This is a genomic window from Pseudomonas weihenstephanensis (assembly GCF_001043055.1).
In the GTDB taxonomy this organism is placed as follows: domain Bacteria; phylum Pseudomonadota; class Gammaproteobacteria; order Pseudomonadales; family Pseudomonadaceae; genus Aquipseudomonas; species Aquipseudomonas weihenstephanensis.
Genome location: NZ_JYLF01000003.1, coordinates 403216 through 459907, shown reverse-complemented (window position 1 = coordinate 459907; position 56692 = coordinate 403216). Strand labels below are relative to the sequence as shown.

The following is a 56692-nucleotide window of genomic DNA, read 5'->3' as shown; positions in this document are numbered from 1 at the left end:
CTAAATTCGCCGCCGCCGTGGCGTCAACATCCGGCTCTGCAATGATATTGAACAGGGCATATTTAGAGTGTGGGCGGATAGCACCGTTAAAAAAACGCGCCACTTCTTTCAACAAGTCAGGTGCTGAAAGTGCGACATCCTGCGTATCCGCCACGGCGTCCAGAAAGTTGAAGTGGCGTTGCGCAAAACGAGGGGGCGGCGTTATCGAGGGGGCTGATCGTTTATCCACCCACGCGCCGGACGACGTTAAACCCTGCACATACTCATCAAATTCCAGCAGGCGTTTAGTCATCGCCAGCGCGCTGCTCGACGGTCGGTTTTTTACGCCAACAGACGGGTTATCACGTTTCAAAACAACCGACATAAAAAGACCTTTTAGTTCAGCCAAAGCGATTAAAACGGCTGGCGTTTTCGAGGCGAAATCTGTCGGTCATACGGGTTCATATCAAGCGCTAGTGTGTAACTGGCTTTTGGACATAAAAGGATACGCCCAACCCAAACCCATGCCTGCGGGAGTGCACGGGCAAGGTGTCACGTACAAGCCACATCATTGCTGATTGTTTATCGCGAGCTGACGCACAGGGGGCCTGACTGCATTGCTCTGACACCTCCCGAATGGGCAGCTCCACCTCGGTTACCTCCGGTTTAATATTCCCTTAACCTCTTTGGGTAAGGTTACAGATCGTATTTATCGATACCTTACAGCGAAAAAATGCGCTTTCATTCGATAGGTAAACCATTAGTCTTAGGCCCAAGTTCCTACAGGATGTCGGCAATGCAGCTACGTAATTCTTCTTCTCGCTATGGCGCTGTCAGCGTTTTCTTGCATTGGTCTGTTGCGTTGGCGGTATTTGGATTATTCGCGCTGGGCTTGTGGATGGTCGGTCTCGACTACTACAGTCCTTGGCGTAAGGAAGCACCTGACCTGCATAAAAGCATTGGTCTCACGCTACTGGCGGTGATGGTCATACGTGTGGTGTGGCGCTGGTTCAGCCCGGCACCGCCCGCTTTGGCCAGTTACAGCCGTGCTACCCGCATCGGTGCCACGCTCGGCCACGGTTTTTTGTATCTAAGTTTGTTCGCGGTAATGATTGCCGGCTACCTTATTTCCACCGCTGAAGGCGTGGGTATCCCGGTTTTCGGGCTGTTTGAAGTGCCTGCACTGGTTTCCAGTCTGCCCGACCAGGCGGATGTGGCAGGTGTCGTGCACTTGTACCTGGCCTGGACCGTGGTGGTTTTCGCCGGTTTGCATGGTCTAGTCGCACTCAAGCACCACTTTATTGATCGTGATGCGACCCTGACTCGTATGCTGGGGCGTAAAGCCTGATGTTCAACCTCAACTCAAAAGGAATAGAACGCATGTTGAAAAAAACACTCGCCGCTTTGGCACTGGGTACTGCACTGCTGTCGGCCGGCCAGGTCATGGCTGCTGACTACACCATCGACAAAGAAGGCCAACACGCCTTTATCGACTGGAAAGTCAGCCACCTGGGCTTCAGCTTCATTCACGGTACGTTCAAGGACTGGAGCGGCACATTCTCGTGGGACGCTGCCAAACCTGCTGACAGCAAAATCGACGTCACCCTGAAAACTGCCAGCCTGTTCTCGAACCACGCTGAACGTGACAAGCACATCGCCAGCAAAGATTTCCTGGATGTGAGCAAGTACCCGCAAGCCACCTTCAAGTCGACCAAAGTGGTGCCGACTGGCGAGAAAACAGCTGACGTGACAGGCGACCTGACCTTGCACGGCGTGACTAAGCCAGTCACGTTCAAAGCGACGTTCAACGGCGAAGGCAAAGATCCATGGGGTGGCGAACGCGCAGGCTTCAACGCGACCACGTCTGTCAACCTGAACGACTTCGGCATCAAGTCCCCAGGTACCGACCAGACGCTGACCCTGGATATTTCGCTGGAAGGTGTGAAAGACAAGTAATAGCGCTTTCGTACAGATGAAAAACGCCCTGACTCGTGAGAGTCGGGGCTTTTTTATGCCCAAACAAAAACGCCCCCGATCGTGCGATCGAGGGCGTTTTTTATAAGCCGTTCACTCAGCGGTTGCGGGTCAGCAACGCTGGTTTTTCACCGCGAGGGCGGTTAGGCAGTTGATCAAGCTGCTCAGGCGTCGGGAAGCGGTCGCTTTTCGACTCTTTGTGCATGATCTTTGGCTGGCTCTCACGAGGACCTTTAACGGCGGGTTCTTGACGGGCATCGTCACGGACCGGGCGATTCTCGCGGCGGGCCTGACCATCTCGCGGTGCGCCGCTGCGTGGGCCATTGCGCTTGGCTGGCGGTGTGCCAGTGGTTGCGCCACTGCCTGTGCGCGGGCCACTTGGACGAGCGCCGTTACGCGCAGCGGGAGCAGCCCCTGTACCCTGCGCCGGAGCGCCTGGGCGGCGACCACGGCTCTGGTTGTTTTTGTTCTGGTAGGGGCTGACGTAATCAGCGCGGTTACCAAAGTTATCCACATCGTCATCACGGAACTCGTCCGGGGCACGGTTAGCGTCCTGACGCGGTGCCGATGGTGCTGACTGCTGACGTGGCTCACGGGCGGACGTGCCTTCACGTGGCTTTTGCTCACGGGCCGGACGCTCACCGCGTGCGGCGGCAGGCTTTTCTTTACCCTTGTCCTTACCTTTGTCCTTACGACCACCGCCGCCGCCATTAGGACCGTCACCGCGTGGGCCGCGTGGTGGGTTGCGCGGGTTACGCACATCCGGACGCTCACGCACTTCAGGCTTTTCAGCTTCGATGGTGCTGGAGTCAAAACCCATCAGGTCGCCATCGGCGATTTTCTGCTTGGTCATGCGCTCGATGCTTTTCAGCAGCTTTTCTTCATCCGGGGCAACCAGCGAGATTGCTTCGCCCGAACGACCGGCACGGCCTGTACGGCCAATACGGTGAACGTAATCTTCATCGACGTTAGGCAACTCGAAGTTGACGACGTGCGGCAGTTGGTCGATGTCCAGACCACGCGCGGCGATGTCGGTCGCTACCAGAATGCGCACACTGCCGGCTTTGAAATCAGCCAGCGCTTTGGTGCGCGCGTTTTGGCTCTTGTTACCGTGGATGGCCACAGCGCTGAGGCCGTGCTTGTCCAGGTATTCGGCCAAACGGTTGGCGCCGTGCTTGGTACGGGTAAATACCAGTACCTGCTCCCATGCACCGGCCGTGATCAAATGCGCCAGCAAGGCACGCTTATGACTGGCAGGCAGGCGGAATACGCGTTGCTCAATACGCTCGACCGTGGTGTTGGGCGGCGTGACTTCGATGCGCTCAGGGTTGCGCAACAACTTGCCGGCCAGGTCGGTGATGTCCTTGGAGAACGTCGCCGAAAACAGCAGGTTTTGACGCTTGGACGGCAGACGGGCGAGGACTTTTTTCACGTCATGGACAAAGCCCATGTCGAGCATCCGGTCTGCTTCGTCGAGCACCAGGATTTCAACGTGGGACAGGTCAACGCTGCCTTGGCCGGCCAGGTCGAGCAAACGACCCGGGCATGCCACCAGCACGTCAACACCACGGGCCAGCGCCTGAACCTGAGGGTTGGTACCGACACCCCCAAACACGCAAGCACTGACGAACTTCAAGTCGCGGGCATAGAGCTTGAAGCTCTCGTGCACCTGGGCGGCGAGTTCGCGAGTCGGGGTCAGGACCAGTACGCGCGGTTGACGCGGGCCGTGACGCTGGGATTTGTCTGGGTGACCGTTGGGGAACAACTTTTCCAGGATCGGAAGAGCGAAACCGCCGGTTTTACCAGTACCTGTCTGAGCCGCAACCATCAAATCGCGACCTTGCAACACGGCGGGAATGGCCCGCTGTTGCACCGGAGTAGGCTCGGTATAGCCCGCTGCTTCAATGGCGCGGACTAAAGCCTCGGAGAGACCGAGGGAAGCAAAGGACATGAGTAATCCTGTTCTAGTTAGGGCTTGGCCCAAAGGGATAGTCTTGCCTGGCGTGAATGGCGTTTATAGGAGACGCAATCCCGTCCGGTCCTGCTTCGGTCCTGAAGGTCCATTCGCACCGCTCGCGCTGGCAAGTGCTGCGCAGTAGCGGGGTTGAATGCCTTGTACAAGGACGAGCGGCCGGGCGTAAGCCTGGCGGAAAGCCCGCAGTATAACAGAGCATTCACGGCGCGCCGATTTCATGCTGCTCAACGGCTTGTTGCGCAAAATAACCCCGGAGCGCTGCCTGCGATAAGGCTCGAAGGGTCCTCAGACAAACGGGTTGTTTCACAACCCTTCGCAACCTTCGACAGCGACTACAGGGTACGGATTAGCGCGAAAGCTTCAGGTTGTTCCAGATCGCCAGGCTCGGCTCGGACTGGTTCAAGGTGTAGAAGTGCAGCCCCGGTGCGCCACCGTCGAGCAGGCGTGCGCACATGTCACTGATGACCTCTTCGCCAAACGCCTGAATGCTCTGCACGTCATCGCCATAGGCTTCGAGCTGCTTGCGAATCCAGCGTGGGATTTCAGCGCCACAGGCGTCAGAGAAACGCGCAAGTTTGCTGTAGTTGGTGATCGGCATGATGCCCGGCACGATCGGAATCGTGACGCCCGCCTCTTGAACGCGCTCAACAAAACGGAAATAGCTGTCAGCGTTGAAGAAGTATTGGGTGATCGCGCTGTCAGCACCGGCATGGGCCTTACGCACGAAGTTGGTGATATCGTCTTCGAAATTACGCGCTTGGGGGTGCATTTCCGGGTACGCGGCGACTTCAATGTGGAAGTGGCTGCCGCTCTCTTCACGAATGAAGCTCACCAGGTCGTTGGCATAACGTAGCTCACCGCTGGCCATGCCCATACCCGAAGGCAGGTCGCCACGCAGCGCAACAATACGCTTGATGCCTGCGGCCTTGTACTGTGCCAACAGGCTGCGCAAATCGTCCTTGCTGTCGCCAACGCAGGACAAATGCGGGGCCGCAGGTACGTTTACTTCGCTCTCCAGTTGCAGCACGGTGTTGATCGTGCGGTCACGGGTAGAGCCACCGGCACCGTAGGTGCAGGAGAAAAAATCCGGGTTGTAGGTCGCCAGTTGGCGAGCCGTGTTCATCAGTTTTTCATGTCCAGCATCGGTCTTGGTCGGGAAGAACTCGAAGCTGAAACGACGGTCTTGAGACATGGGAATACCCTTGCATACGCGCAGGCGGTTGATGACAACCCCTGACGCTGAACTCACACATAAAAAAAAGGCGGTCAGTACAAGCCTGACCGCCTTTTTCTAATCAGTAACGGTAAGCGTCTGGCTTGAACGGGCCTTCGACGGTAACGCCGATGTAGTCAGCCTGTTGTTTAGTCAGTTGCGTCACCACGCCACCAAAACCACGCACCATTTCCAGTGCGACTTCTTCGTCGAGCTTCTTGGGCAGCACTTCGACGGTCAGACGCTCGGCTTGCAGCTCGGCCGGCAGGTCAGCGTACTTCTGTGCGAACAGGAAGATCTGCGCCAGTACCTGGTTGGCGAACGAGCCGTCCATGATGCGGCTTGGGTGACCTGTGGCGTTGCCCAGGTTAACCAGACGGCCTTCGGCCAGCAGGATCAGGTAGTCATCGTTCTGCGGATCGAAATCGTTAGGGCCGGTACGGTGAACTTTGTGCACCTGTGGCTTAACTTCTTCCCATGCCCAATTTTTGCGCATGAAAGCGGTGTCGATTTCATTGTCGAAGTGACCGATGTTGCACACCACAGCGCGTTTTTTCAGCGCAGCCAGCATGTTTTTGTCACACACGTTGACGTTACCGGTGGTGGTCACGATCAGGTCGATCTTGCCCAGCAGTGCAGCGTCGATGCTGGCGGCAGTGCCGTCGTTCTGGCCGTTGATGAACGGCGAAACCACTTCGTAGCCGTCCATGCACGCTTGCATGGCGCAGATCGGGTCAACTTCGGACACTTTAACGATCATGCCTTCCTGACGCAGGGACTGAGCCGAGCCCTTGCCCACGTCACCGTAGCCGATGACCAGCGCTTGCTTGCCGGACAGCAGGTGGTCGGTGCCACGCTTGATTGCATCGTTCAGGCTGTGACGGCAGCCGTACTTGTTGTCGTTTTTGCTTTTGGTCACCGAGTCGTTCACGTTGATCGCCGGGATCATCAGCTCGCCTTTGGCCAGCATGTCCAGCAGACGGTGTACGCCAGTGGTGGTTTCTTCTGTCACGCCGTGGATCTTTTTCAGCATGTCCGGGTATTTTTTGTGCAGCAGCTCAGTCAGGTCGCCGCCGTCGTCCAGGATCATGTTGGCATCCCAAGGCTGGCCATCTTTGAGGATGGTTTGCTCAAGGCACCACTCGTACTCTTGCTCGGTCTCACCTTTCCAGGCGAACACCGGGATGCCGGCAGCAGCGATAGCGGCAGCGGCCTGATCCTGAGTCGAGAAGATGTTGCACGACGACCAACGCACTTCGGCGCCCAATGCAACCAGGGTTTCGATCAGTACGGCAGTCTGGATAGTCATGTGGATGCAACCCAGAATCTTCGCGCCCTTGAGCGGTTGTTCTGCTGCATAGCGGCGGCGCAGGCCCATCAGAGCCGGCATTTCGGATTCGGCGATAAAGGTTTCACGACGGCCCCACTGGGCGAGGGACATGTCAGCGACTTTGTAGTCGGTAAAACCAGCAGGCGTGTTTACAGCGCTCATTTAGAGCCTCCATTCGTTTGATCGCGAATGGGCGCCGTTGTGCGTTTAGTGCCTGCCCAGGGAACCCTGAACAAACAACGCCCCATCCGAGCCTGACAGGTTTTACCTGCTGCAGCGCCCCTCGGACAGGTGGCGGGAACGGTACTGGATGAAAATGACCGTTTTGAAGCGGAGGTGATTATAGCCATCAAGGCAGATGTTCCCAAGGCTTTATCCACGCCTTTTTCCATTTGCTTAATCGAGACCATAGTCGAAGCTTAATAGAGCGCAGCGCCAGGGTCTGACATGATGGCCCGCATCTAACGGCAGACGGTCAGGAGCGAACATGAACTTTCACACCCGCAAATGGGTAAAACCCGAAGACCTCAACCCCAATGGCACGCTGTTCGGTGGCAGCTTGCTGCGCTGGATCGACGAAGAAGCCGCCATCTACGCCATTGTTCAGTTGGGCAACCAGCGCGTGGTGACCAAATACATCTCGGAAATCAACTTTGTCAGCGCCTCACGTCAGGGCGACATCATCGAGTTGGGCATCACCGCCACCGAATTCGGCCGTACCTCGATCACCCTCACCTGTGAAGTGCGCAACAAGATCACCCGCAAGAGCATCCTCACCGTCGACAAAATGGTGTTTGTTAACTTGGGTGAGGACGGCCTGCCTGCTCCGCACGGACGCACAGAAATCAAATACGTCAAAGACCAGTTTCAGGACGATGCAAACGGCGAAACATAAACCGTCGGCATAGGCCCGTTCAACGCAAGTGGCGGGATTCTTTTTCACTGGAGCCTAGAGGCTTGTAGGAAATTGACAGAGAGGTGAGTACACCGTCTTTCTAGCGCCATCGTGAGCCTTTCTGAGGCTCACTGAGCGGGCACCCTTTTAGTGTGGCCTTATCGTTCAGCGCACAGACAAACTACCCGGTTTTTTCTACCTTGCTCTTTCGCCAATAAAGCGCTTAACAGTGAGAGAGCCCGAGCAGTATGAAAAAAACCATCTCGCCCCTTCTATATCCCCCGACATCACAAATCACAGGCCATGCGCCAAGCGTACGAAGCGATGCGCAGGCTGCTCAAACGCTATTAACCGAGAATGCAGGCAAACGCAGAATCACCCTTCAACTCAACAGTAATGGCAGCGTTGATGTGATGCTGTCGCCCCCGCCGGTGACCCAACTCATCCTCAGCGGCGGCGGCGCCAAAGGCATCGCCTTTCCTGGCGTCATACAGGCGCTTGAGGACAAAAATCTGCTCAAAGATGTTGTAACCATTTGCGGCTCATCAGCGGGCGGGATTTCAGCCGCACTGCTGGCCAGCGGGGTGGGCGCCAAAGCGTTCAACACACTGTCCAATACCATCAACTTCCCGCAGCTGTTAAACAGCACGAGCAGCACCTTGGCAAGCCTGCAAAATGCCAGCACCGCGCTGGGAGAAAGGGTCAGCCATCTACCGGGGAAAACGGGCACCTTTGCGCAAATGTTGCTGACCGTGCTGCCGCGCCTCCAATCCAAAGCCGAACCCCTTGAAGAACTGATACGCACTGAGTCGCGCAAAGTCATTCTTGCCCATATTGCAAACATGACACGTGAGACACGCACCGCGCCCATCATGGCCATTGCTGACAAATTGCACGCCGGAGGGCCTACCACCTTCGCCGACCTTGACGTGCTGAGCCGGCACATTCCTGAGATCAAACAACTCAATATCACGGGTGTGGGCATTTTCGGGGGGCGTCAGCAATTAGTCCTGTTCAATGCCAGCTTGACTCCGGACATGGACATTGCCCGCGCAGCGCACATTTCCGGAGCGCTGCCGATTCTGTTCAAGCAGCCTTCAGAACAACACCTGGCGTTTCAACAAGACGGACAAAAAACCGCGTTTCAGGACGGCGGCTTGCTACTCAATACACCTGACATTGATGTCTACGACCCTCCCTCCCACAGTAGTCCGCTCAGCGCGGCTGAAAAACTGATCGTACGCTTTGAGCCTGGAGCGTCGAAAGCCGAAAACCCCAAGGGGAGTTTTATCAGCCATGCCATCAACCAACTCACAGGACTGCCCCCTAACGGTGCAAAAAACTTTGCGAAAAACCGAAGCGAGTCGTTTTCCGAACAGCGTGTCACGCTGCCTTTAAACACCGCCCTGGGCGATTTTCGCGGCAAGTTCAACGGAACCGTCAACTTCACCATGAACCTGGGCGTTAAACATCACCTGCAAGCGCTCTCCCGCCAAGCCGTCATTGATCATTTGGACAAGCGCGCAGCCGTGCGCGAGCAGCATCACTTTGCTTCGATGCCGGATGCCGTTTTGGCGATGGACGATGAGATGCTCAGCTGCGTTGCGCCCGCCCTGAAGAAGCTGGGCGGATACGCTGATATTTTGCAATTTCGTCAGCAGGCACCTAGCGCACTAGCATCGCTTGACGCTGCGATCAACGAAGCAAACACGGCACCCACGCTGAAGTTAACGCAAAAACTGGGTGCGGCATTACGCAACCTCGACGCGCTGGCCCGTCGCCCGGAACAAGTCGAATGGCTAGGCAAACAGCTCAATGTGGCCGAAAAATGCAACTTCCAGCAATTACTGCAAAGCGACTTGAGCAAACCCGCCAACCTGTCGAAAGTCCTGACCAGCGCCTACGCCGAAGCCAAGAAACGTGATGTGGCGGTGATCGCCGAGAACTTCACGCGAGAAGTGATCTACCCGGCATTGTTTCTGCCTGGCCAGCCTGAGGCCAACCTGAACCTGTTGCGGCGGGTCGAGCAAACCCTCAAACAAGCAACCACCTCCACTGAGGTTAACCAGGCGCTGGACGACATCGTTAATAAGTATGTTGCACGTAACAAGCCCTGGAAGCATCCGCAGGGGGCCACCACCGTTGGTCTGGCCAAGGCCTGGCGCATGCAGACCTGACCCACCGGCCATTGAACACCCCTGAGCCCTGTGTGTCGTACCTACACAGCCCACCTCGGATCCAGGTACCCATCATGGCCACTCAACACGGCGGTAAAACTCCCAACCTGTCGGCTGAAGAAAAGCACGACGCCACCAAAAACCAGCCACCACGCGCTGCCGTGCTGCACGAGATTATTCGTTTACAGGGCGATCAGGAGCTGGAACGCAGCGTCGCTGCACTGTTCTGGTCGGCACTGGCCGCCGGGCTGACGATGGGCCTTTCGCTGATGGCGATGGGCTTGCTCAATTCGCGTCTGCCCAGCGGCGAAGCGTTTAAAGTGATTGCCAGCTTTGGCTACTGTGCAGGCTTTTTAGCGGTGATTCTGGCGCGTCAGCAGTTGTTCACCGAAAACACCCTGACGGCCGTGTTGCCCATCATGAGCAAACCGACGTTGAGCAATTTCGGGCGTTTATTCAGGTTATGGGGCGTGGTACTGGTCGGTAATCTGCTCGGTACGCTACTGGTGGCCTACGTCATGTTGCACTTGCCGATTTTTGACACCCAGACCGACAAGGCGTTTCTTGAAATCGGCCGCAAAGTCATGGAAAACGACACGTCGCAAATGTTTGCCAAAGGCATTATTTCGGGCTGGATGATCGCGACGATGGTGTGGATGATCCCTTCAATGGAGAGCGCCAAGATGTGGATCATCATCCTCATCACCTACCTGATGGCGCTGGGCGACTTCACGCACATTGTGGTCGGCACCGCAGAGGTCTCGTATTTGGTGTTTGCGGGAGAGTTGCCATGGAAAGACTTCTGGCTGGTGTTTGCCGGCCCGACCCTGGCGGGCAACATCATTGGCGGCAGTTTTATCTTCGCCCTGATCAGCCACGCGCAAATCCGCAGCGACAACAAAAAACCGCAAAAGACTTAAGCGCCCCTTAATACGCGCTGACGAGAACCGGGGCGCGACCCCGCCGTCACCCTGATGGCGGGGTCGCTGACACACAGGCGCTTTAAATCACGTAATGCGCGATGGCCACAAAGTGCAACAGGCTGCCCGCAATCACAAACAAATGCCAAATACCGTGGGCATGGCGCAGGCGGTGATCGAGGGCAAAAAAGATAATGCCCACGGTGTACATCACGCCGCCCGTGGCCAGCCAAATGAAGCCTGCCGTGCCCAGCGCCGCCAGTAAGGGCTTGACTGCCACCAGCACAATCCAGCCCATCACCGCGTAAATCACAATGGACAAGATACGCGCCTCAGAGCGCGGCTTGATCTCTTGCAACATGCCAATCACGGCCATGCCCCACACAATCCCGAACAGCGACCAGCCCCACGGCCCATGCAAGGTCACGAGGCAAAAAGGCGTGTAGCTGCCTGCAATCAACAGGTAAATCGACAAGTGATCGAACTTCTGCATGATCACCTTGGGCCGCCCGCGCACGCTGTGGTACACGGTCGACACGCTGTACAACAACACCAGCGTGACGCCGTAAATCGCGGCGCTGACTATTTTTTGCGGGCTGCCATCAAGGCACGCCATGACCAACAACCATACACTGCCCACTGCGGCGGCCACCGCCCCCAACAGGTGAGTCCAGGCGTTGAGCTTTTCTCCGTGATACATCTGCAACATCCTCAAGAGCCGATAGTGCGACTGCCTCACTTTGATACGAGATAAGGGTCAAGGTTGCGAACTTAAAGGGCAATGCGGCGTTCGTCGAGGGGTCCTGGGGGCAACCCCGACACCAACCGCTCCAAGCCCCACAAATCAGGGATTTTCGCCACATGCTCGCCGACTTGCACAGCGGCACGTTCCAGTGGGCAAAGGGGCACGTCGACAAAGCTCAGTTGGCTGTCGAGTTTGTAGGAGCGTGGAATGCCTTGAACCACCATCGCGATGTATTTCAACGCTGGATTGGCGCTCAAGGTGTTGAGGATGACGATGCGCGCCCGTTCGCCAATCAGCAGCGGGCTGCCGCATGCCGCTTCAAAGCTGATGAGTGGCAACGGGTGGTCGCGCCAGGTGATCTGGCGCAGGTGCCACGGCGGGGAGTCGCTGCTGGGTTCGCCGCGCTGGTAGTCGATCAACTCGGCAATCGCGACGTTGGGCAACAGCAAGTAGCGGTCAGCCAGCGGCAAGAGCAGGCAGGTGAGGCTGCCAACACGGTGGTCAAGCATGGAAGCGGCTCCAGTAGGCGATGCGCTCCAGCAACACAGACTCTTGATACGGTTTGCCCAAGTAGTCGTTGACGCCAATGGCCATGGCGCGGTTCTGGTGCTTTTGCCCGGTACGCGAGGTGATCATGATGATGGGCATGTCTTTTAGACGCGGGTCGTTGCGCACATGGGTGGCAACTTCAAAGCCGTCCATTCGCGGCATTTCAATATCCAGCAGCATCAAGTCCGGGGTGTGTTCTTCGAGCATGCTCATGGCGTCAACCCCGTCTTTGGCGGTGATGACGTTCATGCCGTTACGTTCCAGCAAGCGGCTGGTGACTTTGCGCACGGTGACGGAGTCGTCCACCACCAACACCAACGGCGGACGCACCGCCGGGATGAATTCAAGGCTGCCGCTGACTTCATGGTGGGCGCGCTGCAAGGGTTGACGCACTTGATGGGCACGAATGTAGGCGAGCAAATCAAGGATCAACACCACACGCCCATCGCCCAAAATCGTGGCCCCCGACAACCCTTGCACAGCGGCAAATTGCGGACCCAGGCTCTTGACCACGATTTCGCGCGAGCCGGCCAGCGCATCCACTTGCAGCGCCACGCGCATGTCTTGGCAATGCACCAGCAACACCGGCAATGAATGTTGCTCACCGGCCAGTTTAGGCTTGACCACGGTTTGCAATAACTCGCCCAAATAGCGCAATTCGTAGGTTTGGCCGCCGTAGTGATACAGCGGCGGGTTGAGCTGGTAATAGCCTTCCAGCTCGTTGGGCATGACGCGCACGATGCCTTCGACGGTATTGATCGCAATGGCGTATTGCTCATCCGCGCACTGCACCATCAGTGCGCGGTTGAGCGACACGCTAAACGGCAACCGGATCTGAAAATGCACACCCTGCCCTGCCACCGAATCGAGCGTCATGCTGCCGCCCAACTGCCGCACTTCTTCATGGACCACGTCCATGCCCACGCCACGCCCGGAAATCTGGGTAATTTTTTCAGCGGTAGAAAACCCCGGCTGCAAGATGAATTGCAACACGTCGCGGTCGCTGACGCTGTTGTGCGGGTCCAGCAAACCGCGATGAATCGCCTTGCGCCGCACCGCTTCAAGCGGAACACCCGCGCCGTCATCGCGGATATCAAACACCACGTCGCCGCCTTCGTTGGACAACTCCAGCGTGATCAGCCCTTGCTCGGGCTTGCCGCTGGCATGGCGCACATCGCTCGGTTCCAGGCCATGATCGACTGCGTTACGCAGCATGTGCTCCAACGGGGCAACCATGCGCTCCAGGACGTTACGGTCGATTTCAGCTTCAGCATTGATCACGCTGAACTCCACCTGCTTGCCCAACTCGCTGGCCACTTGGCGCACCACGCGTTTGAGGCGCGGCAACACCCGTTCAAACGGCACCATCCGCGTGCCCATCAAGCCCTCTTGCAGTTGCGTGTTGATCCGCGCCTGCTTTTGCAGCAAGTTGTGAGCGTCTTGATTACGGGCGGCCAGCGTGGCTTTGAGGTCGAGCAAGTCGGACGCAGATTCAAATAACGCCCGAGACAACTGTTGCAGCTGGGAGTGACGGTCCATTTCCAGCGGGTCAAATTCGTCGTACGCCAGACCATCGCTTTCAGTGTGCCCACGACTGTGGCGCTGGCCCTGGGTTTCAGTGTCCAGACGCCGCAATTGGTCGCGCATGCGCTCAAGGGTGGTCTGCATTTCGTTGAGCGCAACCTGGCCATCATTGATTTGCTGCTCAAGGCGACCCCGGATAATCGAGGTTTCACCTGACAGGTTAACCATGTCTTCCAGCAACTCGGCAGGCACCTTGACCATGTCCAGGCCCGTGCGCTCCCCTTCGGTCATGGCGGCGCCCTGGGGTTCAACCTTCGTCGAGGCGGGCGCTTGAACCGCGTGCCGGGCATTGCGCTCGGTGTCACGAATGCGTTCGATCAAATCCTGGGGCGACTGCACAGGCTGACCGCTGCGCAGCGCATCCAGCATTTGTGCAGCCCGGTCATGACAGTTCTGCAACAAGGCGAACAAATCGGCACCGGGAGGCAGCACGCCTGCTGACACATCTTCGAGCAGGGTTTCCAGCTCGTGGGCAAAATCACCAATGGCGGCGATTTCAACCATCCGCGCCCCGCCCTTGAGGGTGTGCAGGTCTCGCAGCAGGTTTTCGACCTCCACCGTACCTTGAGGCTCAGCTTGCCAGCGCGTCAGGGCAGCGCCGGAGCTTTCGAGAATGTCGAAGGCTTCTTCGAGAAAGATGTCCCGCAGTTCAGTGTCGCCGCCTGAGGCCCCATCAGGCGGTGCGACGTGCAGTTTGGCAGCCGGGTGGGGGTGATGCCGAAACCCGCGAATGGCGTCGATCAATTGGTCGGGGTCGCGCAACGGTTGCTGTTGTTGCAAGTGTTCGAGCATCAGCGCCAACTGCGCATGGCTACGTTGCAGCAAGTCGGCCAGCGCCGGGCTTTCGCTGGCGCGCCGATCCAGCAGACCTTCGTACAAATGCTCCAGCTCTTGGGCCAGGTCGCCCACCGGACCAATGCCCGCCATGCGCGCCCCGCCTTTGAGGGTGTGCAAGTCACGCTGCAACGAAGACAGCGGTGCCAGACTCTCCGGCTCACTCAGCCAGCGCTGCAAGGCCTGGCCCGCGCTGTCAAGGATGTCGACCGCCTCTTCCAGAAAGATGGCGACGATTTCGTCATCCATCGACTCGCCTTCGCCCGCCAATGTGCCTGCCTGCAAATGAGCCGTGGCAGCCCCCAACTCGGTGATGTCGAGGGTTTGGCTGCCCTCACGTCGAATCAGGCCCGTGGCGTCGGGCGCCAACCCTTCGTGCAGCAACCGGTGCAGCGCGTCAATGCGGGTCGGTTGCGGGGTAATGTCCTGGCCCGCGGCCAGTTGGTCGAGCATGTTGATCAACGCTTCGTGCGCCTGTTCGGCTTCGTCAAAAAAACGCGCACTAACGGCCAGGCTGCTTTCTTCCACTGCGCCGTACAGGTCAAGCAAGGCTTCGCACAGGGCATCGACGGGCTGTAAATCCAGCAAGTGCGCTGACTCACCCAGCGCGGTCAATTGGTCCAGCAACGTGTCGAGACCTGCGCGCTCGTGCGGCTGTTGCCGCCAATGGCGCAGCACGTCTTCGGCCTCAAACAGGGTGTCCATGCCCTGCTCCAGAAATGCGCCGATGCGCTGCGGGTCACGGGTGAGCTTCACCGCATTGCCGGGCGTATTGAGCAGCACGTCCAGGCGGTCGGCAATCAGGTGCTCAGTGCGCTCAATCAGCGAGCGGGCACCGTGAATCTCGGCCAGCGGATCACTGTCCAACTGTTTCAGGCCGCGGTGCAACAGGCTGTCGGCCTCAAGCAGCAGCTCGATTTCGTCCAGGTCCAACGCCAGATGGTGTGCTTTGTATTCACGCACCAAATGGTCCAGCGGTGCGGCCAGCTCAGCCATGCGCAACACACCCGCCATGTGCGCACTGCCTTTGAGGGTGTGCACGGCACGCTGCAATTCGTCGCTGGCATACAGCGGCAGTTGCTCGCTGGCGTGATCGAGAAAACGGTTAAGTGTGTCGAGGTGGCTGTGCGCTTCTTGACGGAAAATATCGAGCAATTGCGGGTCGAAACCGAGGGCCTCTTGCTCAATCAACAACGGCAGTGGATGACCTTTGGACAGGTGATGGGCTTGGGCGGCCAGTGTGTCGACGTCATCGCACTGACGTTGACGCCCCTCGGCAAACGCTTGAATCAAACCGGGCAGCACGCGCAGTAGATCTTCGAGTAACTGATAGATCGCCGGGGCCGGCGCAACCTTGCGTTCAATCACACGATTGAGCAGGTTTTCGACCGCCCATGCCAACTCGCCCAGCACCAGCGCGCGCACCATGCGTCCGCTGCCTTTGAGCGTATGGAAACCGCGCCGCAGTTCAGCCAGCGCAGCGCTGTCCGCCGGGTTGGCAACCCACTGCGGCAAGGCGTGGTGCAGCATGTTCAGCACTTCATCGGTTTCTTCGAGAAAAACGTCTAACAGTTCTTCGTCTACCCGCGCTTCATCCACGGGGGGCGGCAGCAAGCTGGCGGGAATGTGTTGCGCGGGCGGGTTGAGCGCCGACACCGGGTTTGCCAGCACCTCGGCCAGGCTCTGCATGACCTCGGGGTCTTGCAGCGCCTGCAAATCCTGCATCACCAGCACCTCGGTGGGGCTGAGGATGTCGTCGAGCAGCGGCACATGGCGTTCGGTCGGCGCATAGCCCAGCGCGATGAGGCTGCTTTCGGCCCGGTCCAGCACCTGCTCGCCCGCCGCGCCAGGGTCTTGGGCCAAGCGCTCCAAGTAGTATTCGATGCTCACCAGCGCGTCAGCCAGGCGGTCGATGTGCTGCGCGGTCACAGGCTCAGTGCCCAGCAACCAATGCTCACACAGGTAATCGTCGCAGGCTTGCAGCAAGTCGGCGGCGCGGTTCAGCGGAATCATCGCCAGCGCCCCGCGAATTTGCGTGAGCAGTGCAGGGACGGGCTGCAAATGTTGACGATCAAAACCGCCCGCCAGAGAGTCGCTGATCAAGTCTTTGGCTTCATCGAAGACGATGCGCGCTTCTTTGATCACCCATTGGTGAATCTGCATCAAGTCGGTGGTCGGCAAGCGGCTTTCTTCACGCTGCGAAGGCTCGACAGTACCCACCATGCCCGCCAGCGTGGCTTCGACGTACAACAGCGCCGCTGCCACATCCATCAACACGGCATCCGTGGGTTCGCGCTGACCCTGGGCCAAGCTCTGGACCACGGCCAACTGGTCGATGATGACCTTGCGTGGCTGGCCGAAACCCAGCACGGCCAGGGTGTCGGCGATTTGGCGCAAGGGCGCCATCAAACTGTTGAGTTCGGACACATGCGTGCGGTCACTGCGCACAAACAGGTCAAGACGCTCTTTGACGCGCACCAGCTCATCGCACAAGGCGGCCACCACCGAGCGCATGGCGTCCCGGTCGGGACCGGCGAGGCGCGCACGCTCTTCGTCGACCATTGCCGCGTCGGGCATGGCTTCGTCCAGCTCGTAATGGTTTTTCAAACTGAGCATTTTCGGCGTCGGGCGCTCGGCCTTGGCGATGTAAAACAGCAGGCTGGTGAGCAGCACATCAGAGGCAGGCTGGTTAAGCGCTTCAATCCCCTGCGTGTGTAAACGCTGGAGTTCTTTGTCAGTGTCTCTGAGCAAGCTGCGCAAGGCCGGGCTGTTGCCCACTTTGCCCTTGAGCATGCCTTCGACCAGCGCCGTGGCGATTTCCCACAGCGCATTGAGCGGCGCACCCTGACACAGCGCTTCGAGTTGCGTAAACACACTGGCCAGTTGCTCCAGTTGGCGCTGCACATCGTCTTCGCGCAGCAACCCCAACAGCGACGTTTGCAGGGTTTGGCGCCAAGCGCGCACCTGCGCAGGCAGGTCGGCCGGGGAGCGTTGCGTCAAGGTCGCGTGATCAAGCGGCGCCAGCACCTGCAACGGCGGGCTGAACAAACTGGTTTCTGACAACAGCGACTCGCCCCTGGCAGTGCGCAAGTCGTTGATCAACGGCAACACCACCAACGGCCAGTCGCGCCGGGCGCTGTGGACGCGCTCCAGGTACAACGGCAATTGGTTGAAGGCCTGTTGCAGCACACGTACCGCTTCGTCGAGCTGGCTGACGCGGCGCTGTTGCAACGCGATCACCAGTTGCTCCATCTCTTCTGCCAGCAGGGCTGCGCCGTAAAACTCGACCATCAACAAGCTGCCATGCACCTGATGCACGCACGCCAGACACTGCGCCAGCGCTTCGGGCGTCGCTTGCTGGCCGTCGCTGTCCAGTGCCACGCGAGCCTGCTTTAAGGTGTCGGCAATTTCGTCTTTGACCCACTCAAGGGCCACATAGTCGTGCCGGTCAACCATAACGACTCCCCTCAAACGTACGCCGCACTAGTGAGGCCCTGGTGTTTTTTGCGTGTCCGGCAAGGTAAAACCGGACACCGAGCGCCGCAGTTGGCTGGCCATTTTGGCCAGGTTGCCAATGCTGTCGGCGGTAGCGGTTGACCCGGATGAAGTTTGGCTGGTGATTTGCTGAATGACGCTCATGGTCAAGGAAATCTGACCCGCCGAGGTGGTTTGCTGCTGCGCGGCATTGGAGATGCTTTGAATCAGCTCGGCCAGGTTTTGCGACACGCCTTCGATCTCTTCCAGCGCCACGCCCGCGTCTTGCGCCAAACGGGCGCCGCGCACCACCTCAGTGGTGGTTTGCTCCATTGAGATCACGGCCTCATTGGTGTCGGCCTGAATGGCCCGCACCAGTGTTTCGATCTGACGCGTGGCCGCCGACGAACGCTCGGCCAAACGTTGTACCTCGTCCGCCACCACGGCAAAGCCACGCCCCGCATCGCCAGCCATAGAGGCCTGAATCGCGGCGTTCAAGGCAAGAATATTGGTTTGATCCGCAATGTCATCAATCAGGCTGACGATGTCGCCGATTTCCTGAGACGACTCGCCCAAGCGTTTGATGCGCTTGGCGGTGTCCTGAATTTGATCGCGGATGTTGTCCATGCCGTGAATGGTGTTATGCACCACTTCGTTGCCTTTGTTGGCAATCGCCACCGAGCGCTCAGCCACCGCAGAGGACTCGGACGCGTTGGCCGACACTTCATCAATCGATTGGGCCATCTGCGCAATGGCGCCCGACGCTTCGGCGATCTGTTGCGCCTGATGCTCGGAAGCCTCGGCCAGCTGCATCGCAGTGGCTTGCGTGTCTTGCACGGCCGCAGCCACTTGCCCGGCTGTCAAGTTGATGGTGGCCACCAGATCGCGCAATTGATCGACCGAGTAATTGATCGAGTCGGCAATGGTGCCGGTGAAGTCTTCGGTCACAGAAGCGGTGACGGTCAGGTCGCCGTCGGCCAAATCGGCAATTTCATCCAGCAGACGCATGATGGCGTTTTGGTTACGGTCATTCTTCTCAGCGGTTTCATGCAGTTGGCGATTGGTTTCACGCACCATCACCAGCCCGATCAGGATGATGGAACCCAGCGCCAGCAGGCCCAACACATAGCCACCGATAATATCCAGCGAGCGACCGCTGGCCAGGTTTTCAAAACCGTTGGCCAACATTGACGCTTCATCGAGCAGGGTTTGCGACAGGCTGAAAATGTGGCTCGCGGCCTCACGCACCTGGAACAGCTGTGGTGAGGTTTCGAGGATTTCATCCACCGAGCCGGAGACAAACTGGAACAGCTCCGAGATCTCCAGCAGGCGGGCGCGGGCATCTTTGTCTTCGACCTGTGAAATGCGCAGCCCCGCATTGCCTTCGAGCATGCCGTTAAGCACCTGGCCAAAACGGTTGGCGTCGCGGCCAAACGCATCGGCGGCTTGCGCGGCGGTTTCATCACCGGCCAGCACCGTGTTGACCGCACCCAAAATACGCTCAGCCAGCAATGACTGGCGCTGGGCCAACGCCACCTGACTGGCGGGAGCGCCACGCTGCAACAGAATCTCGACCACTTTTTCGTATTCGACCTGCAACTGCGGCACGGTCTCGGCCAGCGTCGCGGCCACCTGGTGCAGCGACAGCACCGTTTGCTCACTGGCCAAAATGGCGTTGGTATTGCTCAACAACTGTTCCCAGTCGCGTTGAACGGCCTGCATTTCTTTGTGCACGGCGGGCGGTGCGGCAGGAAGGCCGGTGACAGGGTCGCCTTTTTTCAGGTAGCCCCAACGCTGGCTGAAGTCGTTACGTGCATCGCTCAGCAGACGGAAAGCCGCAGCCTTACCGGCCGCCGCTTCGGTGGCATTTTTGGCGATACGTTGGGACAGCACCCGCAATTCACCCGCGTGGCTGATGTATTGCTTGTCGTAGTTGGACTGGGTATTGAGGTAAGCAAAATTGGCGAACAACAGCATGATGAACACGATCAGGGCGATAAAAAGCACGATGATCTGCGAACGACTGCGCGACCCTTCCATTGGTTTAACGGTTTTTGCTGTGGTCATCGATCAGGCCCTGAGGTGCTGTTTTAACGCTTGACGTGACAGACGCTGCCCACTCACACAGCGACCGCCCAAAATTCAGGCGACTGGGCCAGCGCAAACGGGCTAAAGACCCACCATTCATGCTCGCCAGCGAAGCGCCCTTGCACATAGGGAACGAATGGCAGGCCGGGGGACGCGGGTTCACAGGCGTTTAAATCGCTCTGGGCAAAATGCTGCATACCCAGCACTTCATCGACCTGAAGGCCCACAAAGATGTCTTCGAACTCCAGCACCAGTACCCGGCGCTGTTTGCGCAAAGGCGATAATTCAACGCCGAAAAAACCGCACAGATCCATGATCGGCAGTAATTGCCCCCGCAGATTAGCCACTCCCCTGACCCAAGACTTGACGCCCGGCAACAAGGTAAACCGCGGTTCATGGAGGATTTCGGCAATTTCACCCATCGGCGCCACGAAACACTGTTCGCCGATGCGAAAACCGATGCCGCTCCAGGCCTGGGCCTTGACTGGCTCCGCCACCAGGCCGGCGGCCAGTGAACGACAGCGCTGGTCGATCTCAAGCAGCAGCTCGAAGGCAGTCTGTGAGTCAGGCATGGGGCGGGCGCGGTGAAGCAGGCTTTGTTGCCAATGCGTTTTTAAGCGCCTGGATCAGTAGTGCTTCATCGACGGGCTTGGTGATGTAATCCACTGCTCCCTGGCGTTTGGCCCAGAGCACATCGGTCTCCTGTTCCTTGGTGGTGACCACGATCACAGGGATGGCGCTGGTTTCAGGGTCTTTCGTCAACTGGCGCGTCGCCTGAAAACCATTAAGCCCCTGCATCACGATGTCCATCAGCACGGCATCGGGTTTTTCCTGACGCGCCAGTGCGACGCCATCTGCGCCGTTGACCGCCTGGAGCACTTCATGACCGCGCTTTTTCAACATTTCAGTCAATTTGAACATTTCAGTCGGCGAATCATCGACGATCAGAATGCGAGCCATGGTGTTCCCCATCTATAAGGTAATTGGCCTGCGGGCCGGGCATCATTGAGCGTTATTGAGCGTTTTGCACAAATGTGAACCCTGGCACATGGGCCTTGATCGCACTCAGCAGTTCATCCCGGCTAAAGGGTTTGGTCAAAAATTGATCAGAACCCACAATCCGTCCCTTAGCCTTGTCAAACAGACCGTCTTTGGATGAGAGCATAATCACCGGCGTCGACTTGAACGATCGGTGGCTTTTGATCAGCGCACAGGTTTGATAGCCATCAAGGCGCGGCATCATGATGTCGACAAAGATGATGTGCGGATGATGATCGACAATCTTGGCCAATGCATCGAAGCCATCGAGCGCGGTAATCACTTCGCAGCCTACGTTTTTCAGCAGCGTTTCGGCGGTGCGGCGAATGGTTTTTGAATCATCAATCACCATCACCTTCAAGGTGCTGGAATGCGTGTCCATATGTGCTCTACCATCGCCACGGCGACCCGTTTTGTTACAACTTTGCCAAATTTCAGCTCAAATCCTTAATGGACAAGGGCTGCAAGTGCTGTGCGAGCCTTTTTAGCACAGTCTCTACATGCAATCTATCGGACGGGCCGCGCCATGCCGGACGAGGCGGTTTTTCCTTGACCGAGACCCCACTCAGCGCCACTCTGGCGCCACTTTTTGATGACCTGCTTATCGTGCAGGCGCTGACGAGGTAGCAAGCGGGCGCAACAGGATGAGTGCGGTGTCGCTCACGCATGGGGTTGCCTGGTTTTGCGACGACCTTGTTATCGATCGGCAGGGCCTACAGTTGATATTTGCCTACTACTTTTGAGGAATTTGCCATGAGCGTTCGAGTCGGGATTGTCATGGACCCCATTGCGAGCATCTCCTATAAAAAGGACAGCTCGCTGGCCATGTTGCTGGCAGCGCAGGACCGCGGCTGGACCTTGTTCTACATGGAACAGCAAGACCTGTACCTGACTGAAGGCAAGGCGCGGGCGCGCATGAAGCCGCTCACCGTGTTCGCCAACCCTGAAAAATGGTTTGAGCTAGACGCCGAGACAGACACAGCCCTGAGCGATCTGGATGTGATCCTGATGCGTAAAGACCCGCCGTTCGACATGGAGTTTGTGTACACCACCTACTTGCTCGAACAAGCCGAGCGCGACGGAGTGCTGATCGTCAACAAACCGCAGAGCCTGCGCGACTGCAACGAAAAACTGTTCGCCACTCAATTCACCCAGTGCACCCCGCCGACCGTGGTCAGCCGCCGGGCGGATGTGTTGCGCGAATTTGCAGCGCTGCACGGCGATGTGATCCTCAAGCCGCTGGACGGCATGGGCGGCACGTCGATTTTCCGTCACCGCGCGGGTGATCCGAACCTGTCAGTGATTCTCGAAACCCTGACCGCCAACGGCACGCAGCAAATCATGGCGCAAGGTTACTTGCCAGCGATCAAGGACGGCGACAAACGTATCCTGATGATCGACGGCGAACCCGTGCCCTATTGCCTGGCGCGTATCCCGGCGCACGGCGAAACCCGTGGCAACCTGGCCGCTGGTGGCCGTGGTGAAGCGCGCCCATTGAGCGAAAAAGACCGTTGGATTGCTGAGCAAGTTGGACCCACATTGCGTGAAAAGGGCTTGTTGTTTGTAGGCCTGGACGTGATCGGTGAACACCTGACTGAGATCAACGTCACCAGCCCGACCTGCATCCGCGAGATTGATAACGCCTTTGGCACCCGCATCGGCGACCTGCTGATGGACGCCATCGAACGCAAGCTGGCGGCGCGCTGATCGCTAACCGCCTGAAACAGACCAACATTGCGCTATCATGCGCAGCCTGTGAAACCCGCGATGTTGGTCTTTTGCCATGAAACTCCCCAGCGACCTGCCCCCCGAACTGAGCCACAGCGGCGTACGCGCGGCTGATCGCCTGGGTTTTACTCTATTCGTCGCGGCCCTGATTCACCTCGCGGTGATCCTGGGTGTCGGGTTCAGCATGAGCGAGCCCAAGCAAATCAGCAAAACCCTTGAAATCACGCTGTCGACCTTCAAAAGCGCAACCGCGCCCAAGAAAGCGGATTTTCTGGCGCAGGACAATCAGGAAGGCAGCGGCACGCTGGACAAGAAAGCCGTGCCCACCACCACCCAGGTGGCACCGTTCCAGGACACCGAAGTCAAAAAAGTCACGCCGCCGCCCGCCGCCAAACCTGAACAGACCCAGGCGGCCCCCAAAGCAGCCGTGACCACCGTGGCGCCAAAACTCAAAAAAGCCACGAGCGAACCGCAGAAGGTCAAAACCGAAGCGGCGCCCAAGGCCAGCATTCCAACGTTTGACAGCTCCCAACTGTCGAGCGAGATTTCCAGCCTCGAAGCCGAACTGGCCAACGAGCAACAACAGTACGCCAAACGCCCAAAAATCTACCGCATGAGCGCGGCCTCGACCATGCGCGACAAAGGTGCCTGGTACAAAGAAGACTGGCGCAAAAAGATCGAACGCATCGGCAACCTCAACTACCCCGAGCAAGCGCGCCGCGAAAAAATCTACGGGAGGTTGCGGTTGCTGGTGTCGATCAACCGCGACGGCTCGCTGCATGAAGTGCTGGTGCTTGAATCTTCGGGCCAGCCATTGCTGGATCAAGCCGCGCAGCGCATCGTGCGGCTGGCCGCGCCGTTTGCCCCCTTCAGCGGCGACCTGGCCGACATCGACCGCCTGGAAATCATCCGCACCTGGAAATTCGCCCAGGGTGATCGGTTGTCCAGTCATTAACCCAAACGCGTAGCCGCTGCCGCCAACTTGTCAGTTTCGCTTGCCAGCGCCACACTAAGGCTCATGAAAACCCACGCCCCGACCTACCTCAAGCATCAATTGCTGATCGCCATGCCGCATATGGCCGACCCCCATTTTGCTCATACCTTGACCTACATCGTCGAGCATACGGCCAATGGTGCGATGGGCCTGACCATCAACCGGCCGTTGGATCTGAGCCTGGGGGATATCCTTGAGCAGTTGCGGCCCGACCGTAAAATGTCTGAACTGTGCAAGCACGTACCGATTTATGCCGGCGGCCCGATCATGACCGACCGCGGTTTTGTCCTGCACCCCGCCAGCATGAATTTCGATGCCACGGTTGAACTTGAAGACGGACTGGCCCTGAGCACGTCGCTGGATGTGCTGGACAGCATCGCTGACGGCAACGGCCCGCAGCGCAGCCTGATCTGCCTGGGCTATGCCGGGTGGGACGCGGGCCAACTGGAAGCCGAACTGGCCGACAACGCGTGGCTGACCTGCCCATACTCAGCCGATATTTTGTTTCAAACCTCTAGCGAGTTGCGCCTTGACGCCGCCGCCAATCACCTGGGAGTGAACCTCAACTTGTTAAGCACTCAAGCAGGTCACGCCTGATGGCCAGCCTTCGTTTACTGCTGGGTTTTGACTACGGCACCCGCTCGATCGGCGTCGCCGTCGGCCAGATGATCACTGGCCAAGCCCGCGAGCTGTGTAATTTGAAAGCCGAGAACGGCAAACCGAAGTGGGAAGACATCGAAAAGCTCATCAAAGAATGGCAACCCGACGCCCTGGTGGTCGGCATGCCCCTGCACATGGACGGCACCCCGAGCGAGTTCTGCGCAAGGGCGCAAAAATTTGCCAACCGCCTCAATGGCCGGTTCAATCTGCCTGTGTTCACCCACGACGAGCGCCTGACCACCTTTGAAGCCAAAGGCGAACGCAAGGCTCAGGGCGGCCAGCGTGGCAGTTATCGCGACAACCCGGTGGATGCCATCGCCGCCAAACTGGTCTTGCAAGGCTGGCTCGACGACAACCCGGCTCAACCTCAAGCCTGACATTGCGCTCAATTGTTTGACGCACCTCATTGTTTGCGCCCGTCGCAGCACGCATCCTGCGCGGGCCTTTTAAGGAGCCACCATGATCCTGCCTGTTCCCGCTGAACTGATCTCTCAGATGGCGCTTGATCTCAAGGCCCATCTGGCCCGTCGTAACATCACTGAGCCGCGCTACATCGGCATTCGCACCGGTGGCATCTGGGTGGCCCAGGCACTGTTGCGCGCAATGAACAGTGAGGCCCCGCTGGGCACCCTGGACGTATCGTTCTACCGCGACGACTTCAGCCAAAATGGCCTGCACCCGCAAGTGCGCCCCTCGGAGCTGCCGTTCGAGATCGAAGGCCAGCACCTGGTGCTGATCGACGACGTGCTGATGAGCGGTCGTACCATTCGCGCCGCGCTCAACGAATTGTTCGACTATGGTCGTCCGGCCAGCGTAACGCTGGTCAGCCTGCTCGACCTGGACGCCGCCGAGCTGCCGATCCGGCCCAACGTGGTGGGGGCGACCTTGGCCCTCGAGCCGACCCAACGGGTGAAATTATCCGGCCCTGCGCCACTGACACTTGAACTTCAAGACTTATCTCAAGATCCAGCCCTTTAAGAGACCACTGCGATGACGCCTACCGACGCCAAGCGCCCGCTGCAGCTCAATGATCAGGGCCAGCTGCGCCACTTCCTGTCGCTCGACGGCCTGCCCCGCGAGTTGCTGACAGAGATCCTCGACACTGCCGACTCGTTCCTTGAAGTCGGCGCCCGGGCAGTGAAAAAAGTCCCGTTGCTGCGCGGCAAGACCGTCTGCAACGTGTTCTTCGAAAACTCCACCCGCACCCGCACCACATTCGAAATGGCGGCCCAGCGCCTGTCTGCGGACGTGATCACCCTTAACGTGTCCACGTCCTCGGCGAGCAAGGGCGAAACCCTGCTCGACACCCTGCGCAACCTTGAAGCCATGGCCGCCGACATGTTCGTGGTACGCCACGGCGACTCCGGCGCCGCGCACTTCATTGCCGAGCACGTGTGTCCGCAGGTGGCGATCATCAATGGCGGCGACGGCCGTCACGCGCACCCCACGCAGGGCATGCTCGACATGTTGACCATTCGTCGACACAAAGGCGGGTTTGAAAACCTGTCGGTAGCTATCGTCGGCGACATTCTGCACTCGCGGGTGGCGCGCTCGAACATGATCGCGCTCAAGACCCTGGGCTGTCAGGACATCCGCGTGATTGCACCCAAAACCCTGCTGCCCATCGGCATCGAGCAATACGGGGTCAAGGTCTACACCGACATGACCGAGGGCCTCAAAGACGTCGACGTGGTGATCATGTTGCGCCTGCAACGCGAACGCATGTCCGGCGGTCTGCTGCCGAGCGAAGGCGAGTTCTACCGCCTGTTCGGCCTGACCACCGCCCGTCTGGCCGGTGCCAAACCTGATTGCATCGTGATGCACCCCGGCCCGATCAACCGGGGCGTGGAGATTGAGTCTGCCGTGGCCGATGGCCCGCACTCGGTCATTCTCAACCAAGTGACTTACGGCATCGCCGTGCGCATGGCGGTGCTGTCCATGACCATGAGCGGGCAAACGGCCCAGCGCCAATACGAACAGGAGAACGCCCAGTGAAGCTCAGCATTCTCGGCGCCCGCGTGATTGATCCCGCCAGCCAGCTGGACACCGTCACCGACTTGCATCTGGAAGCCGGCAAAATTATTGCCATCGGCGCAGCCCCGGCCGGTTTTACCCCAACCCAAACCCTGGACGCCAAAGGCCTCGTTGCCGCGCCGGGGCTGGTTGACTTGAACGTCGCTCTGCGCGAGCCGGGCTACAGCCGCAAAGGCACCATCGCCAGTGAAACCCGCGCCGCAGCGGCCGGTGGTGTGACCAGCCTGTGTTGCCCGCCGCACACAAAACCGGTGCTCGATACCTCGGCCGTGGCCGAGCTGATCCTTGACCGCGCACGCGAAGCCGGCAACTGCAAAGTGTTCCCCATCGGTGCGCTGAGCAAAGGGCTGGATGGCGAGCAACTGGCTGAGCTGATCGCCTTGCGTGATGCCGGGTGTGTCGCGTTCGGCAACGGTCTGAACAGCTTCACCAATACCCGCACCCTGTGCCGGGCACTGGAATACGCGGCCACTTTCGACCTGACAGTGATTTTCCACTCGCAGGACCGTGACCTGGCAGAAGGCGGTATCGCCCACGATGGCGCGATGGCAGCGTTCCGGGGCTTGCCGGGCATCCCTGAAACCGCCGAGACCGTGGCCCTGGCCCGCGACCTGTTGCTGGTCGAGCAAAGCGGTGCGCGCGCGCACTTCAGCCAGTTGACCAGTGCCCGCGGCGTGGCCCTGATCGCTCAGGCACAGGCACGCGGCCTGAAAGTCACGGCGGATGTGGCGCTGTATCAATTGATACTGACCGATGAAGCGCTGGTGGATTTTTCCAGCGTGTACCACGTCCAACCGCCCCTGCGCACCCGCGCTGACCGTGACGGCCTTCGTGAGGCGGTGAAATCAGGGGTGGTGCAAGCCATTTCCAGCCATCACCAGCCCCACGAGCGCGATGCCAAACTGGCCCCGTTCGGCGCCACTGAGCCGGGCATGAGCAGCGTAGAGCTCCTATTGCCTTTAGCGATGACGTTGGTAGAAGACGGCTTGCTCGACTTGCCGACCCTGTTGGCCCGCCTGAGCACAGGCCCGGCAGACGCCTTACGCCTGCCAGCGGGGCGCTTGGCGGTGGGTTCAGCGGCAGATCTGGTGCTGTTTGATCCAACGGCCTCAACGGTGGCCGGTGAGACGTGGCACTCAAAAGGCGACAATTGCCCGTTCCTTGGCCACTGCCTGCCGGGTGCCGTGCGTTACACGCTGGTGGATGGGCGGATCAGCTACGAAGGCTGAAGCGCTGCGCTCACCCCAACCCTCTCCCTGCGGGAGAGGGTCGGAGGCTGTGGCGCTTAACGACGCTCTGCGTTCTTGATTGATATCTGGGTATTGAGCGTCCAGAAGTCATACAGAATGCCGACCAGGAACAAACCACCGGTAAACAGGTAAATGATCCCGGTGATCCACTTGCCCATGTACATGCGGTGCACACCGAACACGCCCAGGAACGTCAGCAGAATCCACGCCACGCTGTAGTCGGTATCACCCGATGTAAAGCGCAGGTCCGCTTCGCGGTCCATGCTCGGGATCAAGAACAAGTCGATCAGCCAGCCGATGCCCAGCAAGCCCAGCGTAAAGAACCAGATCGTCCCGGTCACCGGCTTGCCGTAATAGAAGCGATGCGCTCCCAAAAAGCCAAAAATCCACAGCAAGTAACCCAGCACTTTGCTGTGGGTATCGCGTTGTAGATCGTCTCGATAGCCGCTCATTGATGCCCCCTTAGGTGTCGATAGAAAAAAATTGTGAAGTTTTTTGTGACTTTTTTACTGTCGCGCAAAAGGTAAAAGTGTCTTACAAGATTTGGCGCAAACCCTTGTACTGCCTGACCTGCGCTCCAACCATGTGACAATTTGCCACCCCGCTTGCGGTTTTTGACCTCCAGGTCCAAGCGACAAACGGCCTGAGAAAGGACAAAAAAGCTGTTATAAAGTTGCGCGCTTACCTATATAGAGCCCTGCCGAATGCGTCCTTTATTCAAGACATGGCTAACCATTTGCCTATTAATGCCACTGGCCGCCCACGCCACCAATCGTGAGCAACATCTTCCTTCGGGCTTCACCGGTTACACCGCAAAATCATCTGCGAGTGCTCCGTTTGTCGCCTCTAACAGCAAAACCGTCACACGCCCGACCTCCAGTAAAGTTCATCGCAAAGCCCCAGGCAAAATTGCGACACCGGCACTGGTCGCGGCCAACAAGCAAAGCAGCAGTGTACTGAGCCGTGCCGTCAACGTGCTGGGTACGCCTTATCGTTGGGGCGGTAGCAGCCCAAGTAAAGGCTTTGATTGCAGCGGTCTGGTCAAATACGCGTTCAACGATGTGGCGGCCGTCAATTTGCCACGCAGCTCCAGCGCGATGGCCAGCGGTCATGGCCAGAAGGTTGATCGCAAGGACCTGAAGCCGGGCGACTTGCTGTTTTTCAACATCAAGAGCCGCAAGGTCAATCACGTTGCCATTTACCTGGGCAACGACCGGTTTATCCATGCACCCCGTCGCGGCAAGTCGGTCTCTATCGACACCTTGAAAAAACCTTACTGGCAGAGCCACTACGTGGTCGCCAAGCGCATTTTGCCTAAAGAGAAAACCACCCTGCGGGTTGCTCAGCGCTAAACATCCCATCACTGTAGGCGCGGGTACGCTCGCGTTTACAGGATGTCGCCCCTCTGCTTGAGCCGTGCCAGGCTCATTTCCAGGGTTTGCATCCCTACCGCCCCGCCGGTCTGGATTGCCGACACCATTTGCGCCACCTTGTTTTCCCGAATCAAATGCCTGATGGCTGGCGTGCCCAGCATGATTTCGTGCGCCGCCACGCGCCCGCCGCCCTGTCGCCTGACCAACGTTTGCGCAATCACCGCCCTCAGTGATTCGGACAGCATCGTGCGTACCACGGCTTTCTCTTCGCCAGGAAATACATCCACCATGCGGTCGATGGCTTTTGCCGCAGACGGTGTGTGCAACGTCGCAAAGACCAAGTGCCCGGTTTCAGCGGCGCTAAGCGCTAAGCGAATGCTGTCCAGGTCGCGCATTTCGCCCAGCATGATCACGTCCGGGTCTTCACGCAGCGCTGAACGTAGCGCGGCGCTAAAACTGCCTGTGTCGCGATGCACCTCGCGCTGGTTAATCAAGCACTGGCGCGGCGTGTGGATGAACTCAATCGGGTCTTCGATGGTGAGAATGTGCAGGGGGCGGGTACTGTTCAAGTGGTCAATCATGGCCGCCAAGGTGGTGGTTTTACCGGACCCCGTGGCGCCCGTAAGCAGTACCAACCCGTGCGGCGCATGACTCAGTTCGCTGAACACCCCGCTCAAGCCCAGCGACTCAAGGCTGGGCACCGTCGAGGCAATGCTGCGAAACACCGCTCCCGCGCCGCGCTGTTGCTCAAACGCATTCACCCGAAAGCGGCCCAAGCCCGCCACCGCGTATGAAAAATCAGCTTCGCGCTCGGCCTTGAACGCGACACGCTGTGGCTCGGTCATGACGCTGTGGATAAGCCCACGCACAGCGTCTGAGTCCAGCACGGGCCACTCGCCCCGCTGCATGTCGCCGTCGATACGCAGCATGGGCGCCACGCCCGCTGACAGGTGCAAGTCTGAAGCCCCGCGATTGACGCAAACGGCCAACAGGTCGGCGATGTCCATCCCCCCTCCCAATTCCAGTAGAATGCCGCAGACTTTCACCACGGCGGGCTTAATTGAATGTCCACGATAGCTGACAACATCGCTCAGGTTGAGGCGCGCATCCGTGCAGCGGCACTGGCTGTGCAACGTGATGTAACGAGCATTCACTTGCTGGCAGTCAGCAAGACCAAACCCGCTGGCGCACTGCGCGAAGCGTATGCCGCCGGGGTTCGCGACTTCGGCGAGAATTATCTGCAAGAAGCCCGCGCCAAACAGACTGAATTAGCTGACCTGCCCTTGTGTTGGCACTTCATCGGCCCCATTCAATCGAACAAGACGCGCGACATCGCTGAACATTTCGCGTGGGTGCACTCCGTGGACCGTCTGAAAATCGCCCAGCGCTTGTCCGAACAGCGCCCGGCTGAGCTGGCGCCGCTGAACATCTGCATTCAGGTCAACGTCAGTGGTGAGGCCAGTAAATCCGGCTGTACCCCGGCAGATTTGCCCGCGCTGGCTGCCGCGATCCATGCGTTGCCCCGTTTGAAGCTGCGCGGCTTGATGGCGATCCCGGAACCAACCGACGACCGCGCCGAACAGGATGCTGCCTTTGCGGCGGTACGCACGCTGCAAGAGAGCCTGAACCTGGGGCTAGACACGCTTTCGATGGGCATGAGCCACGACCTGGAGTCGGCCATTGCCCAAGGCGCCACATGGGTGCGGGTCGGTACTGCACTGTTTGGCGCCCGAGACTACAGCCAGGCCTGAGAAAGCCTGCCTCACTTTTGATAAGGATCTGTTATGAGCAAGACGCGTATTGCCTTTATCGGAGCCGGTAACATGGCTTCCAGCCTGATCGGCGGCCTGTTGGCCAAAGGTCTGGACGCTGCAAAGATCCGCGCCAGCGATCCCGGCGCCGACACTCGCGCCAAGGTCGCTGAACAGCACGGTATCGAGCTGTTCGCCGATAACGCGCAGGCCGTTCAAGACGCGGATGTGATCGTCATCGCCGTCAAGCCGCAGGCCATGAAAGCCGTGTGCCAGGACCTGCGCCCACACCTCAAGCCGCATCAACTGTTGGTGTCGATTGCCGCCGGCATTACCTGCGCCAGCCTGCTTGAATGGCTGGGCACTCAGCCACTGGTGCGCTGCATGCCCAATACGCCTGCCCTGTTGGGTAAAGGCGTGAGCGGTTTGTACGCCACTGCTCAGGTGACGCCAGCACAACGCCAGCAGGCCGACGAATTGTTGAGCGCTGTGGGCATCGTGGTCTGGGTCGAAACAGAAGCCCAGATCGACGCGGTAACCGCCGTATCGGGCAGCGGCCCGGCGTATTTCTTCCTCTTGATCGAAGCCATGACCGCCGCCGGCGTCAAACTTGGCTTGAGCCATGAGGTGGCTGAGCAACTGGCGGAGCAGACCGCACTGGGCGCTGCCCACATGGCCGTGAGCAGCGATGTGGACGCAAGCGAACTGCGCCGTCGCGTGACCTCGCCTGCGGGCACCACTGACGCTGCAATCAAATCATTCCAGGCCAGTGGTTTTGAAGCCATGGTCGAAAAAGCATTGAGTGCCGCCGCGCACCGCTCGGCCGAAATGGCCGAACAACTGGGTCAATAAAGGAGCAAATGATGTCAGGACTTAATGGCGCTGCCATTTTTGTAGTTCAAACCCTGGGCAGCCTGTATTTGCTGGTCGTGCTGCTGCGCTTCATCTTGCAGCTGGTTCGGGCCAACTTTTACAACCCGATCTGCCAGTTCACCGTCAAAGCGACGCAAACCCTGCTCAAACCGATGCGCCGCGTCATTCCAAGCGTGCTCGGCCTGGACATGTCCTCGCTGGTGCTGGCGATTCTGGTGCAGATGGTGGTGTTCGCCATTGTGCTGACCTTAAGCTACATCCCGTTCAACGTCCTCGGGCTATTGGTGTGGGCGATCATTGGGGTGACGGCACTGTTTCTCAAAGTGTTCTTCTTCGCCATGATCATCAGCGTGATTCTGTCGTGGGTGGCACCGGGTAGCACCAGCCCTGGCGCCGAGCTGGTCAACCAGATCACAGAACCTGCACTGGCACCGTTCCGCCGCTTCTTGCCGAGCATGGGCGGCCTGGATATTTCACCGATTCTGGCGTTCATGGTGATCCAGCTGATCCAGAGCTACGTGATTCCGCCCCTGGCGGTGTACGTCAACATGCCGCCTGAGCTGTTCGGCCTGATCTGATGAGCTATTTCCGCTGGGACGGTGACGACCTGATTCTCGACTGTCACTTGCAACCCAAGGCCAGCAGCGATGAGTTTGCTGGCCTGCACGGTGACCGCCTGAAAATCCGCCTCACCGCCCCACCGGTTGAAGGCAAAGCCAACGCCCACCTGGTGGCCTTCCTGGCCAAGGCGTTCGGCATTTCCAAGAGCCAAGTGAGCTTGATCAGCGGCGAACTCAATCGCCAAAAACGCGTGCGTTTGCATGGCCCTAAAAAGTTGCCAGACCTTCCAGGGCTTGCCAAACCTTGAGTCAGCCTCTGTAGTCGCTGCCGCAGGCTGCGATGGAGGCAGGCCGACCTCCAGCAGCGCATTTGCATGCAGCCTGCACCAGCGACTACGGGTTTGGGGCAGGTCATAAATCAGCCCCGCGCATTGCTTGCTGCTTGCTACCGCGCTCATTAGACTTACGCCTCATTTAAATGAGAGCAGGGTCGATGCCAACTGCCTTTCCCCCCGATTCCGTTGGTCTGGTTGTGCCACTCGTTGCACACTTCGGCGAACCGCTGGCTTTGGCCTGCGGGCGCTCACTGCCTGCCTATGACCTGATTTACGAAACCTATGGCCAGCTCAATGCCACGGCCAGTAACGCGGTGCTGATTTGCCACGCGCTGTCGGGGCATCATCATGCCGCCGGTTATCACAGCGTCGACGATCGCAAACCCGGCTGGTGGGACAGTTGCATCGGCCCCGGCAAGCCCATCGACACCCGTAAATTCTTCGTGGTCAGCCTCAACAACCTCGGTGGATGCAACGGCTCGACCGGCCCGAGCAGCATCGATCCGCAAACCGGCCGCCCCTTTGGCGCCTCGTTCCCGGTACTGACCGTTGAAGACTGGGTGCACAGCCAGGCACGCCTGGCGGATCGCCTGGGCATCACGCAATGGGCCGCCGTGATCGGTGGCAGCCTGGGCGGCATGCAAGCCTTGCAGTGGAGCATCAGCTACCCCGATCGCCTGCGCCATTGCCTGGCTATCGCCTCGGCACCCAAGTTGTCCGCGCAAAACATTGCGTTCAACGAAGTCGCGCGCCAAGCCATCCTCACCGACCCCGAGTTCCACGGCGGTTCGTTCCAGGAAAAAGGCCTGATCCCCAAACGCGGCCTGATGCTGGCACGCATGGTGGGCCACATCACTTACCTGTCGGATGACTCGATGGGCGAGAAATTCGGCCGCGGGCTTAAGAACGAAAACCTCAACTACGACTTCCACAGCGTCGAGTTTCAGGTCGAGAGCTACCTGCGTTATCAGGGCGAAGAGTTTTCCGGGCGCTTCGATGCCAACACCTATTTGTTGATGACCAAGGCCCTGGACTACTTCGACCCGGCGGCCAACTTCAACGATGATCTGGCCAAAACCTTTGCCGGGGCCAAGGCGCGCTTTTGCGTGATGTCGTTCACCACCGACTGGCGCTTCTCGCCCGCGCGTTCGCGCGAACTGGTGGATGCGCTGATGGCCGCGAAAAAAGACGTGTGTTATCTGGAAATCGATGCGCCGCAGGGCCATGACGCCTTCCTGATCCCGATCCCGCGCTACCTGCAAGCCTTCAGCAACTACATGAACCGAATAGACCTGTGAGAACGCCATGAGAGCCGACCTGGAAATCATCCAAGACTGGATCCCCGCCGGCAGCCGCGTGCTCGACCTCGGTTGTGGTGATGGCGAACTGCTGAGCTGGCTGCGCGACAACAAGCAAGTCACCGGCTACGGCCTTGAAAACGACCCGGACAACATTGCCGAGTGCGTGGCCAAAGGCATTAACGTTATCGAGCAAGACCTCGACAAAGGGCTGGGCAACTTTGCCAGCAACAGCTTTGACATCGTGGTCATGACCCAGGCGCTGCAAGCGGTGCATTACCCCGACCGGATCCTCGACGAAATGTTGCGCGTCGGCCGCCAATGCATCATCACCTTCCCCAACTTCGGCCACTGGCGCTGCCGCTGGTACCTGGCCAGCAAAGGCCGCATGCCGGTGTCCGAGTTTTTGCCGTACACCTGGTACAACACGCCCAACATTCACTTTTGCACCTTTGAAGACTTCGAGGCGCTGTGCCGTGAACGCGAAGCGCAGGTCATCAACCGTCTTGCCGTGGATCAACAACACCGGCATGGGTGGGCGAGTAAGTTATGGCCTAACCTGTTAGGCGAGATTGGCATTTATCGTGTCAGCAGTCCTGGCCTTCAGGATCACAAAGTCGCGGTTTAACAGGTTCGCTCAAAGGAGAAAGACCATGGGTCGTATTGGATTACTACTGCTTTCAATGTGTTTGGGCGCGAACGCGCTGGCCGCCGACCAAACAGGCGTCCAACGCCAGAAGACATTTGGCGATACCACGGTGTACTACAACGCCATCCCGTCTACTTTTCTGACGCCCGACATCGCCAACACGGTAGGAGTCATGCGCAGCAAACAGAATGCCGTGTTGAATATCACCGTGAACAAGGCGGGCAACAATATTGCCGCCAATGTGCAGGGCAGCGTAAAAACCGGGGATGAAAAAGCAACCCCGTTGAGTTTTCGTCAAGTCGGCAAAAACGGCGAAATCAACTATCTCGCTCAATTCCCGGTCAAAGGCCCGCAGACTTTCACCTTCAAAGTGGACGTAAAAGCTCCCGGAGCCACGTCTGAAACAATCGAATTTACTCAAATGGTCGCTCCAATCGAATGATGAACTTCACGCAACTGGTACTCGCAAGCCACAACGCGGGCAAACTCAAAGAACTTCAGGCCATGCTCGGCGAGTCGGTGCAGTTGCGCTCGATTGGAGAATTCAGCAGCGTCGAGCCGGATGAAACCGGCTTGTCGTTTGTTGAGAACGCGATTTTAAAAGCCCGTAACGCGGCGCGAATTTCGGGTTTGCCAGCCTTGGCTGACGACTCGGGGCTGGCCGTGGACTTTCTGGGTGGCGCACCGGGCATTTACTCGGCCCGCTACGCTGATGGCCAAGGCGATGCGGCGAACAACGCCAAACTGCTCGATGCCCTCAAAGACGTGCCCGACGCCGAGCGCGGCGCACAGTTTGTGTGCGTGCTGGCGTTGGTGCGCCACGCCGACGACCCTTTGCCAATCATCTGCGAAGGCTTGTGGCACGGGCGTATCCTGCCCGCCGCCAGTGGCCAACACGGCTTTGGCTACGACCCGTTGTTCTGGGTGCCTGAACGTAACTGCTCCAGCGCTGAACTCAGCCCGACAGAAAAAAACCAACTGAGCCACCGCGCTCGCGCCATGGTCTTGCTGCGCCAGCGTTTGGGCCTCAAATGACCCACGACACACCGCCACAGCCGCTCTATCTGGGTGCGGCTGGCTTTACCCAGCAGGCGCCACGCGCGCCGCTGAGCCCATTGCCTCCCTTGTCGCTGTACATCCATATCCCGTGGTGCGTGCGTAAATGCCCGTATTGCGACTTCAACTCCCACACCGCCAGCCCTGTGCTGCCCGAAGACGAATACGTCGACGCCCTGATCGCCGATCTGGACCAGGACCTGCACGCAGTGTATGGCCGTGAGCTGAGCTCGATCTTCTTTGGCGGCGGCACGCCGAGCCTGTTCAGTGCTGCCTCGCTGGGTCGCCTGCTCGCGGGGGTTGAAGCGCGCATTCCTTTTGCCAGCGACATTGAAATCACCCTGGAAGCCAACCCCGGCACGTTCGAGCAAGAAAAGTTCGTGGCGTACCGCAAATTGGGGATCAATCGCCTGTCGATCGGCATCCAGAGTTTTCAGCAAGAGAAACTCAAGGCGTTAGGCCGCATCCATAACGGCGACGAAGCCGTACGCGCCGCTGGCATGGCGCGTCAGGCCGGTTTTGACAACTTCAACCTGGACTTGATGCATGGCTTGCCCGATCAGTCGCTGGACGATGCCCTGAGCGATCTGCGCCAGGCCATCGCCCTGAAGCCGACCCACCTGTCGTGGTATCAACTGACGCTCGAACCCAACACCGTGTTCTGGAACCAGCCGCCCACGCTGCCGGAAGACGACACGTTGTGGGACATTCAAGAAGCCGGGCAAGCCCTGCTCGCCGAGCACGGCTACGCGCAATACGAAGTGTCCGCATACGCGTTGCCCAACCGCCCCGCGCGGCACAACCTCAACTACTGGAGCTTTGGCGACTTCATCGGCATTGGTGCCGGTGCCCACGGCAAGTTGAGCCATCCCGATGGTCGTATCGTACGCACATGGAAAACCCGTCTGCCAAAGGACTACCTCAATCCGGCCAAAAACTTCCAGGCCGGGGAGAAAACCCTGACTGCCGAAGAGCTACCGTTTGAGTTTCTAATGAACGCCTTGCGCCTGACGGACGGCGTAGATTCAGAGCTTTACCCGCAGCGCACCGGCCTGCCCCTCGAGAGCTTGAAAACAGGGCGAGAAGCCGCCGAACAAAGTGGCTTATTGCAGGTCGAACCGACACGCCTGGCGGCGACTGCCCGCGGCCAATTGTTTCTCAATGACCTGTTGCAGCACTTTTTGACCTAAGGAAATCGAATGGACTTGGTACTCGACCTGCTTGCCACAGTATCGCGCTGGAGCCGCAGCCATCTTTCAGACATCTCTCTGGCGTTGATTGGCTGTTTGCTGGTGTTGTTTGGGGCGGACTTCAAGGGCTGGGTCGAGCAGCGTCTGGGCAGCATCGCCGGCGCACTGCGCGTCCCCTTGATGGCCTTGCTGTGCCTGGTGGGCAGCGGCGCTGCATTAATCTACGCGACCCCCTGGGTGGAGCGCGGACTGAGCCAATTCAACAACTACAGTTTGGCGCCCGTATTGCTCGTGGTGCTGGTGCTGATTGGTGTAGTTGCAGACCGCCGTTAATTTCGCCTGTTACCTGTAGCAGCAGCCGAAGGCGGCGTTGAGCCAACGTATTCATTCCACTTGCTAAAACCGTGGCCTCAGCATTTTTGATCGCTGCGCCAGCGGCTACAAATTGTGGGCTACGCTTGGGTATCGCTTACTGTGAGCACCGCCCATGCCGAAGGTTTTGAATGGCAATCTCGATGCGCTAAAGGTGGTGCTGGCGATTTGTGTCGTCGCATTGCACTGCAAGGTCTTCGGCGGCAATGACACGGCCATCGGTTACATGCTGGGCAACGGGCTGTTTCGGGTCGCGGTGCCGGTTTTTTTCATCATCAACGGGTATTACCTGTTCCACACCCTCAGCGAAGGCCATTCCTTCAGCAAGTGGTTCAAGCGCGGGCTGTGGATGTACCTGTTCTGGATGCTGATTTACAGCCCGTTTTACGTCGATACGGCCACGCTGGGCAGTCTCAAAGGCGTGCTGGGCGTGGTGAAGTCTTTGCTGATCGGTTATTTCCACCTCTGGTATCTGGTGGGCATGCTCGGCGGCGGCTTGATTCTGTATGCCCTGCGAAACGCGCCAACCCAGCGGCTGATCACGTTAGCGCTGATCGCCTACCTGATCGGTCTGACGCTCCAATACATGCGCGTTTACTACGTGCTGCCCAACCCTTTCTTACAACACTTCAATCAAAACGATTACGCCGCGCGCAACTTCCTGTTTATGGGCTTCCCGTTCATGTGCCTGGGTTTCGTGTTTGCCAAGCATAAAATCACCCAGACCGTTACACGCCCTGCGGTGTGGATCTGGCTGGTATCCGGCACTGCGTTGATGCTGGCCGAATCGTACACAAACTACTCGCTGCGGGCCAATCCACAGCTGTACTTCGACTTTATGTTCTCGCTGCCCATCCTCACTCCTGCGCTGTTCATGCTGGCGTGTGTGTACTTCAGGGCGTCGACCAGCCACGTACCGGCCAAGGTGTCCTCGGCGGTGTACTACATTCATCCACTGTTTATTGTGAGCGCCCTGGCAGCGGGTATGGCCTACGGCAATCTGCTTGCACTGCTGGTCATCGGCCTGGCGCTGGTCGCGGCACCCTTGCTGATTGCGCTGAGTAAGCGTGTGAGGTTTGTTTTGTAGTGCAAGGCGACGGACGTCGCGCAAAGAAACCGGCCTCAGGGCTGAGGCCGGTCATTGAAAACGGCTTAGGCCAGTTTTTCGAACTTCAAGTCCCACACGCCATGCCCAAGACGTTCGCCACGACGCTCGAACTTGGTGATCGGGCGCTCGGCAGGACGTGGCACGCAGAGGCCGTCTTCAGCCAGGTTGCGATAACCCGGCGCCACGTTCATCACCTCCAGCATGTACTCGGCGTAAGGTTCCCAGTCAGTGGCCATGTGCAGTACACCGCCGACCTTGAGTTTGGAACGCACCAGTTCGGCAAACGACGCTTGTACGATGCGGCGCTTGTGGTGACGGCTCTTGTGCCACGGGTCCGGGAAGAACAACAGCAGACGATCAAGGCTGTTATCGGCCACGCAACGGGTCAGCACTTCGATGGCGTCACAGTCGTAGACGCGCAAGTTGGTCAGGCCCTGGGTCAACACGCCATTGAGCAGTGCGCCCACGCCCGGACGGTGAACCTCGACCCCAATGAAGTCTTGCTCAGGCGAAGCAGCAGCCATTTCCAGCAGGGAGTGACCCATGCCAAAGCCGATTTCCAGCGTGCGCGGCGCAGAACGACCGAACACTTGGTCGTAATCCACCGGCGCATCGGCCAACGGCAATACATACAGCGGCGTGCCTTGATCGAGGCCACGTTGCTGGCCTTCGGTCATGCGCCCGGCACGCATCACGAAGCTCTTGATGCGACGGTGCTGGCGATCTTCGCCTTCTTCCGGGGTTGGGGTATCGAGTGGTTCAGTCATCAGGGGCTCTTACTTGATCAGACCATCCAGCGGCGAGGAGGCGCTGGCATAGAGTTTTTTCGGCATGCGCCCGGCCAGATAGGCCAAACGACCCGCCTCAATGGCGTACTTCATGGCTTGAGCCATGATGATCGGGTGCTGGGCATTGGCGATGGCCGAGTTCATCAGCACCGCTTCGCAGCCCATTTCCATGGCGATTGTCGCGTCGGAGGCTGTGCCTACGCCCGCGTCCACCAACACCGGAATTTTTGCTTCTTCAAGGATGACCCGCAGGTTGTACGGGTTGCAGATGCCCAGACCGCTGCCGATCAGGCCGGCCAGTGGCATGACAGCCACGCAACCCATGGCTTCCAGTTCGCGGGCGATAATCGGGTCATCGCTCGTGTAAACCATCACGTCAAACCCTTCCTTGACCAGCACTTCGGCGGCCTTGAGGGTTTCGATCACGTTAGGGAACAGGGTCTTCTGGTCGGCCAGCACTTCCAGCTTGACCAGGTTGTGGCCGTCAAGCAGTTCACGGGCCAAACGGCAGGTGCGCACCGCTTCAATGGCGTCAAAGCAACCGGCCGTGTTCGGCAGGATGGTGTAACGGTCGGGCGGCAGCACATCGAGCAGGTTCGGCTCACCGGGATTCTGACCAATGTTGGTGCGACGAACCGCCACCGTGACGATTTCAGCACCCGAGGCTTCGATGGCCAAACGGGTTTCTTCAAGGTCACGGTACTTGCCAGTGCCTACCAGCAAACGCGATTGGTAGGTACGGCCGGCCAAAGTAAACGGCTTGTCGCTGCGAACATTGCTCATCGGTAATCCTCTTGGAATGTGAGTTCTCAGTGGGGCGGGGGTCAAACGTCGGCCCGCCGCCTAGCCGCCACCGATGGCGTGCACCACTTCAACCTGATCACCCTCTTTGAGAACGGTCTGTGCGTGCTGGCTGCGCGGGACGATGTCCAGGTTCAGCTCAACTGCCACACGACGGCCGGTCAGCTCGCGCCGCGCCAAAAGGGCCGCGACGGTCTCGCCGTCCGGCAGCTCAAAGGGTTCACCGTTCAACTGAATGCGCATGCGCGACGCTGCCTTCGTTTTTAGGGGGCCAGCATTCTAGCCCGATCCGTCAGGTCGACCCAAGCCATTCATCTTGCAGGTTCAGCTCAGGCGCCAGGCGGCCAGTCCCAGACACAACCAGCCGGCCAAAAAGGCTACGCCGCCAATCGGTGTGATGATGCCCAGCTTGCTGATACCGCTCAGGGTCAGCAGATACAAACTGCCGGAAAACAACACGATCCCCAGCGTGAAACAGATACCGGCCCACGTCACCAAACGGCTTTGCAACTGCGTCGCGAGCAGCGCTACACCGATAATCGCGAGGGTATGGACCAACTGATAGGTCACGCCGGTGTGAAAAATGGCCAGGTACTGCTCGCTCAAGCGGCCCTTCAAGCCATGTGCGGCAAACGCGCCCAAGGCCACACCGGTAAAACCAAAGAAGGCAGCCAACATCAGAAATACGCGCAACATGGAACATTCCCCTCAGGATCATCGAATGACGCAGGGTCTGTATAATGGCCCGCTCAACGGGTTCGGCCAAGCCATCTATGCTGCGTTTACTGGTTCATCGTTTGCTCAAAGCCTTGCTGTGGTTCGCAGCGGGCAGCGCGTTGCTCGTTTTAATCTTTCGTTGGGTGCCACCACCAGGCACCGCGCTGATGGTCGAGCGCAAGGTTGAATCTTGGTTCGATGGCCAGCCCATCGACTTGCAACGCAGCTGGCGCCCCTGGGATGAAATCTCCAACGAGTTGAAAGTGGCCGTGATTGCCGGGGAAGACCAGAAGTTCGCCGAGCATTGGGGCTTTGATTTCAGCGCCATTCGCGCCGCTTTCGTGCACAACGAGCGCGGCGGCACACTGCGCGGGGCCAGTACCCTCAGTCAGCAAGTGTCGAAGAATGTGTTTTTGTGGTCGGGCCGCAGTTGGCTGCGCAAAGGTCTGGAAGCCTGGTTTACGGCATTGATCGAAGTGCTGTGGCCCAAGCAGCGAATCCTTGAGGTGTACCTCAACAGCGCTGAGTGGGATGACGGCGTGTTCGGTGCAGAAGCGGCCGCGCAGCATCATTTTGGTGTAAGCGCTGCACGTTTGAGTCGCCAGCAGGCCAGCCAACTGGCCGCCGTGCTGCCTAATCCGCGCAACTGGAGTGCCAGTCACCCGACGCCGTATGTGAGCACGCGAGCCGCATGGATCCGCCAGCAAATGCGCCAGCTGGGGGGCGATAGCTATCTCGCTACGCTGAATAATTCGCGTAAGGCGCCGTGGGCTGAGTAATCACGCGCTTACAGGATAGGCCCGAGCATGATCGCTGAAGCTCGCCGCCTTCGGCAGCTCCTGCGCGGTTGCGCATACAAAAACGCCCCGAAGGATCGGGGCGTTTTTTTGTCGAGCCGGTTTAGGCGGCAATCGACAGTTTGAGCTTGTTCATCGCGCTCTTTTCCAGCTGACGAATACGCTCGGCAGACACGTTGTACTTCTGCGCCAGGTCATGCAGCGTGGCTTTCTCTTCAGCCAACCAGCGCTGATAGAGAATGTCGCGGCTGCGGTCGTCCAGCACTTCCAACGCTTCGTGCAGGTTGCTGGTGGAGTTATCGGTCCAGTCAGCATCTTCCAGTTGACGCGCCGGGTCGTACCGGTGGTCTTCCAGATAATTGGCTGGCGACTGGAACGCACTGTCGTCGTCAGCTTCGGCGGCCGGGTCGAACGCCATGTCATGGCCCGTCAACCGGCTTTCCATCTCGCGCACTTCGCGAGGCTCAACACCCAGGCTTTCAGCCACACGATGCACTTCATCGTTGTTCAGCCAGGCCAAACGTTTTTTCTGGCTGCGCAGGTTGAAGAACAGTTTGCGCTGAGCCTTGGTGGTGGCCACTTTCACGATCCGCCAGTTACGCAGGATGAATTCGTGAATTTCGGCTTTGATCCAGTGCACCGCAAACGACACCAGACGCACACCCATTTCAGGGTTAAAGCGTTTAACCGCTTTCATCAGGCCAACGTTACCTTCCTGGATCAGGTCAGCCTGTGCCAAACCATAGCCCGAATAACTGCGGGCAATGTGTACAACAAAACGCAGGTGGGCGAGCACCATCTGCCGAGCCGCCTCAAGATCCTGCTCATAATAGAGACTCTCGGCCAGTTCACGCTCCTGCTCCGGTGTCAGCAGTGGAATGCTGTTCACGGTGTTTACGTAGGCCTCAAGGTTCGCACCAGGGACTAACGCATACGCAGGTTGCAAAGAAGTGGTCATACGAAAAACCTCCGACTCACATAACTCGTGCAGTTCAGCACTGCGAAAATTGACCGGGAACCACGAAAAAAGTTCCCACATAAGCTGAAAAGGTCAACAGGTAAAAATGAAACTACTTGGGTGAAAGCTCACGTAAATGACGTGCTACCGCAATCCATGCACCGATATACCCTAACAGCACCGCACCAAGCAAGAGAGACAGACCATCGGCTACCGGCACACCGGCCAGTGCAAAATTACTGCCGTACAACCCGGCAAGCCCCACAACCGCGTCGTTGAGCCAGTTCAGGCCAAAGGCCAAAACGCCCCACGAAAGTACGCCAGCGCCCAAACCATAAAGCGCACCCATGTATAGAAACGGCCTACGCACATAGCTATCAGTGCCACCGACCAGCTTGGTGACCTCGATTTCGACTCGGCGGTTCTCAATATGCAGGCGAATCGTGTTACCGATGACCAGCAACAGCGCCGAGACCAACAACACCGTCAAACCGAACACAAAACGATCACCCAACTTCAGAATGGCCGCCAGGCGCTCGACCCAGACTAGATCAAGTTGCGCCTGTTGCACCTTCGGCAGCTCGGAAAGACGCTCGCGAAGGGCTTCAAGGGTGGCTTTGTCAACCTGATTGGGGGTCACCAGCACTACGCCGGGCAGCGGGTTATCCGGCAACTCTTTAAGCGCTTCGCCCAGCCCTGACTGCTGCTGGAACTCTTCGAGGGCTTTTTCGCGGCTGATGAACTCAGCGTCCGCGACCCCTGACATACCTTTTATCTGATTGCTCAGCTGTTCGCCTTGATCACCACTGGCGTCCATCTGCAAATACAGCGAAATCTGTGCCGCACGCTGCCACGAACCGCCCAGGCGCTCTACGTTGTTGAGCAACAACGACAGGCCCATCGGCAAGCTCAACGCCACCGCCATCACCAGGCAGGTGAAAAAGCTGCCAATCGGCTGCTTGCCCAAACGTCGCAGGCTGTCGAGCAGACTGGCGCGATGCGCTTCGATCCAGGCATGAAACAACATGCCAAAGGTTGGCCCGTCGTCTTCATCGTGTTTTTTCTTCGACGGCTGTGGGTCGGCAGCCTTGGGGGCTACGCGCTCAGACACTTTGGGGCTGCGTGTTGCACTCATTGCCCTGCCTCCCCGTCACCGATCAATCGGCCGCGCTGCAAGGTCAGCATGCGGTGGCGCATGCGGGCGATCAGGGCCAGGTCGTGACTGGCGATCAGGACGCTGGTGCCCAAACGGTTGATGTCTTCAAATACGCCCATGATTTCCGCCGCCAGACGCGGGTCGAGGTTACCGGTGGGTTCATCGGCCAGCAGCAACGCCGGACGATGCACGATTGCGCGCGCAATACCCACGCGCTGTTGTTGGCCGGTGGACAAGTCGCCTGGGTACAAATCGGTTTTATCCGACAGCGATACGCGCTCCAGCGCCGAATCAACGCGTTTGGCGATTTCAGCCTTGGACAACCCAAGAATCTGTAACGGCAAGGCGACGTTGTTGAACACGGTGCGATCAAACAGCAGTTGGTGGTTCTGGAACACCACGCCAATCTGACGACGCAGAAACGGGATCTGCGCATTGCTGATCTGGCTCAGGTCCTGGCCGGCCAGCAGCAGTTTGCCGCTGGTGGGCCGCTCCATCGCCAGCAACAGGCGCAACAACGTGCTTTTGCCCGCGCCAGAATGGCCGGTCACAAAAAGGAATTCGCCACGGCGGACCCGAAAGCTCAGCTCGTGCAGGCCCACATGTCCATTTGGATAGCGTTTACCGACCTGCTCGAAACGAATCATGGACGCTCCCGCTCCGCAAACAGAGCTTGGACAAAGGGTTCGGATTCAAAGGTGCGCAAATCGTCGATGCCTTCACCGACACCGATAAAGCGGATCGGGATGCTGAATTGCTTGGCCAGCGCGAAAATCACCCCGCCTTTGGCCGTACCGTCAAGCTTAGTCAAGGCAAGCCCTGTAAGCGCGACGGTCTGGTTGAATTGCTTGGCCTGGCTGATCGCGTTCTGGCCGGTGCCCGCGTCGAGCACCAGCAGCACTTCGTGTGGCGCATCTGCGTCGAGCTTGCCGATCACGCGGCGCACCTTTTTCAGCTCTTCCATCAGGTTGTCTTTGGTGTGCAGGCGCCCCGCGGTGTCAGCAATCAACACGTCCACGCCACGGGCTTTGGCGGCCTGCACGGCGTCGAAAATCACCGACGCCGAATCGGCGCCAGTGTGCTGTGCAATCACCGGGATGTTGTTGCGCTCGCCCCACACTTGCAACTGCTCAACGGCCGCCGCACGGAAGGTATCGCCCGCAGCGAGCATGACTTTCTTGCCTTCGAGTTGCAGCTTTTTGGCCAATTTGCCGATGGTGGTGGTTTTACCCGCACCGTTGACGCCCACCACCAAAATCACGAAAGGCTTGTTCTGCGATTCAATCTTCAGTGGCTGTTCGACCGGCTTGAGCATCGCCGCCAGCTCATCCTGCAAGGATTTGTAGAGCGCATCGGCGTCGGTCAGTTGCTTGCGGGCCACCTTTTGCGTCAGGTTCTTGATGATCACCGAGGTGGCTTCAACGCCCACGTCAGCGGTCAACAAGCGGGTTTCGATCTCTTCAAGCAGGTCGTCATCAATGGCTTTTTTGCCCAGAAACAGGCTCGCCATGCCCTCGCCGATGCTGGCGCTGGTTTTCGAAAGACCTTGCTTGAGGCGCGAGAAGAAACCGCTTTTAGCTTCTGGAACCGGTTCGGCTTTGGGCGCAGGCGCTTCAATGACAGCGGGCGGTGCCTGCACGACAGGTGCAGGGGCCGCAGCCGGTCGTACAACTGCGACAGGCGCGATGACCGCAACTGGCTCTGGCTCTGGCTCTGGCTCTGGCTCTGGCTCTGGCTCGACAGGCTCTACGACGGGTTCAAGCACTTCAAGCACTTCGACCACAGGCGCAGGCGCAATCACCGCCTCAACCGCCACCTCAACCTCGGGCGCAGGAATCGGCGGTACCACATGCGGCGCTTGCACGTCCTCAACCAGCGCAACCGGCTCTTCTGCCACCGGCAGAGTTGGCCACGGTTGAGGTGTCATTGGCGGCTCGGCAGCAGGCGTCGGTTCAGGCTCAGCGAGCACTGCCCCTTCACGCACAGTTTCGATCACGACGGGCGTGGGTTCGATCAGCGGCTCGGGCGTGACTTCGGGAGCAGATGGCTGCTCAACGACGGTTTCCTGCGGCTTTCTGCGCAGCCACCCGAACAGGCCTTTTTTCTCGCCAGCCTTGGCTGGGTTCTTCTTGTCGTCGTTGGAACCAAACATGGAGGACGGCTATCTCATCGTAGCGACGCGCCACTGTGGCGCCCCGGCAAATAATATTCGGTGTGAAAAAGACTGTATTTTCGTCAGCTCGTTCGCACACAACTTAGTCGAAGGGTAAAAAACACCTGCGAAACTTCGTCTTTACTCGGACTTTGAACAGAAAAATCGGCAAAAACATGAAATTTACCGACATGCATCCACATCGCCAAGCGGGCTTCTATACTGCCCGATCAAACGTCGCCTGATCGTCAAAGGCCGGATAGACGTGGCCGCCAGTAAAACGGATCAGTATCCTAGCACCTCCTCACCCGCCGACGCTAAGGCCAAGCGGGCAGCCCAACAGGTTTAAAAACGAATGAATGCTCTAGCCCGCCGCGCTGCTGGCCTGTTGCTCAGCACAGTTTGCCTCCCGCTTTCGGCCCTGGCGGCCGAACCGCAGCCTACCCACGAGTTCCGCCTGGACAACGGCCTTAAAGTCATCGTGCGCGAAGATCACCGTGCGCCGGTGGTGGTGTCACAGGTCTGGTACAAGGTGGGCTCCAGTTACGAGACGCCCGGCAAGACCGGTCTCTCGCACGCCCTTGAACACATGATGTTCAAAGGCAGTAACAAAGTCGGTCCCGGCGAAGCCTCGTTGATCCTGCGCGACCTCGGCGCACAGGAAAACGCCTTTACCAGCGATGACTACACCGCCTATTACCAAGTGCTGGCCCGCGACCGCCTGGGTGTGGCGTTCGAGCTTGAAGCTGACCGCATGGCCAGCCTGCGTCTGCCGCCAGAAGAGTTCAAGCGCGAAATCGAAGTCATTAAAGAGGAGCGCCGCCTGCGCACCGATGACCAGCCCATGAGCAAAGCTTACGAGCTGTTCAGCGCAATGGCCTACCCCTCCAGTGGCTACCACACGCCGACCATCGGCTGGATGGTTGACCTGGAGCGCATGAACGTTGCCGAGCTGCGTGCCTGGTATGAAGAGTGGTATGCCCCCAACAACGCCACCCTGGTGGTGGTGGGTGACGTGACCCCGGATGAAGTCAAAAAGCTGGCCCAGCGTTATTTCGGCCCGGTGACTCAGCGTCAAATTCCAATTGCCAAGGCACCGCTTGAACTGGCGACCCCCGGCGAACGGTTGCTCAAAGTCCACGTTCAAACCGAACTGCCAAGCCTGATGATGGGTTTCAACGTACCGAGCGTGTCCACCGCCAAAGACCCGGTCACCGCCAACGCCTTGCGCCTGATTTCAGCCTTGCTGGATGGCGGCTACAGTGCGCGCATGCCGACACAGCTGGAGCGTGGTGAAGAACTGGTGTCCGGCGCTTCGTCGAGCTACGACGCGTTCACCCGTGGCGACAGCCTGTTCCTGCTCAGCGCCATGCCCAACAGCCAGAAGAAAGTCACCCTGGCTCAAGCCGAAGCGGGTGTATGGCGCCTGCTCGATGAGCTGAAAAAAACGCCGCCTACCGCGCAAGAACTGGAGCGCGTGCGCGCCCAAGTGATCGCCGGGCTGGTCTACGAGCGTGACTCGATCACCTCCCAAGCCACCTCTATTGGTCAGCTCGAAACCGTCGGTTTGTCCTGGAAGCTGATGGACACTGAACTGCAAGACTTACAAAAAGTGACCCCGGCCGACATCCAGCAAGCCGCGCGTACCTATTTCACTCGCGACCGCCTGAGCGTTGCGCATGTACTGCCCGAGGAGAAAACCCATGAGTGAGCGTAAAGGTCCCCGCTACGCCCTGCTCGGCCTGACCACCGCAGTCCTGGTCGGCGCACTCGGCTATTACTTCGCCAGCCCGGCCGTGTCCGTGGCCAGCCCCGCACTTGAAAACGCCAAGGCCGGGCACACGCTCGAATCGCTGGCCGAACTCGACGGCAAGGCCCCCAGCCATCGCGCAATGAACGTGCAAACCTGGAAAACCGCCGAGGGTTCCAAAGTGCTGTTCGTCGAAGCCCGGCAGCTGCCGATGTTCGACCTGCGCCTGACTTTTGCCGCCGGCAGTAGCCAGGACGACAACACGCCCGGTCTGGCCTTGCTGACCAATGCCATGCTCAACGAAGGCGTGGCGGGCAAAGATGTCGGCGCGATTGCCCAGGGCTTTGAAGGCCTAGGCGCTGATTTTGGCAACGGCGCCTATCGCGACATGGCGGTGGTCTCGCTGCGCAGCCTGAGCGACCCGGCCAAACGTGCCCCGGCGCTTAACCTGTTCGCTGAAGTGATTGGCAAACCGACGTTCCCGGCCGACTCGCTGGCGCGCATCAAAAATCAGTTGCTGGCCAGCTTTGAGTTCCAGAAGCAAAACCCCGGCAAACTGGCCAGCGATGAGCTGTTCAAGCGCCTGTACGGCAACCACCCGTACGCCCATGCCAGTGATGGCAACGCTGACAGCATCGCTTTGATCACCGTCGATCAGCTCAAAGCCTTCCATAACAAGGCCTACACCGCAGGCAATGCGGTGATCGCGATTGTGGGTGATCTGTCGCGTGAAGAAGCCGAGGCAATGGCGGCGCAGGTTTCAGCAGCACTGCCTAAAGGCCCGGCGCTGCCCAAAACCGTACAGCCGGGCGAACCCAAAGCGGGCGCTACCCACATTGAGTTCCCGTCCAAACAAACTCACTTGCTGTTGTCGCAATTGGGCATTGACCGCGACGACCCGGACTACGCGGCGCTGTCACTGGGCAACCAGGTGTTGGGCGGTGGCGGTTTTGGCACGCGCCTGATGACCGAAGTACGTGAAAAACGTGGCCTGACCTACGGCGTTTACTCAGGCTTCAGCCCGATGCAAGCGCGCGGCCCGTTCATGATTAACCTGCAAACACGCGCCGAACTGAGCGAAGGCACGCTCAAACTGGTGCAAGACATTCTGGCCGACTACCTGAAACAAGGTCCCACGCAAAAAGAACTCGACGATGCCAAGCGTGAATTGGCAGGCAGCTTCCCGCTGTCCACCGCCAGCAACGCGGCAATCGTCGGCCAACTGGGCGCAATGGGCTTCTACGATTTGCCTTTGGACTATCTCGAAACCTTCATGCAGCAGTCCCAGAACCTGACTACCGAGCAGGTCAAGGCCGCCATGAACAAGCACCTGAGCGCCGATAAAATGGTCGTAGTGACCGCAGGCCCAACCGTGCCGCAAAAACCACTGCCACCTCCCACCGACAAACCTTCAGAGCAACCTCTTGGGGTTCCGGAGCATTAATGGCAAAGCCAAAAAACACATCGCACTCGGGTGCGGGTCAGTTACGCATCATTGGCGGGGAATGGCGCAGCCGCAAGCTGGACTTCCCCCACGTAGAAGGCCTGCGCCCTACACCCGACCGGGTACGTGAAACCCTGTTCAACTGGCTGGCACCGCATATCGGCGGCGCCAAGGTTCTGGACGTGTTTGCCGGTAGCGGCGCGCTGTTCCTCGAAGCCATGTCCCGCGGCGCTGCCAAAGGCGTGGCGCTGGACAGCAACCGCGATGCGATTTCCAACATCCGCGAAAACATGGGCATCCTGCGCTGCACGGTGGGTGAAGTGCAGCAAACAGACGCCCTGCGCTACCTGGACGCAACACCGAGTGACACCTTTGACGTGGTGTTCCTCGACCCGCCGTTCCACAAGGACCTGCTCAAGCCAGCGTGCGACCTGCTGGAACAACGCGGCTGGTTGGCAGACGAGGCGTGGGTATACACCGAAAGCGAGCTGCGCCCCTCAGAACTGGGCCTGCCTACCAATTGGCGCCTGCACCGCGAACAAAAAGCCGGGGGCGTGAACTATGCCCTGTGGCAGCGTGAAGCCGTCGAAGCGCCTACGGTTTAAAGGCAACTGCTAAATTTTTTGTAACCTCTACCGCAGTCTGCGGTAGAGGTTTACAAACCCACCCGCGATTAACCTCCATATTTATTTACCGCCTCCACGCCCTCACACCATCGCATTCTGCCTGTTCAAATAAACCACACGCCTCATGTGCAAATCTGCACCTGATCAGCGCGTCCCTGAACAACGGAATGTTGAATATGCGACCCAATACCGACAAAGCAACTCACCTATTTACGCTGGACAACGGCTTGCGCGTTGTCATACGCCAAGACCCGGGCATCCCAATGGTCTGCGCCTCACTGTTTCACAAAGTAGGCACTCGCCATGAACGTCCTGACCAACAAGGCTTGGCATACCTTACAGGCGGCGCTGCGTTCAAAAATAAAGCCCTGATCAATGAAATCGGCGCCATCGCCAATGGCTGGCTTGATTACGATGTCAGCACATATAGCCTTGAAGCCCCCCGTGCCGCGTTGTCGTCGGTACTTCAGATGCTGGCGAGCAGAATGGAGGAACCGATACTGTCCCAAGAGCGCCTCAACGCAGGCATAAAGCGCACAAAAGAACTGGAACGTGCAGATCCCTACTTCACCTCCGACTTTTGGATCACCTCACAATTTGAACAACTCATCTTTCCGGCAGCCGGTAAAGCTCACACGTTCGGCGATATTGCTGACCTTGACCACATCACCGTTGAAGATGTGCTGCACTGGCACAAGGAGAACTACGCGCCCAACAACACGATTCTAGTCATTGCAGGGGATACGACACTCGAACACACCCAGCCGGTGGTTCAACGCCTGTTTGGAGGTTTCGCACGCGGCACCCCCTATAAGAGGCAGGAACAACCGGTGGGCGAGCCGCACACTGCGGAGCGCAGGCTCACGCAATATCTGGACACCGAGCTGCCACGCCTGCAAATGGCCTTCAACACACCCAGCGTCTCTACCACCGAAAACATTCAAGATATCCGGGCGTTGCAAGTTATCAGTGCCTTGCTCACCAGCGGCCCTGACGCCTGGCTACCAGGCAAGTTATCTGAGGGGAAAAAAACGCTGACCAGCGCCATCACCCGCCTGCCGGGTTATCGCCTCAACGATGACCTGTTTCTGATCGCGGCTACGCTCGGTGCACACACCTCTGCGTCGCTGCCACAGGTTGAACTGGAAATAAAACAGCTGCTTGAGGGGCTAAAACTCCATGCACTCGACCCCGACACTCTGCGCTACGGCCAGGCTCAGGCCCTGAAAAAGCTTGATGAGCTGAACTCACTGGAGGTACAGGTTTCGGTCATTGGCAACCTTGAGGCCATCGGCCAAAGCTGGACGCTGATCGATAGCGAACCCGCACAATTGCAGCGCATCACGGCTGATGACATCCAGCGCGTCGCTAATCAGTATTTCTGCCCGGAGCGCTTAAGCGTCACGCATATCTTTGCGCGAGAAGCCTGATCGCTCTTTAAGTCAGCCGCGCTACCTATATAACGCCTTGCAGTACTCGGGCTGATCCAACCTGTTCTGACCTACTCAGAACACTCAAGGATCTTCCCGGATGAAATACCCTCTTTTGGGTCGTTGGCTTATCGCCTTGTGGTTGCCCGCGACCGTTTATGCACAAACACCCCCTCCTACTCACGTTTTTACACTTCAAAACGGCCTTAAAGTCATCGTTCGCGAAGACCACCGCGCTCCCGTGGTCGCGTCCCAGCTTTGGTACAAAGTGGGCGCCAGTTATGAGCAACAAGGGCAAACAGGCTTGTCTCACGCCCTGGAGCACATGGTGTTCAAAGGCAGCAGCAAGTTGCCACAGGGCGAAGGCTTGAAGGTGCTTGAGTCGCTGGGCATCAGCGCCAACGCAACGACCCGCCCGGATGCCACTTTTTATACCCAGTTGCAGGCTAAAAACCGGCTCGCCGTGTCTCTCGAAATCCTGGCAGACCAGATGAACAGCGCACGCTGGAGCGAAGCCCAGTTGCAGACAGAACGCCAAGTCATCGAAAACGAGCGACGCACAACGGTCGACAATAACCTCTGGAGCCTGGTCAATGAGCGGATCAAAACCATAGCCCATGTAGCAAGTCCTTATAGAACCCCTGTGCTGGGCTGGATGCATGACATTGGTCGCCTGCAACATCTGCAACTCACCCAGTGGTACCGACAGTGGTATGCGCCAAACAACGCCTTACTGGTCATTGCAGGGGATGTGACGCTGGAGCAGGTTCAAGGGTTGGTCACCGAGCATTTCGGCCCCCTTACCCCGCGTCCGCTAACGGCTGCGAGGCCACCGACAGAGTTGACACTTATTGGGCGCCGAAGCCTGCACCTTGACCTCCCAAGCCCCAGTGGGAAATTGGTCATGGCCTTTAATCTGCCCAGCTTAAACACCGCGCAAGACCCTAAAACCGCCTTTGGCCTGCTGTTGCTCAACGAACTGCTGGCCAGCAGCGACAGCTCGCTTATCAAGGCTCGTCTGGTTCATCAGCAAGGTCTGCTGGCGGGGACTTATTCACATTACGACCTGCTGAATCGCGGTGATGCCTTGCTCAGAATCTGGGCCGAAATCAGCCCGTCACGCACTGAAACACCGCAAGCCGTTGAACGCTTGATTTGGGCACAGCTTAGCGAGTTAAAAACCACCCAGGTCAGTGCCCAGACCTTAGATCGTGCCAAACGAAGGCTCATCACCAAACGCATCTACGCCCACGATCAGGTTGAAAAACAAGCCAGCGAAATAGGCGAACTGGAAAGCATCGGCCTGCCTTGGTCCACCCTCGACACGCAAGCCCAAACGCTGCGCGCACTGACGCCCGCCGACATCCAGCAGCTGGCCAGCACCTACCTCACCGAGAACCGTTTCAGCGCCGCCTATGTTTCCGGGCAGGAGAAAAAACATGACTAACATGCCCGTGGCTCCCACGCGTACATCCCAGACAGTGGCTTTAATCACGACACTGTTCACGGGCATTTGCCTGACGTGTTCAGCGCTGGCACTTGATGCTGTACCGCACGGATTACAGACATTGAAAAGCCTTGATGACCGCCAAATCGAAACCCGGGCACTGCAAATACAGGCTTGGACTACGCACGAAGGCGCTGGTGTACTGTTTATTGAAACCCGTGAAATTCCCGTCGTAGACGTGAGCATCCGCTTTGCTGCCGGGAGCAGCAGAGACGATGACGCACCGGGGCTTGCGGCCATGACATTGAAAATGCTGAGCCAAGGCGCCGAAGGCATGGAAGCTCAGCTTATCGGCGAAACGCTTGATCAGTTAGGCGCTCAATTGACCTCCTCACTGGACAAAGATGAAGCCCGGTTAAGCCTGCGCACCCTGAGTGACAACGAAACACGAAACGCAGCCGTGCAACTGCTTACCCGGCTGGTTTCTGAACCGGCTTTCACACCTGCGGCCATCGACCGCGCCAAAGCGTCGCTGCTCAATGAACTCAAGATCACCCGGCACAATCGCACAGCCCTTGCCCAACAAGACCTGCATGCCCGGTTGTATGCCGGCCACCCTTACGCCAGCGCCCAGCAGGGTAACGACCAAAGTCTTGGGTTGATTGATGAAGGGCACGTGCGGGCATTTCATCAGAAGGCCTACACCGCCGCCAACGCGCTGCTGGTGATCGTGGGGGATATATCGCTGGACGACGCAACAACCTTAAGCATCGCACTCAGCCAAGCGCTGCCCCAAGGGCCTGCACTGGCGCCTGTCGCGATCACCACCGCGTTTGCGCCCCCTGCCGGGCATACACACCTCGATTCCCCCGCCAGCCAAACCCTGATCTTGCTGGCACAGCCCGGCGTACCTGCACAGCACCCCGATTACGTTGCCCTGCAAGTGGCCAATCTGATATTTGGCGGGGCCAGCCATAACCGTCTAATGAATGAGTTACGCCACAAACACGGGCTGACCTACGGAGCGTCTTCGTTCATGCCGGCCTGGCACGCAGGCGGCCCCTGGACAATTAGCTTGCAGACCGAACCCGGCCTGCAAGACGCCGCAATTGAGCGGGTCAAGGCCCTGTTTTCACAGTGGTTGGACGAAGGGCCGACTGAGCAGGAACTCACCGCTGCCAAGCGCCAACTGGCAGGTAACCTGCCGCTGACCAGTGCCAGCAATGCGCAAATGCTCCAACAATTACTCATCATGGGCGCTCACGGCCTGCCCAGACACTTTGATGCGCTGGCCATGCAGGCCCAATCACTCACTCGGCAAGACATCAAAGAGGCGATCAATCGCCAGTTCAAAAGCGATCAATGGGTAATCACAAGCCATGGTCCGATCGCCGCGCAACGACCTATACCCGCCGTTCATCCCTGAGGGCCCTTGACCTGTTATTGCGTACTTATGTAACGCATCTGCTACACGTGTTTGACTCAACCTGTCCTGACGCTCAACCGTCAGGACACTCACCATGAAACGACTCATCGCCGGGCTGGTGCTCGGCATTGCATTGCAACCGCTGTTAGCGTGCGCCACGCGCGCGCCTTCCACGCATGAATTCATACTCGATAACGGCCTCAAACTCATCGTCCACCAAGACCACCGGGCCAGCCTTGTACATACCCACTTGTGGTACCGCAGCGGTTCAAATCAGGAGGAACCCGGGAAATCCGGCCTGGCTCATGCTGTTGAACATATGCAGTTCAATGGCAGCAGCAAGCTCTGCCCGGGCGAATCAGACCAGATCCTGCAACACCTGGGTGGCAGTGAGAACGCAACCACAGAACATGACGCGACGCTGTACTTTCAAACGACTCCACCGCACGCACTGGCCGTGAGCTTTGAAATGCTGGCTGACCAAATGAGCACATCACACCTGACGCAGGCCCAATGGATGGGAGAGCGTGAGGTCATAAAAAGCGAACGCAGCGAAGTTGTTGATAACAACCCCGTGCAACGGGCTAGAGAACTGCTCCATCGCCTCGCCCACCCGGCCAGCCCGCAAGGAAGCCCGATCATCGGATGGCTGCATGATCTAGAACGTTTGCACATCGACGATTTAAAGCGCTGGTACCAACAATGGTATGCACCCAATAACGCCATCCTGGTCGTTGCCGGTGATGTGCAGGCAGAGCAGGTCAAAGCACTGGCCGACCGCTATTTCGGCCCTATCCCGCGAAGAGCGTTACCCGTACGCACAGTGGCGCGCGAACTGGCTGCGCCGGGTGAACGCAGCATCACGCAATACATCGCTCACCAACCCGCGATGTTGTACATGGCATTCAACGTTCCCAGCCAGAACACTCAGACCGCACCCCATATTGCCCCAGCACTGGAACTGCTCAGCGAGATGCTCGCAGGAGGGGACAGCTCGTTGCTCAAGAGCCAGTTATGGCGCAGTGAAGGCCTCGTGACGGCGATAACCACCCATTACAACGCCATCAGCCGGGGTGATGAGTTGTTCAACATCAGCGCGATGCCTGATATGGAAAAGGCAAAGTCGCTGGAGGCGGTCAAGGAACGGATTATTGGCATTATCGACACCTTGAAAAAAAATCCGCCCGCGCTTGAAGACCTTGAGCGTGCACGCACGCGAATCATTGCGCGGCGCGTATTTGACCGTGACGAACTGTTTAATCAGGCGTCACGCATGGGTGAACTGGAAGTGGCCGGTCTGTCCTGGCAGGACGAGCAAGCCAGGCTGGATGTTTTCAAATCCATCACCCCGCAGGACATTCAACACACCGCTCAAACGTTTCTGTCCCGTGACCGACTCACCACCAGCTATGCATTGCCTGAAGAGGTGCCCCATGATTAAGGCCAACCTGATCACACGCTGTTTACCTGCCTGCCTGAGCGCGTGGCTAAGCGTTGCATTACTGGTCACCGAGTACGCGCACGCTGCAGAAAAAACGGTCTCCAGTACCCCTCTCGCCTCGCTGCTGGAGCTGAAAGAGCCAGCCCTGACGCTGCACGCCCCCCTTATCCAGGACTGGAAACTCAGGCAGGGCACCAGAGTGTTATTTGTGGAAAAACACGACTTACCTATGGTCGACCTCCACATCAGTTTTGCAGCAGGCAGTCACTACGAAGGAAACACACCCGGCCTGGCCGCCATGACACTGTCGATGCTCAACGAGGGCTCTACATTAAAGGATGCTCAGGCGCTGGCCAGAGCATTTGATCAGCTTGGCGTGAATGTGGAGAACGGCATTAGTACAGAGCAAAGCCACTTCACATTGCGTACTTTGAGCAGTCCTGAAATCAGGCTTCCTGCCATGGCTCTGCTGGCTGAAATGCTCTCACAGCCAAGCTTTACCGAGAGTGGCTTACGGCACGCCAGGCACGAACTGGAAACTCGACTCAAACTCGATCAGATAGACCCGCAATCGCGGGCGCATGCACTTGTTCATAAGGCGTTATATGTCGATGACCCCTTATTAAACCCCATGTATGGCACCCTCGACGGCCTGAAGCGTATTGATACCACACAGGTTCGGGCTTTTTATCGCCGCGCTTATACGGCAACAAATGCACAAATAGTGATTGTGGGTGATCTGTCACGTGAGCAAGCGCAAGTGCTCAGTCAAACACTCGCCGATGCCCTGCCAAGTGGCCCTGCCCTACCTGTTTCAGGGGCGCTGGTTGCCTCCACAAACACCGGTACAACACTTCACCTGCAAGAGAGCACCACCCAGACTCTGCTGATGATGGGGCATAACTCCTTGCCCGATCACCACCCGGATGCGTTGGCCGTGCGTATCAGCAATGTGATCTTCAACCAGATACTTAATAAACAATTGCGTGAACTGCACAGTGTGACCTACGGCGTGCTGTCCGATATCAATCACGCCAAGGGCCAAACCCCTTGGGTGATTCATCTTTCCCTGCCACCCCATTACAGCCAGGCGACCATAGCGCAGATCAAAGCCCTGTTTGCCCAATACATCAAAGAGGGGCCTAGCAAAGAACAACTGGACGACATCAAGAAATACATCCGCAAAGCGCTGCCCCAACTGACGGCCACCAATGCGAGCCTGCGCAATGAGCTGGTAATTATCAATCGTTTTGACCAGTCCTTGAACTTTACTCACAAGACCCAGGCCATTCAAAACATGACCCCAGCACACATAAGAGGCGCCATGAGCCGCCATTTCAAGACAGAAGGCTGGGTCAGCGTGACAGTCGGGCCACAGGCTGAGCAACTGCCCTTGCCAGAAAGGACCCGCCCGCAGGACAGCACGCAAAGCATCTGTACTTCGACCAACTGGGCCAGTTTCGGGGCTCAAACAACACTTGGGCGTGGGCCTATGTTGTGGCAACTTAAGCACACCCCACTCCCCCGCTACCCAATGAGAACCTAAGTGCGCGCCACCGCTTTCCCTGTCATACCTGCTCAACCGTTTATCCCTGCTTCGGGCTTGGGCAATCCTCATTTACAAACGCTGTGGGGACCGTTGTGGCGCACAAAACCTGTCGTTGAACATCAGCGTGAGCGCCTGTGGCTGGAGGACGGCGACTTTCTGGACCTGGATTGGCACGGCACCCCGTCAGCCTATGCACCGTTGGTG

55 protein-coding genes and 1 riboswitch (2 of these 56 running past the window's edge) are annotated in these 56692 nt (G+C 58.4%); of the genes, 34 read left to right on the top strand and 21 right to left on the bottom strand.

Going from position 1 to position 56692, the window contains the following annotated elements; genetic code table 11:
* A protein-coding gene (locus tag TU86_RS09695) for a pyridoxal-dependent decarboxylase (RefSeq protein ID WP_053076001.1) crosses the window boundary here: on the bottom strand, positions 1-364 show its beginning. It extends 1325 nt beyond the left edge of the window; 364 of the gene's 1689 nt are visible here — the first part of the coding sequence; the start codon lies at positions 362-364; the stop codon falls past the left edge of the window.
* A gap of 411 nt (positions 365-775) precedes the next feature.
* Between TU86_RS09695 and TU86_RS09690 the strand changes: the two genes are divergently transcribed.
* Both TU86_RS09690 and TU86_RS09685 read left to right on the top strand, forming a co-directional pair.
* Positions 776-1327, top strand: a complete 552-nt coding sequence (locus TU86_RS09690) for a cytochrome b (protein ID WP_048364075.1) — start codon at positions 776-778, stop codon at positions 1325-1327.
* Between the two features lie 32 nt (positions 1328-1359).
* A complete protein-coding gene (locus TU86_RS09685; protein ID WP_048364074.1) occupies positions 1360-1935 on the top strand; it encodes a YceI family protein in 576 nt (191 codons plus the stop codon).
* Between the two features lie 115 nt (positions 1936-2050).
* On the opposite strand, the gene TU86_RS09680 is transcribed toward TU86_RS09685, so the two are convergent.
* From TU86_RS09680 to ahcY, 3 genes are all read right to left on the bottom strand, one after another.
* Complete coding sequence (locus TU86_RS09680) at positions 2051-3904, bottom strand: RNA helicase RhlE2 (protein ID WP_048364073.1); 1854 nt, start codon at positions 3902-3904, stop codon at positions 2051-2053.
* A 370-nt stretch (positions 3905-4274) separates the two neighbouring features.
* A complete protein-coding gene (metF, locus tag TU86_RS09675) occupies positions 4275-5120 on the bottom strand; it encodes a methylenetetrahydrofolate reductase [NAD(P)H] (RefSeq protein ID WP_048364072.1) in 846 nt (281 codons plus the stop codon).
* Between the two features lie 103 nt (positions 5121-5223).
* Entirely contained in the window at positions 5224-6633 is a 1410-nt protein-coding gene (gene ahcY / locus TU86_RS09670) for an adenosylhomocysteinase (protein WP_048364071.1), read from the bottom strand.
* 22 nt (positions 6634-6655) lie between these two features.
* A riboswitch (S-adenosyl-L-homocysteine riboswitch) is annotated at positions 6656-6762 on the bottom strand.
* Between the two features lie 196 nt (positions 6763-6958).
* Here ahcY and TU86_RS09665 point away from each other — a divergent pair.
* The 3 genes from TU86_RS09665 (at position 6959) to TU86_RS09655 (ending at position 10463) form a co-directional block, all read left to right on the top strand.
* On the top strand, positions 6959-7366 hold the full coding sequence (locus TU86_RS09665; protein WP_048364070.1) for an acyl-CoA thioesterase: 408 nt from the start codon (positions 6959-6961) through the stop codon (positions 7364-7366).
* A gap of 248 nt (positions 7367-7614) precedes the next feature.
* Positions 7615-9543 (top strand): patatin-like phospholipase family protein, encoded by a 1929-nt coding sequence (locus TU86_RS09660; protein ID WP_048364069.1) that lies wholly within the window; start codon positions 7615-7617, stop codon positions 9541-9543.
* A gap of 74 nt (positions 9544-9617) precedes the next feature.
* A complete protein-coding gene (locus tag TU86_RS09655) occupies positions 9618-10463 on the top strand; it encodes a formate/nitrite transporter family protein (protein WP_048364068.1) in 846 nt (281 codons plus the stop codon).
* An 82-nt stretch (positions 10464-10545) separates the two neighbouring features.
* On the opposite strand, the gene trhA is transcribed toward TU86_RS09655, so the two are convergent.
* From trhA to pilG, 7 genes are all read right to left on the bottom strand, one after another.
* Positions 10546-11163 (bottom strand): PAQR family membrane homeostasis protein TrhA, encoded by a 618-nt coding sequence (trhA, locus tag TU86_RS09650; RefSeq protein ID WP_048364067.1) that lies wholly within the window; start codon positions 11161-11163, stop codon positions 10546-10548.
* Positions 11164-11234: 71 nt separating this feature from the next.
* Positions 11235-11717, bottom strand: coding sequence for a chemotaxis protein CheW (locus TU86_RS09645; protein WP_048364066.1), 483 nt, complete (start codon positions 11715-11717; stop codon positions 11235-11237).
* Positions 11710-17631 (bottom strand): Hpt domain-containing protein, encoded by a 5922-nt coding sequence (locus TU86_RS09640; protein ID WP_048364065.1) that lies wholly within the window; start codon positions 17629-17631, stop codon positions 11710-11712. Before TU86_RS09640 ends, TU86_RS09645 begins: the two co-directional genes overlap by 8 nt.
* Before the next feature lie 27 nt (positions 17632-17658).
* On the bottom strand, positions 17659-19716 hold the full coding sequence (locus TU86_RS09635) for a methyl-accepting chemotaxis protein (protein WP_048364064.1): 2058 nt from the start codon (positions 19714-19716) through the stop codon (positions 17659-17661).
* 53 nt (positions 19717-19769) lie between these two features.
* On the bottom strand, positions 19770-20309 hold the full coding sequence (locus TU86_RS09630; protein ID WP_048364063.1) for a chemotaxis protein CheW: 540 nt from the start codon (positions 20307-20309) through the stop codon (positions 19770-19772).
* Entirely contained in the window at positions 20302-20697 is a 396-nt protein-coding gene (pilH, locus tag TU86_RS09625; RefSeq protein ID WP_048364062.1) for a twitching motility response regulator PilH, read from the bottom strand. Before pilH ends, TU86_RS09630 begins: the two co-directional genes overlap by 8 nt.
* Positions 20698-20749: 52 nt before the next feature.
* A complete protein-coding gene (pilG, locus tag TU86_RS09620; RefSeq protein ID WP_048364061.1) occupies positions 20750-21157 on the bottom strand; it encodes a twitching motility response regulator PilG in 408 nt (135 codons plus the stop codon).
* Positions 21158-21528: 371 nt separating this feature from the next.
* Between pilG and gshB the strand changes: the two genes are divergently transcribed.
* The 7 genes from gshB to TU86_RS09585 all read left to right on the top strand — a co-directional run bounded on the left by gshB (position 21529) and on the right by TU86_RS09585 (position 27420).
* A complete protein-coding gene (gene gshB / locus TU86_RS09615; RefSeq protein WP_048364060.1) occupies positions 21529-22482 on the top strand; it encodes a glutathione synthase in 954 nt (317 codons plus the stop codon).
* 76 nt (positions 22483-22558) lie between these two features.
* On the top strand, positions 22559-23458 hold the full coding sequence (locus tag TU86_RS09610; protein WP_048364059.1) for an energy transducer TonB: 900 nt from the start codon (positions 22559-22561) through the stop codon (positions 23456-23458).
* Positions 23459-23521: 63 nt separating this feature from the next.
* A complete protein-coding gene (locus tag TU86_RS09605; RefSeq protein ID WP_048364058.1) occupies positions 23522-24094 on the top strand; it encodes a YqgE/AlgH family protein in 573 nt (190 codons plus the stop codon).
* Entirely contained in the window at positions 24094-24534 is a 441-nt protein-coding gene (ruvX, locus tag TU86_RS09600) for a Holliday junction resolvase RuvX (protein WP_048364057.1), read from the top strand. Before TU86_RS09605 ends, ruvX begins: the two co-directional genes overlap by 1 nt.
* Positions 24535-24616: 82 nt before the next feature.
* Complete coding sequence (pyrR, locus tag TU86_RS09595) at positions 24617-25135, top strand: bifunctional pyr operon transcriptional regulator/uracil phosphoribosyltransferase PyrR (protein ID WP_048364056.1); 519 nt, start codon at positions 24617-24619, stop codon at positions 25133-25135.
* Between the two features lie 12 nt (positions 25136-25147).
* Positions 25148-26152, top strand: a complete 1005-nt coding sequence (locus TU86_RS09590) for an aspartate carbamoyltransferase catalytic subunit (protein WP_048364055.1) — start codon at positions 25148-25150, stop codon at positions 26150-26152.
* Positions 26149-27420, top strand: a complete 1272-nt coding sequence (locus TU86_RS09585; protein WP_048364054.1) for a dihydroorotase — start codon at positions 26149-26151, stop codon at positions 27418-27420. The genes TU86_RS09590 and TU86_RS09585 overlap by 4 nt, the downstream gene beginning before the upstream one ends.
* A gap of 56 nt (positions 27421-27476) precedes the next feature.
* Here TU86_RS09585 and TU86_RS09580 read toward each other — a convergent pair whose 3' ends face one another.
* Positions 27477-27893: an NINE protein gene (locus tag TU86_RS09580; protein ID WP_048364053.1), complete on the bottom strand. Its 417-nt coding sequence runs from the start codon at positions 27891-27893 to the stop codon at positions 27477-27479.
* A 252-nt stretch (positions 27894-28145) separates the two neighbouring features.
* Between TU86_RS09580 and TU86_RS09575 the strand changes: the two genes are divergently transcribed.
* A complete protein-coding gene (locus TU86_RS09575) occupies positions 28146-28793 on the top strand; it encodes a C40 family peptidase (RefSeq protein ID WP_048364052.1) in 648 nt (215 codons plus the stop codon).
* A 35-nt stretch (positions 28794-28828) separates the two neighbouring features.
* Here the strand turns inward: TU86_RS09575 and TU86_RS09570 are convergent, their stop codons facing one another.
* Positions 28829-29821, bottom strand: coding sequence for a type IV pilus twitching motility protein PilT (locus TU86_RS09570; RefSeq protein WP_048364051.1), 993 nt, complete (start codon positions 29819-29821; stop codon positions 28829-28831).
* A gap of 57 nt (positions 29822-29878) precedes the next feature.
* Here TU86_RS09570 and TU86_RS09565 point away from each other — a divergent pair, with 57 nt between their 5' ends.
* From TU86_RS09565 to TU86_RS09515, 11 genes are all read left to right on the top strand, one after another.
* Positions 29879-30565, top strand: coding sequence for a YggS family pyridoxal phosphate-dependent enzyme (locus tag TU86_RS09565; RefSeq protein WP_048364050.1), 687 nt, complete (start codon positions 29879-29881; stop codon positions 30563-30565).
* 33 nt (positions 30566-30598) lie between these two features.
* Positions 30599-31417, top strand: coding sequence for a pyrroline-5-carboxylate reductase (gene proC / locus TU86_RS09560; protein WP_048364049.1), 819 nt, complete (start codon positions 30599-30601; stop codon positions 31415-31417).
* A gap of 11 nt (positions 31418-31428) precedes the next feature.
* On the top strand, positions 31429-32016 hold the full coding sequence (locus tag TU86_RS09555; RefSeq protein ID WP_048364048.1) for a YggT family protein: 588 nt from the start codon (positions 31429-31431) through the stop codon (positions 32014-32016).
* Positions 32016-32306, top strand: a complete 291-nt coding sequence (locus tag TU86_RS09550; protein WP_048364047.1) for a DUF167 domain-containing protein — start codon at positions 32016-32018, stop codon at positions 32304-32306. The genes TU86_RS09555 and TU86_RS09550 overlap by 1 nt, the downstream gene beginning before the upstream one ends.
* Before the next feature lie 185 nt (positions 32307-32491).
* Positions 32492-33631 (top strand): homoserine O-succinyltransferase MetX, encoded by a 1140-nt coding sequence (metX, locus tag TU86_RS09545; RefSeq protein WP_048364046.1) that lies wholly within the window; start codon positions 32492-32494, stop codon positions 33629-33631.
* Between the two features lie 7 nt (positions 33632-33638).
* Positions 33639-34259, top strand: a complete 621-nt coding sequence (gene metW, locus TU86_RS09540) for a methionine biosynthesis protein MetW (RefSeq protein WP_048364045.1) — start codon at positions 33639-33641, stop codon at positions 34257-34259.
* Positions 34260-34284: 25 nt separating this feature from the next.
* A complete protein-coding gene (locus TU86_RS09535; RefSeq protein ID WP_048364044.1) occupies positions 34285-34722 on the top strand; it encodes a DUF4426 domain-containing protein in 438 nt (145 codons plus the stop codon).
* The gene (rdgB, locus tag TU86_RS09530) at positions 34719-35315 is read left to right on the top strand and encodes an RdgB/HAM1 family non-canonical purine NTP pyrophosphatase (protein WP_048364043.1); all 597 of its coding nucleotides are present in this window, start codon (positions 34719-34721) and stop codon (positions 35313-35315) included. The genes TU86_RS09535 and rdgB overlap by 4 nt, the downstream gene beginning before the upstream one ends.
* A complete protein-coding gene (hemW, locus tag TU86_RS09525) occupies positions 35312-36526 on the top strand; it encodes a radical SAM family heme chaperone HemW (RefSeq protein WP_048364042.1) in 1215 nt (404 codons plus the stop codon). Before rdgB ends, hemW begins: the two co-directional genes overlap by 4 nt.
* Before the next feature lie 9 nt (positions 36527-36535).
* Complete coding sequence (locus tag TU86_RS09520; protein ID WP_048364041.1) at positions 36536-36859, top strand: DUF3392 domain-containing protein; 324 nt, start codon at positions 36536-36538, stop codon at positions 36857-36859.
* Between the two features lie 154 nt (positions 36860-37013).
* Positions 37014-37985 (top strand): acyltransferase family protein, encoded by a 972-nt coding sequence (locus TU86_RS09515; protein ID WP_048364040.1) that lies wholly within the window; start codon positions 37014-37016, stop codon positions 37983-37985.
* Between the two features lie 65 nt (positions 37986-38050).
* On the opposite strand, the gene trmB is transcribed toward TU86_RS09515, so the two are convergent.
* The 4 genes from trmB to TU86_RS09495 form a co-directional block, all read right to left on the bottom strand.
* Positions 38051-38773: a tRNA (guanosine(46)-N7)-methyltransferase TrmB gene (gene trmB, locus TU86_RS09510; RefSeq protein WP_048364039.1), complete on the bottom strand. Its 723-nt coding sequence runs from the start codon at positions 38771-38773 to the stop codon at positions 38051-38053.
* 9 nt (positions 38774-38782) lie between these two features.
* Positions 38783-39577 carry a thiazole synthase gene (locus TU86_RS09505; RefSeq protein ID WP_048364038.1) on the bottom strand — a complete coding sequence of 265 codons (795 nt, stop codon included), beginning with the start codon at positions 39575-39577 and terminating at the stop codon, positions 38783-38785.
* 60 nt (positions 39578-39637) lie between these two features.
* Positions 39638-39838, bottom strand: a complete 201-nt coding sequence (gene thiS / locus TU86_RS09500; RefSeq protein ID WP_048364037.1) for a sulfur carrier protein ThiS — start codon at positions 39836-39838, stop codon at positions 39638-39640.
* A gap of 81 nt (positions 39839-39919) precedes the next feature.
* Complete coding sequence (locus TU86_RS09495; RefSeq protein ID WP_048364036.1) at positions 39920-40291, bottom strand: DUF423 domain-containing protein; 372 nt, start codon at positions 40289-40291, stop codon at positions 39920-39922.
* A 44-nt stretch (positions 40292-40335) separates the two neighbouring features.
* Between TU86_RS09495 and mtgA the strand changes: the two genes are divergently transcribed.
* A complete protein-coding gene (mtgA, locus tag TU86_RS09490) occupies positions 40336-41091 on the top strand; it encodes a monofunctional biosynthetic peptidoglycan transglycosylase (RefSeq protein WP_048364035.1) in 756 nt (251 codons plus the stop codon).
* 121 nt (positions 41092-41212) lie between these two features.
* Here the strand turns inward: mtgA and rpoH are convergent, their stop codons facing one another.
* The 4 genes from rpoH to ftsY form a co-directional block, all read right to left on the bottom strand.
* Positions 41213-42067, bottom strand: coding sequence for an RNA polymerase sigma factor RpoH (gene rpoH, locus TU86_RS09485; protein WP_048364291.1), 855 nt, complete (start codon positions 42065-42067; stop codon positions 41213-41215).
* A 112-nt stretch (positions 42068-42179) separates the two neighbouring features.
* Entirely contained in the window at positions 42180-43202 is a 1023-nt protein-coding gene (gene ftsX / locus TU86_RS09480; RefSeq protein WP_048364034.1) for a permease-like cell division protein FtsX, read from the bottom strand.
* Positions 43199-43870, bottom strand: a complete 672-nt coding sequence (gene ftsE, locus TU86_RS09475; protein WP_048364033.1) for a cell division ATP-binding protein FtsE — start codon at positions 43868-43870, stop codon at positions 43199-43201. Before ftsE ends, ftsX begins: the two co-directional genes overlap by 4 nt.
* Positions 43867-45375: a signal recognition particle-docking protein FtsY gene (gene ftsY, locus TU86_RS09470; protein ID WP_048364032.1), complete on the bottom strand. Its 1509-nt coding sequence runs from the start codon at positions 45373-45375 to the stop codon at positions 43867-43869. Before ftsY ends, ftsE begins: the two co-directional genes overlap by 4 nt.
* A gap of 355 nt (positions 45376-45730) precedes the next feature.
* Between ftsY and TU86_RS09465 the strand changes: the two genes are divergently transcribed.
* From TU86_RS09465 to TU86_RS09425, 9 genes are all read left to right on the top strand, one after another.
* Positions 45731-47086, top strand: coding sequence for a M16 family metallopeptidase (locus tag TU86_RS09465; RefSeq protein WP_048364031.1), 1356 nt, complete (start codon positions 45731-45733; stop codon positions 47084-47086).
* Positions 47079-48569, top strand: a complete 1491-nt coding sequence (locus TU86_RS09460; RefSeq protein ID WP_048364030.1) for a M16 family metallopeptidase — start codon at positions 47079-47081, stop codon at positions 48567-48569. Before TU86_RS09465 ends, TU86_RS09460 begins: the two co-directional genes overlap by 8 nt.
* Positions 48569-49174 (top strand): 16S rRNA (guanine(966)-N(2))-methyltransferase RsmD, encoded by a 606-nt coding sequence (rsmD, locus tag TU86_RS09455; RefSeq protein WP_048364029.1) that lies wholly within the window; start codon positions 48569-48571, stop codon positions 49172-49174. Before TU86_RS09460 ends, rsmD begins: the two co-directional genes overlap by 1 nt.
* Before the next feature lie 197 nt (positions 49175-49371).
* Complete coding sequence (locus tag TU86_RS09450) at positions 49372-50625, top strand: M16 family metallopeptidase (protein ID WP_048364028.1); 1254 nt, start codon at positions 49372-49374, stop codon at positions 50623-50625.
* A gap of 100 nt (positions 50626-50725) precedes the next feature.
* Positions 50726-52072, top strand: a complete 1347-nt coding sequence (locus tag TU86_RS09445) for a M16 family metallopeptidase (RefSeq protein WP_048364027.1) — start codon at positions 50726-50728, stop codon at positions 52070-52072.
* A complete protein-coding gene (locus TU86_RS09440) occupies positions 52065-53498 on the top strand; it encodes a M16 family metallopeptidase (RefSeq protein ID WP_053076000.1) in 1434 nt (477 codons plus the stop codon). The genes TU86_RS09445 and TU86_RS09440 overlap by 8 nt, the downstream gene beginning before the upstream one ends.
* 94 nt (positions 53499-53592) lie before the next feature.
* Positions 53593-54939, top strand: coding sequence for a M16 family metallopeptidase (locus TU86_RS09435; protein WP_048364026.1), 1347 nt, complete (start codon positions 53593-53595; stop codon positions 54937-54939).
* Entirely contained in the window at positions 54887-56485 is a 1599-nt protein-coding gene (locus TU86_RS09430) for a M16 family metallopeptidase (protein ID WP_162207801.1), read from the top strand. Before TU86_RS09435 ends, TU86_RS09430 begins: the two co-directional genes overlap by 53 nt.
* Positions 56486-56527: 42 nt before the next feature.
* Positions 56528-56692, top strand: the start of a protein-coding gene (locus tag TU86_RS09425) for a hydrolase (RefSeq protein ID WP_048364289.1). It continues 825 nt past the right edge of the window; 165 of the gene's 990 nt are visible here — the first part of the coding sequence; the start codon lies at positions 56528-56530; its stop codon lies off the right edge, out of view.

What these genes read in the sequence shown, in the direction of transcription:
- TU86_RS09655 (WP_048364068.1), top strand. Translation starts at nt 9,618, where the DNA reads ATGGCCACTCAACACGGCGGTAAAACTCCCAACCTGTCGGCTGAAGAA.
- metX (WP_048364046.1), top strand. Translation starts at nt 32,492, where the DNA reads ATGCCAACTGCCTTTCCCCCCGATTCCGTTGGTCTGGTTGTGCCACTC.
- hemW (WP_048364042.1), top strand. Translation starts at nt 35,312, where the DNA reads ATGACCCACGACACACCGCCACAGCCGCTCTATCTGGGTGCGGCTGGC.
- TU86_RS09495 (WP_048364036.1), bottom strand. Translation starts at nt 40,291, where the DNA reads ATGTTGCGCGTATTTCTGATGTTGGCTGCCTTCTTTGGTTTTACCGGT.
- TU86_RS09630 (WP_048364063.1), bottom strand. Translation starts at nt 20,309, where the DNA reads ATGCCTGACTCACAGACTGCCTTCGAGCTGCTGCTTGAGATCGACCAG.
- ftsY (WP_048364032.1), bottom strand. Translation starts at nt 45,375, where the DNA reads ATGTTTGGTTCCAACGACGACAAGAAGAACCCAGCCAAGGCTGGCGAG.
- TU86_RS09645 (WP_048364066.1), bottom strand. Translation starts at nt 11,717, where the DNA reads ATGCTTGACCACCGTGTTGGCAGCCTCACCTGCCTGCTCTTGCCGCTG.
- TU86_RS09535 (WP_048364044.1), top strand. Translation starts at nt 34,285, where the DNA reads ATGGGTCGTATTGGATTACTACTGCTTTCAATGTGTTTGGGCGCGAAC.
- TU86_RS09550 (WP_048364047.1), top strand. Translation starts at nt 32,016, where the DNA reads ATGAGCTATTTCCGCTGGGACGGTGACGACCTGATTCTCGACTGTCAC.
- TU86_RS09565 (WP_048364050.1), top strand. Translation starts at nt 29,879, where the DNA reads ATGTCCACGATAGCTGACAACATCGCTCAGGTTGAGGCGCGCATCCGT.
- trmB (WP_048364039.1), bottom strand. Translation starts at nt 38,773, where the DNA reads ATGACTGAACCACTCGATACCCCAACCCCGGAAGAAGGCGAAGATCGC.
- TU86_RS09460 (WP_048364030.1), top strand. Translation starts at nt 47,079, where the DNA reads ATGAGTGAGCGTAAAGGTCCCCGCTACGCCCTGCTCGGCCTGACCACC.
- metF (WP_048364072.1), bottom strand. Translation starts at nt 5,120, where the DNA reads ATGTCTCAAGACCGTCGTTTCAGCTTCGAGTTCTTCCCGACCAAGACC.
- ftsX (WP_048364034.1), bottom strand. Translation starts at nt 43,202, where the DNA reads ATGAGTGCAACACGCAGCCCCAAAGTGTCTGAGCGCGTAGCCCCCAAG.
- TU86_RS09520 (WP_048364041.1), top strand. Translation starts at nt 36,536, where the DNA reads ATGGACTTGGTACTCGACCTGCTTGCCACAGTATCGCGCTGGAGCCGC.
- rpoH (WP_048364291.1), bottom strand. Translation starts at nt 42,067, where the DNA reads ATGACCACTTCTTTGCAACCTGCGTATGCGTTAGTCCCTGGTGCGAAC.
- thiS (WP_048364037.1), bottom strand. Translation starts at nt 39,838, where the DNA reads ATGCGCATTCAGTTGAACGGTGAACCCTTTGAGCTGCCGGACGGCGAG.
- pyrR (WP_048364056.1), top strand. Translation starts at nt 24,617, where the DNA reads ATGATCCTGCCTGTTCCCGCTGAACTGATCTCTCAGATGGCGCTTGAT.
- TU86_RS09640 (WP_048364065.1), bottom strand. Translation starts at nt 17,631, where the DNA reads ATGGTTGACCGGCACGACTATGTGGCCCTTGAGTGGGTCAAAGACGAA.
- rdgB (WP_048364043.1), top strand. Translation starts at nt 34,719, where the DNA reads ATGATGAACTTCACGCAACTGGTACTCGCAAGCCACAACGCGGGCAAA.
- TU86_RS09505 (WP_048364038.1), bottom strand. Translation starts at nt 39,577, where the DNA reads ATGAGCAATGTTCGCAGCGACAAGCCGTTTACTTTGGCCGGCCGTACC.
- TU86_RS09465 (WP_048364031.1), top strand. Translation starts at nt 45,731, where the DNA reads ATGAATGCTCTAGCCCGCCGCGCTGCTGGCCTGTTGCTCAGCACAGTT.
- TU86_RS09610 (WP_048364059.1), top strand. Translation starts at nt 22,559, where the DNA reads ATGAAACTCCCCAGCGACCTGCCCCCCGAACTGAGCCACAGCGGCGTA.
- TU86_RS09665 (WP_048364070.1), top strand. Translation starts at nt 6,959, where the DNA reads ATGAACTTTCACACCCGCAAATGGGTAAAACCCGAAGACCTCAACCCC.
- TU86_RS09555 (WP_048364048.1), top strand. Translation starts at nt 31,429, where the DNA reads ATGTCAGGACTTAATGGCGCTGCCATTTTTGTAGTTCAAACCCTGGGC.
- pilH (WP_048364062.1), bottom strand. Translation starts at nt 20,697, where the DNA reads ATGGCTCGCATTCTGATCGTCGATGATTCGCCGACTGAAATGTTCAAA.
- TU86_RS09690 (WP_048364075.1), top strand. Translation starts at nt 776, where the DNA reads ATGCAGCTACGTAATTCTTCTTCTCGCTATGGCGCTGTCAGCGTTTTC.
- TU86_RS09685 (WP_048364074.1), top strand. Translation starts at nt 1,360, where the DNA reads ATGTTGAAAAAAACACTCGCCGCTTTGGCACTGGGTACTGCACTGCTG.
- ahcY (WP_048364071.1), bottom strand. Translation starts at nt 6,633, where the DNA reads ATGAGCGCTGTAAACACGCCTGCTGGTTTTACCGACTACAAAGTCGCT.
- TU86_RS09575 (WP_048364052.1), top strand. Translation starts at nt 28,146, where the DNA reads ATGCGTCCTTTATTCAAGACATGGCTAACCATTTGCCTATTAATGCCA.
- TU86_RS09605 (WP_048364058.1), top strand. Translation starts at nt 23,522, where the DNA reads ATGAAAACCCACGCCCCGACCTACCTCAAGCATCAATTGCTGATCGCC.
- TU86_RS09440 (WP_053076000.1), top strand. Translation starts at nt 52,065, where the DNA reads ATGACTAACATGCCCGTGGCTCCCACGCGTACATCCCAGACAGTGGCT.
- TU86_RS09680 (WP_048364073.1), bottom strand. Translation starts at nt 3,904, where the DNA reads ATGTCCTTTGCTTCCCTCGGTCTCTCCGAGGCTTTAGTCCGCGCCATT.
- pilG (WP_048364061.1), bottom strand. Translation starts at nt 21,157, where the DNA reads ATGGACACGCATTCCAGCACCTTGAAGGTGATGGTGATTGATGATTCA.
- metW (WP_048364045.1), top strand. Translation starts at nt 33,639, where the DNA reads ATGAGAGCCGACCTGGAAATCATCCAAGACTGGATCCCCGCCGGCAGC.
- TU86_RS09445 (WP_048364027.1), top strand. Translation starts at nt 50,726, where the DNA reads ATGAAATACCCTCTTTTGGGTCGTTGGCTTATCGCCTTGTGGTTGCCC.
- trhA (WP_048364067.1), bottom strand. Translation starts at nt 11,163, where the DNA reads ATGTATCACGGAGAAAAGCTCAACGCCTGGACTCACCTGTTGGGGGCG.
- gshB (WP_048364060.1), top strand. Translation starts at nt 21,529, where the DNA reads ATGAGCGTTCGAGTCGGGATTGTCATGGACCCCATTGCGAGCATCTCC.
- TU86_RS09570 (WP_048364051.1), bottom strand. Translation starts at nt 29,821, where the DNA reads ATGGACATCGCCGACCTGTTGGCCGTTTGCGTCAATCGCGGGGCTTCA.
- TU86_RS09435 (WP_048364026.1), top strand. Translation starts at nt 53,593, where the DNA reads ATGAAACGACTCATCGCCGGGCTGGTGCTCGGCATTGCATTGCAACCG.
- TU86_RS09635 (WP_048364064.1), bottom strand. Translation starts at nt 19,716, where the DNA reads ATGACCACAGCAAAAACCGTTAAACCAATGGAAGGGTCGCGCAGTCGT.
- TU86_RS09515 (WP_048364040.1), top strand. Translation starts at nt 37,014, where the DNA reads ATGCCGAAGGTTTTGAATGGCAATCTCGATGCGCTAAAGGTGGTGCTG.
- TU86_RS09580 (WP_048364053.1), bottom strand. Translation starts at nt 27,893, where the DNA reads ATGAGCGGCTATCGAGACGATCTACAACGCGATACCCACAGCAAAGTG.
- ftsE (WP_048364033.1), bottom strand. Translation starts at nt 43,870, where the DNA reads ATGATTCGTTTCGAGCAGGTCGGTAAACGCTATCCAAATGGACATGTG.
- ruvX (WP_048364057.1), top strand. Translation starts at nt 24,094, where the DNA reads ATGGCCAGCCTTCGTTTACTGCTGGGTTTTGACTACGGCACCCGCTCG.
- rsmD (WP_048364029.1), top strand. Translation starts at nt 48,569, where the DNA reads ATGGCAAAGCCAAAAAACACATCGCACTCGGGTGCGGGTCAGTTACGC.
- TU86_RS09450 (WP_048364028.1), top strand. Translation starts at nt 49,372, where the DNA reads ATGCGACCCAATACCGACAAAGCAACTCACCTATTTACGCTGGACAAC.
- mtgA (WP_048364035.1), top strand. Translation starts at nt 40,336, where the DNA reads ATGGCCCGCTCAACGGGTTCGGCCAAGCCATCTATGCTGCGTTTACTG.
- TU86_RS09660 (WP_048364069.1), top strand. Translation starts at nt 7,615, where the DNA reads ATGAAAAAAACCATCTCGCCCCTTCTATATCCCCCGACATCACAAATC.
- TU86_RS09590 (WP_048364055.1), top strand. Translation starts at nt 25,148, where the DNA reads ATGACGCCTACCGACGCCAAGCGCCCGCTGCAGCTCAATGATCAGGGC.
- proC (WP_048364049.1), top strand. Translation starts at nt 30,599, where the DNA reads ATGAGCAAGACGCGTATTGCCTTTATCGGAGCCGGTAACATGGCTTCC.